57 protein-coding genes (2 of these 57 only partly in view) are annotated in these 57,671 nt (G+C 34.7%); 45 read left to right on the top strand and 12 right to left on the bottom strand.

Features of this window, described 5'->3' with window-relative positions; genetic code table 11:
• A protein-coding gene (locus tag AC4FRF_RS07105) for a threonine aldolase family protein (RefSeq protein ID WP_491158794.1) crosses the window boundary here: on the bottom strand, positions 1 to 715 show its 5' portion. The gene continues 305 nt to the left of window position 1, outside the view; the window shows 715 of its 1,020 coding nt (coding positions 1-715); the start codon lies at positions 713 to 715; its stop codon lies off the left edge, out of view.
• Positions 716 to 799: 84 nt separating this feature from the next.
• Here AC4FRF_RS07105 and prfB point away from each other — a divergent pair.
• The 5 genes from prfB (at position 800) to AC4FRF_RS07080 (ending at position 6,245) form a co-directional block, all read left to right on the top strand.
• Positions 800 to 1,898, top strand: a protein-coding gene (gene prfB / locus AC4FRF_RS07100; RefSeq protein WP_491158793.1) for a peptide chain release factor 2 whose coding sequence is annotated in 2 segments (ribosomal slippage) — positions 800 to 862 and positions 864 to 1,898 — 1,098 coding nt in all. Because the reading frame shifts where the segments join, the coding sequence is not laid out codon by codon here.
• A gap of 374 nt (positions 1,899 to 2,272) precedes the next feature.
• The gene (locus tag AC4FRF_RS07095) at positions 2,273 to 2,842 is read left to right on the top strand and encodes a pentapeptide repeat-containing protein (RefSeq protein ID WP_491158792.1); all 570 of its coding nucleotides are present in this window, start codon (positions 2,273 to 2,275) and stop codon (positions 2,840 to 2,842) included.
• A gap of 97 nt (positions 2,843 to 2,939) precedes the next feature.
• The gene (locus AC4FRF_RS07090; RefSeq protein ID WP_491158791.1) at positions 2,940 to 4,307 is read left to right on the top strand and encodes a TlpA family protein disulfide reductase; all 1,368 of its coding nucleotides are present in this window, start codon (positions 2,940 to 2,942) and stop codon (positions 4,305 to 4,307) included.
• A 254-nt stretch (positions 4,308 to 4,561) separates the two neighbouring features.
• On the top strand, positions 4,562 to 5,110 hold the full coding sequence (locus AC4FRF_RS07085) for a GNAT family N-acetyltransferase (RefSeq protein WP_491158790.1): 549 nt from the start codon (positions 4,562 to 4,564) through the stop codon (positions 5,108 to 5,110).
• A 388-nt stretch (positions 5,111 to 5,498) separates the two neighbouring features.
• Positions 5,499 to 6,245: a hypothetical protein gene (locus AC4FRF_RS07080; RefSeq protein ID WP_491158789.1), complete on the top strand. Its 747-nt coding sequence runs from the start codon at positions 5,499 to 5,501 to the stop codon at positions 6,243 to 6,245.
• Positions 6,246 to 6,710: 465 nt separating this feature from the next.
• Here AC4FRF_RS07080 and AC4FRF_RS07075 read toward each other — a convergent pair whose 3' ends face one another.
• Positions 6,711 to 7,940 carry a multidrug effflux MFS transporter gene (locus AC4FRF_RS07075; protein ID WP_491158788.1) on the bottom strand — a complete coding sequence of 410 codons (1,230 nt, stop codon included), beginning with the start codon at positions 7,938 to 7,940 and terminating at the stop codon, positions 6,711 to 6,713.
• A 202-nt stretch (positions 7,941 to 8,142) separates the two neighbouring features.
• On the opposite strand from AC4FRF_RS07075, the gene AC4FRF_RS07070 reads away from it, so the two are divergent.
• The 20 genes from AC4FRF_RS07070 (at position 8,143) to AC4FRF_RS06975 (ending at position 30,169) form a co-directional block, all read left to right on the top strand.
• A complete protein-coding gene (locus AC4FRF_RS07070) occupies positions 8,143 to 8,535 on the top strand; it encodes a SpoIIAA family protein (protein WP_491158787.1) in 393 nt (130 codons plus the stop codon).
• 42 nt (positions 8,536 to 8,577) lie between these two features.
• Positions 8,578 to 9,963 (top strand): alpha/beta hydrolase family protein, encoded by a 1,386-nt coding sequence (locus AC4FRF_RS07065; protein WP_491158786.1) that lies wholly within the window; start codon positions 8,578 to 8,580, stop codon positions 9,961 to 9,963.
• Between the two features lie 163 nt (positions 9,964 to 10,126).
• Positions 10,127 to 13,366, top strand: coding sequence for a cytochrome c biogenesis protein (locus AC4FRF_RS07060; RefSeq protein WP_491158785.1), 3,240 nt, complete (start codon positions 10,127 to 10,129; stop codon positions 13,364 to 13,366).
• 124 nt (positions 13,367 to 13,490) lie between these two features.
• On the top strand, positions 13,491 to 14,264 hold the full coding sequence (locus AC4FRF_RS07055) for a Rossmann-like and DUF2520 domain-containing protein (RefSeq protein WP_491158784.1): 774 nt from the start codon (positions 13,491 to 13,493) through the stop codon (positions 14,262 to 14,264).
• On the top strand, positions 14,248 to 14,775 hold the full coding sequence (locus AC4FRF_RS07050; protein WP_491158783.1) for a KdsC family phosphatase: 528 nt from the start codon (positions 14,248 to 14,250) through the stop codon (positions 14,773 to 14,775). Before AC4FRF_RS07055 ends, AC4FRF_RS07050 begins: the two co-directional genes overlap by 17 nt.
• 102 nt (positions 14,776 to 14,877) lie before the next feature.
• Positions 14,878 to 15,810, top strand: a complete 933-nt coding sequence (locus AC4FRF_RS07045; RefSeq protein WP_491158782.1) for a geranylgeranylglycerol-phosphate geranylgeranyltransferase — start codon at positions 14,878 to 14,880, stop codon at positions 15,808 to 15,810.
• Complete coding sequence (locus AC4FRF_RS07040) at positions 15,797 to 16,381, top strand: Maf-like protein (protein WP_491158781.1); 585 nt, start codon at positions 15,797 to 15,799, stop codon at positions 16,379 to 16,381. The genes AC4FRF_RS07045 and AC4FRF_RS07040 overlap by 14 nt, the downstream gene beginning before the upstream one ends.
• A 10-nt stretch (positions 16,382 to 16,391) precedes the next feature.
• A complete protein-coding gene (locus tag AC4FRF_RS07035) occupies positions 16,392 to 16,922 on the top strand; it encodes a mechanosensitive ion channel domain-containing protein (protein WP_491158780.1) in 531 nt (176 codons plus the stop codon).
• 85 nt (positions 16,923 to 17,007) lie between these two features.
• A complete protein-coding gene (locus AC4FRF_RS07030) occupies positions 17,008 to 18,822 on the top strand; it encodes a hypothetical protein (protein ID WP_491158779.1) in 1,815 nt (604 codons plus the stop codon).
• A gap of 75 nt (positions 18,823 to 18,897) precedes the next feature.
• On the top strand, positions 18,898 to 19,206 hold the full coding sequence (locus AC4FRF_RS07025; protein ID WP_491158778.1) for a hypothetical protein: 309 nt from the start codon (positions 18,898 to 18,900) through the stop codon (positions 19,204 to 19,206).
• Between the two features lie 150 nt (positions 19,207 to 19,356).
• The gene (locus AC4FRF_RS07020; protein ID WP_491158777.1) at positions 19,357 to 19,824 is read left to right on the top strand and encodes a hypothetical protein; all 468 of its coding nucleotides are present in this window, start codon (positions 19,357 to 19,359) and stop codon (positions 19,822 to 19,824) included.
• Positions 19,825 to 19,979: 155 nt separating this feature from the next.
• Positions 19,980 to 20,228 carry a hypothetical protein gene (locus tag AC4FRF_RS07015; RefSeq protein WP_491158776.1) on the top strand — a complete coding sequence of 83 codons (249 nt, stop codon included), beginning with the start codon at positions 19,980 to 19,982 and terminating at the stop codon, positions 20,226 to 20,228.
• A gap of 369 nt (positions 20,229 to 20,597) precedes the next feature.
• The gene (locus AC4FRF_RS07010) at positions 20,598 to 21,092 is read left to right on the top strand and encodes a hypothetical protein (protein ID WP_491158775.1); all 495 of its coding nucleotides are present in this window, start codon (positions 20,598 to 20,600) and stop codon (positions 21,090 to 21,092) included.
• Between the two features lie 231 nt (positions 21,093 to 21,323).
• The gene (gene lpxD, locus AC4FRF_RS07005; RefSeq protein ID WP_491158774.1) at positions 21,324 to 22,322 is read left to right on the top strand and encodes a UDP-3-O-(3-hydroxymyristoyl)glucosamine N-acyltransferase; all 999 of its coding nucleotides are present in this window, start codon (positions 21,324 to 21,326) and stop codon (positions 22,320 to 22,322) included.
• Positions 22,323 to 22,800: 478 nt separating this feature from the next.
• Positions 22,801 to 24,429 (top strand): acyl-CoA carboxylase subunit beta, encoded by a 1,629-nt coding sequence (locus tag AC4FRF_RS07000; protein WP_491158773.1) that lies wholly within the window; start codon positions 22,801 to 22,803, stop codon positions 24,427 to 24,429.
• A gap of 8 nt (positions 24,430 to 24,437) precedes the next feature.
• Positions 24,438 to 24,953 carry a GNAT family N-acetyltransferase gene (locus AC4FRF_RS06995; RefSeq protein WP_491158772.1) on the top strand — a complete coding sequence of 172 codons (516 nt, stop codon included), beginning with the start codon at positions 24,438 to 24,440 and terminating at the stop codon, positions 24,951 to 24,953.
• A gap of 793 nt (positions 24,954 to 25,746) precedes the next feature.
• Positions 25,747 to 26,205 carry an SRPBCC family protein gene (locus tag AC4FRF_RS06990; protein WP_491158771.1) on the top strand — a complete coding sequence of 153 codons (459 nt, stop codon included), beginning with the start codon at positions 25,747 to 25,749 and terminating at the stop codon, positions 26,203 to 26,205.
• Between the two features lie 125 nt (positions 26,206 to 26,330).
• Positions 26,331 to 27,227 carry a formate dehydrogenase accessory sulfurtransferase FdhD gene (gene fdhD / locus AC4FRF_RS06985; protein WP_491158770.1) on the top strand — a complete coding sequence of 299 codons (897 nt, stop codon included), beginning with the start codon at positions 26,331 to 26,333 and terminating at the stop codon, positions 27,225 to 27,227.
• A gap of 11 nt (positions 27,228 to 27,238) precedes the next feature.
• Positions 27,239 to 29,581 (top strand): FdhF/YdeP family oxidoreductase, encoded by a 2,343-nt coding sequence (locus AC4FRF_RS06980; RefSeq protein ID WP_491158769.1) that lies wholly within the window; start codon positions 27,239 to 27,241, stop codon positions 29,579 to 29,581.
• Between the two features lie 99 nt (positions 29,582 to 29,680).
• Positions 29,681 to 30,169, top strand: a complete 489-nt coding sequence (locus tag AC4FRF_RS06975) for an RDD family protein (RefSeq protein WP_491158768.1) — start codon at positions 29,681 to 29,683, stop codon at positions 30,167 to 30,169.
• A 110-nt stretch (positions 30,170 to 30,279) separates the two neighbouring features.
• Here AC4FRF_RS06975 and AC4FRF_RS06970 read toward each other — a convergent pair whose 3' ends face one another.
• The gene (locus AC4FRF_RS06970; protein ID WP_491158767.1) at positions 30,280 to 31,404 is read right to left on the bottom strand and encodes a cysteine desulfurase family protein; all 1,125 of its coding nucleotides are present in this window, start codon (positions 31,402 to 31,404) and stop codon (positions 30,280 to 30,282) included.
• 83 nt (positions 31,405 to 31,487) lie between these two features.
• On the opposite strand from AC4FRF_RS06970, the gene AC4FRF_RS06965 reads away from it, so the two are divergent.
• A complete protein-coding gene (locus AC4FRF_RS06965; protein WP_491158766.1) occupies positions 31,488 to 32,465 on the top strand; it encodes a hypothetical protein in 978 nt (325 codons plus the stop codon).
• 73 nt (positions 32,466 to 32,538) lie between these two features.
• On the opposite strand, the gene AC4FRF_RS06960 is transcribed toward AC4FRF_RS06965, so the two are convergent.
• Together AC4FRF_RS06960 and AC4FRF_RS06955 are read right to left on the bottom strand one after the other, a co-directional pair.
• On the bottom strand, positions 32,539 to 33,090 hold the full coding sequence (locus AC4FRF_RS06960; protein WP_491158765.1) for a DUF8465 domain-containing protein: 552 nt from the start codon (positions 33,088 to 33,090) through the stop codon (positions 32,539 to 32,541).
• Positions 33,080 to 33,262 (bottom strand): hypothetical protein, encoded by a 183-nt coding sequence (locus AC4FRF_RS06955; protein WP_491158764.1) that lies wholly within the window; start codon positions 33,260 to 33,262, stop codon positions 33,080 to 33,082. The genes AC4FRF_RS06960 and AC4FRF_RS06955 overlap by 11 nt, the downstream gene beginning before the upstream one ends.
• A 246-nt stretch (positions 33,263 to 33,508) precedes the next feature.
• On the opposite strand from AC4FRF_RS06955, the gene epsC reads away from it, so the two are divergent.
• Complete coding sequence (gene epsC / locus AC4FRF_RS06950; RefSeq protein ID WP_491158763.1) at positions 33,509 to 34,300, top strand: serine O-acetyltransferase EpsC; 792 nt, start codon at positions 33,509 to 33,511, stop codon at positions 34,298 to 34,300.
• Positions 34,301 to 35,188, top strand: coding sequence for a cysteine synthase CysM (gene cysM / locus AC4FRF_RS06945; protein WP_491158762.1), 888 nt, complete (start codon positions 34,301 to 34,303; stop codon positions 35,186 to 35,188).
• A 71-nt stretch (positions 35,189 to 35,259) separates the two neighbouring features.
• On the opposite strand, the gene AC4FRF_RS06940 is transcribed toward cysM, so the two are convergent.
• Entirely contained in the window at positions 35,260 to 35,670 is a 411-nt protein-coding gene (locus AC4FRF_RS06940) for an OsmC family peroxiredoxin (RefSeq protein WP_491158761.1), read from the bottom strand.
• Positions 35,671 to 35,827: 157 nt separating this feature from the next.
• Positions 35,828 to 36,871 carry a sensor histidine kinase gene (locus AC4FRF_RS06935; RefSeq protein ID WP_491158760.1) on the bottom strand — a complete coding sequence of 348 codons (1,044 nt, stop codon included), beginning with the start codon at positions 36,869 to 36,871 and terminating at the stop codon, positions 35,828 to 35,830.
• A gap of 141 nt (positions 36,872 to 37,012) precedes the next feature.
• On the opposite strand from AC4FRF_RS06935, the gene AC4FRF_RS06930 reads away from it, so the two are divergent.
• Together AC4FRF_RS06930 and AC4FRF_RS06925 are read left to right on the top strand one after the other, a co-directional pair.
• On the top strand, positions 37,013 to 37,657 hold the full coding sequence (locus tag AC4FRF_RS06930) for an SGNH/GDSL hydrolase family protein (RefSeq protein WP_491158759.1): 645 nt from the start codon (positions 37,013 to 37,015) through the stop codon (positions 37,655 to 37,657).
• Positions 37,658 to 37,668: 11 nt separating this feature from the next.
• On the top strand, positions 37,669 to 38,655 hold the full coding sequence (locus AC4FRF_RS06925) for an aldo/keto reductase (protein WP_491158758.1): 987 nt from the start codon (positions 37,669 to 37,671) through the stop codon (positions 38,653 to 38,655).
• 44 nt (positions 38,656 to 38,699) lie between these two features.
• Here the strand turns inward: AC4FRF_RS06925 and AC4FRF_RS06920 are convergent, their stop codons facing one another.
• Entirely contained in the window at positions 38,700 to 39,596 is an 897-nt protein-coding gene (locus AC4FRF_RS06920; protein WP_491158757.1) for a LysR family transcriptional regulator, read from the bottom strand.
• A gap of 95 nt (positions 39,597 to 39,691) precedes the next feature.
• On the opposite strand from AC4FRF_RS06920, the gene AC4FRF_RS06915 reads away from it, so the two are divergent.
• Entirely contained in the window at positions 39,692 to 40,303 is a 612-nt protein-coding gene (locus AC4FRF_RS06915) for an NAD(P)H-dependent oxidoreductase (protein WP_491158756.1), read from the top strand.
• Positions 40,304 to 40,357: 54 nt separating this feature from the next.
• Here AC4FRF_RS06915 and AC4FRF_RS06910 read toward each other — a convergent pair whose 3' ends face one another.
• A complete protein-coding gene (locus tag AC4FRF_RS06910) occupies positions 40,358 to 40,807 on the bottom strand; it encodes a hypothetical protein (protein ID WP_491158755.1) in 450 nt (149 codons plus the stop codon).
• A gap of 212 nt (positions 40,808 to 41,019) precedes the next feature.
• On the opposite strand from AC4FRF_RS06910, the gene ilvD reads away from it, so the two are divergent.
• From ilvD to AC4FRF_RS06885, 5 genes are all read left to right on the top strand, one after another.
• On the top strand, positions 41,020 to 42,708 hold the full coding sequence (ilvD, locus tag AC4FRF_RS06905; RefSeq protein WP_491158754.1) for a dihydroxy-acid dehydratase: 1,689 nt from the start codon (positions 41,020 to 41,022) through the stop codon (positions 42,706 to 42,708).
• A 151-nt stretch (positions 42,709 to 42,859) separates the two neighbouring features.
• Complete coding sequence (locus AC4FRF_RS06900; protein ID WP_491158753.1) at positions 42,860 to 43,357, top strand: YdeI/OmpD-associated family protein; 498 nt, start codon at positions 42,860 to 42,862, stop codon at positions 43,355 to 43,357.
• 113 nt (positions 43,358 to 43,470) lie between these two features.
• Positions 43,471 to 44,883, top strand: coding sequence for a 23S rRNA (uracil(1939)-C(5))-methyltransferase RlmD (gene rlmD, locus AC4FRF_RS06895; protein ID WP_491158752.1), 1,413 nt, complete (start codon positions 43,471 to 43,473; stop codon positions 44,881 to 44,883).
• 91 nt (positions 44,884 to 44,974) lie between these two features.
• Complete coding sequence (locus AC4FRF_RS06890) at positions 44,975 to 45,499, top strand: DUF6452 family protein (RefSeq protein WP_491158751.1); 525 nt, start codon at positions 44,975 to 44,977, stop codon at positions 45,497 to 45,499.
• Positions 45,471 to 46,313, top strand: a complete 843-nt coding sequence (locus tag AC4FRF_RS06885) for a DUF6048 family protein (RefSeq protein WP_491158750.1) — start codon at positions 45,471 to 45,473, stop codon at positions 46,311 to 46,313. The genes AC4FRF_RS06890 and AC4FRF_RS06885 overlap by 29 nt, the downstream gene beginning before the upstream one ends.
• Positions 46,314 to 46,437: 124 nt before the next feature.
• On the opposite strand, the gene AC4FRF_RS06880 is transcribed toward AC4FRF_RS06885, so the two are convergent.
• Together AC4FRF_RS06880 and AC4FRF_RS06875 are read right to left on the bottom strand one after the other, a co-directional pair.
• Complete coding sequence (locus AC4FRF_RS06880) at positions 46,438 to 46,674, bottom strand: hypothetical protein (protein WP_491158749.1); 237 nt, start codon at positions 46,672 to 46,674, stop codon at positions 46,438 to 46,440.
• 81 nt (positions 46,675 to 46,755) lie between these two features.
• Positions 46,756 to 47,922 carry a THUMP domain-containing class I SAM-dependent RNA methyltransferase gene (locus tag AC4FRF_RS06875; RefSeq protein ID WP_491158748.1) on the bottom strand — a complete coding sequence of 389 codons (1,167 nt, stop codon included), beginning with the start codon at positions 47,920 to 47,922 and terminating at the stop codon, positions 46,756 to 46,758.
• Between the two features lie 160 nt (positions 47,923 to 48,082).
• Here AC4FRF_RS06875 and AC4FRF_RS06870 point away from each other — a divergent pair, with 160 nt between their 5' ends.
• The 9 genes from AC4FRF_RS06870 to AC4FRF_RS06830 all read left to right on the top strand — a co-directional run bounded on the left by AC4FRF_RS06870 (position 48,083) and on the right by AC4FRF_RS06830 (position 55,471).
• Positions 48,083 to 48,847, top strand: coding sequence for a class I SAM-dependent methyltransferase (locus tag AC4FRF_RS06870; protein WP_491158747.1), 765 nt, complete (start codon positions 48,083 to 48,085; stop codon positions 48,845 to 48,847).
• Positions 48,847 to 49,518 (top strand): ZIP family metal transporter, encoded by a 672-nt coding sequence (locus AC4FRF_RS06865; RefSeq protein WP_491158746.1) that lies wholly within the window; start codon positions 48,847 to 48,849, stop codon positions 49,516 to 49,518. The genes AC4FRF_RS06870 and AC4FRF_RS06865 overlap by 1 nt, the downstream gene beginning before the upstream one ends.
• 79 nt (positions 49,519 to 49,597) lie before the next feature.
• Positions 49,598 to 50,419: an N-acetylmuramic acid 6-phosphate etherase gene (gene murQ / locus AC4FRF_RS06860; RefSeq protein ID WP_491158745.1), complete on the top strand. Its 822-nt coding sequence runs from the start codon at positions 49,598 to 49,600 to the stop codon at positions 50,417 to 50,419.
• Between the two features lie 69 nt (positions 50,420 to 50,488).
• Positions 50,489 to 50,710, top strand: a complete 222-nt coding sequence (locus AC4FRF_RS06855; RefSeq protein ID WP_491158744.1) for a DUF6095 family protein — start codon at positions 50,489 to 50,491, stop codon at positions 50,708 to 50,710.
• Positions 50,710 to 51,282: a pentapeptide repeat-containing protein gene (locus tag AC4FRF_RS06850; RefSeq protein ID WP_491158743.1), complete on the top strand. Its 573-nt coding sequence runs from the start codon at positions 50,710 to 50,712 to the stop codon at positions 51,280 to 51,282. The genes AC4FRF_RS06855 and AC4FRF_RS06850 overlap by 1 nt, the downstream gene beginning before the upstream one ends.
• Positions 51,283 to 51,492: 210 nt before the next feature.
• Positions 51,493 to 51,867 (top strand): DNA topoisomerase IV, encoded by a 375-nt coding sequence (locus AC4FRF_RS06845; RefSeq protein WP_491158742.1) that lies wholly within the window; start codon positions 51,493 to 51,495, stop codon positions 51,865 to 51,867.
• Positions 51,868 to 51,997: 130 nt separating this feature from the next.
• Positions 51,998 to 52,768 carry a TerC family protein gene (locus AC4FRF_RS06840; RefSeq protein WP_491158741.1) on the top strand — a complete coding sequence of 257 codons (771 nt, stop codon included), beginning with the start codon at positions 51,998 to 52,000 and terminating at the stop codon, positions 52,766 to 52,768.
• A 115-nt stretch (positions 52,769 to 52,883) separates the two neighbouring features.
• Positions 52,884 to 54,821 carry a DUF294 nucleotidyltransferase-like domain-containing protein gene (locus AC4FRF_RS06835; RefSeq protein WP_491158740.1) on the top strand — a complete coding sequence of 646 codons (1,938 nt, stop codon included), beginning with the start codon at positions 52,884 to 52,886 and terminating at the stop codon, positions 54,819 to 54,821.
• Positions 54,821 to 55,471 carry a 3'-5' exonuclease gene (locus tag AC4FRF_RS06830; RefSeq protein WP_491158739.1) on the top strand — a complete coding sequence of 217 codons (651 nt, stop codon included), beginning with the start codon at positions 54,821 to 54,823 and terminating at the stop codon, positions 55,469 to 55,471. Before AC4FRF_RS06835 ends, AC4FRF_RS06830 begins: the two co-directional genes overlap by 1 nt.
• Positions 55,472 to 55,512: 41 nt before the next feature.
• On the opposite strand, the gene AC4FRF_RS06825 is transcribed toward AC4FRF_RS06830, so the two are convergent.
• Positions 55,513 to 57,671: the 3' portion of a DNA gyrase/topoisomerase IV subunit A gene (locus AC4FRF_RS06825; protein WP_491158738.1), read on the bottom strand. It continues 577 nt past the right edge of the window; only the last 2,159 of its 2,736 coding nucleotides appear in the window; its start codon lies beyond the right edge, outside the window — the gene reads right to left on this strand; its stop codon occupies positions 55,513 to 55,515.

Below are 57,671 nucleotides of genomic sequence, written 5' to 3'. Positions count from 1 at the left end.
CTAAATAACCTGATTGACGCATAGCTCCACCCAATACTTTTCTGATTCGCACTGCACGCTGAATGGTCTTTTTATCTCCCAATAAAACCGAACCTACTGGCGCACCTAATCCTTTAGAAAAACAAACCGAAATCGTATCAAACAGTTTCCCGAAATCTTTTGGATTCTGTCTTTTAGCCACTAGAGCATTCCAAATTCGGGCGCCGTCCAAATGCAATTTTAAATTATTAGCATCGCACACTGCTTTTATTTTTTGCAATTCCTCCATTTCATAACAAGCACCTCCACCTACATTAGTAGTGTTTTCCAGACATACTAAACTGGTTAACGGACTGTGAAAAAAAGCAGGATCGTTTATTGCTCCTGCTACTTGCTCCGCCGTAATCATCCCGCGGTTTCCTTCCAGTAAGCAGCAAGAAACGCCACTATTAAAAGAAACACCACCACCTTCAAAATGAAAAATATGCGAATGTTTATCGGCTATTAATTGTTCCCCGGGTTGGGTATGCAATTTTACTGCGGTTTGATTAGCCATTGTACCCGTAGGGAAAAACAAACCAGCTTCCATCCCAAAGATAGCAGCCACTCTGTCTTCAAGTTCATTAACGCTTGGGTCTTGCTTGTAAACATCGTCCCCCACATCAGCATTAAACATATATTGTAGCATTTCGTAGGACGGTTTCGTCACCGTATCACTAACTAAATTTATTTGCATTTTTATATTTTTTATAGAGAAACATAAGCCGTAGTCCCTACGTGATTTTTTTTACTATTTTTGCGCAACAAAATTACATAATTTATGACAACTACCGAACAAATTAAAGGTATTGTAGAACGCCTTGGTGCGTTGAGGAGGTATCTTTGACGTTGATGCCAAACTTATCGAAATTTCTAACGAAGAAGAGAAAACCTTTGCTCCAGATTTTTGGAACAACGCTAAAGAAGCCGAACTTATTGTAAAGAACCTTCGAAACAAAAAAAAGTGGATTGAAGACTACGATAAAGCAGTGGCTTTAACCGAAGAATTACAACTCGCTTATGAGTTTTACAAAGAAGGCGAACTCACAGCAGAAGAGCTTGACGAACAATACCAACTGACTCAAAATCATATTGAAGGCATCGAATTTAAAAACATGCTTTCGGATGAAGGAGACACCCTAAGCGCTGTTTTGCAAATTACAGCCGGAGCCGGTGGAACCGAAAGTTGCGATTGGGCTTCGATGCTCATGCGTATGTACATGATGTGGGGCGAAAAATACGGTTTCAAAATCAAAGAGCTGAACTATCAGGAAGGCGATGTGGCGGGGATTAAAACTGTTACTTTAGAATTTGAAGGTGATTATTCTTTTGGTTACCTCAAAGGCGAAAACGGAGTACATCGTTTGGTGCGTATTTCTCCTTTTGACAGTAATGCTAAGAGACATACTTCCTTTGCTTCCGTTTATGTGTATCCGTTAGTAGATGACAGTATCGAAATTGACATTAACCCTGCCGATATCGAAATTACTACTTCGCGCTCCAGTGGTGCCGGAGGACAGAACGTAAATAAGGTAGAAACTAAAGTACAGCTGTATCACAAACCAACAGGAATCCAAATTCAATGTTCTGAAACTCGTTCGCAACAAGACAACAGACAGCGTGCCATGCAGATGTTACGTTCGCAGTTGTACGAAATCGAATTAAAAAAGAAACAAGCACAACGTGCCGATATTGAAGCAGGGAAAATGAAAATCGAATGGGGTTCGCAAATCCGAAATTACGTAATGCAACCTTATAAATTAGTCAAAGACGTCCGCACAGGTTATGAAACCAGCAACGTAGATGGCGTAATGAACGGCGAAATAGACGAATTCCTGAAAGCCTATCTAATGATGATGGGACAGAAAGAAGAGGAATAGTTCTCAGATTGCTGATTTTAGAATTTAGATTTCAGAAAGCAGTGTTCAGAAAACAGAAGGCAGATTTTAGAAATAAGAACGCAATCTAGCTTTCATTTTTTTCTCAGACTTAACCGTCCTTAGCTTTCGCAGTCGAGTGTCAAATGTTTGAAGAATGCGTAAAAAGAAAAGCTGTTTGAGCGTTAGCGAGTTCTTTTCTTTTAGCATTCAAAAACTTATTTGACCGACGAGAAAGTGCAAGACTTGATTTTTTTTGTTTCTTTTTTGATCAAGCAAAAAAGAAAATAATAAATTCATATATCAAAAAATCTTGATTAAATACAATATCCAAACCCGACAACTTTAAAACACTGTCGGGTTTAAACAACAAAAAAATGACCGAGTATTTCTTTGACCAACATTACCACAACATCCACTACGGTCTGGAAACCCTCAACCTAAAAGAATTTGAATCCTGCACCTTTAGCAATTGCAATTTTTCTGCATGCAATTTTATAGGCATTACTTTTATTGATTGCCAATTCAACCATTGCGTTTTTAACAACGCCAAAATCAACCACACCGCTTTTAGAACCGTCTATTTTAATGATTGCCAAATCAAGGACGTTAATTTTGCCATGAGTGACAAACTCATCTTCGAGATCCACTTTAACAATTGCGCCTTAGATTTCTCTAAATTCTACGCCCTGAAACTAAAAGGTATTAGTTTCAATAATTCCAGCCTGATTGCCGTAGACTTTATGGCCGCTGATTTAACAGCCGCACAATTCTATAACTGCGATTTGTACCGCGCCGAATTTGAAAAAGCCGTAGCCAACAAAGTCGACTTTAGAAGCAGCTACAACTACACCATCGACCCCACTACAACCAAACTCAAAAAAGCCATTTTTGCTTTGGAAGGATTAAAAGGATTGCTTTACAAACATGGGATTATGGTGGAATAAAGTTTCAAGAACAATTTATTTGTAGGATTTTTTATTCTTACTAAGTATTAAGTAAGAATAATTTTAATATATTTGAAATAAAATCAAATATTTTGAAATGAAAAAAGCAACCTTATTCTTCCTTCTTAATTTAATACCTACTCATAATTATTCACAGGAGATAAAAAACAATACAGATTTCATTAAAAAAAACATACAAATTGACCAACCAAGCACCTCTTTGACTGTAGTTCTGGATAAAACTGTGCAAGGTGTAGGTCCAAACGGAATCTCAAGTTTTGGCATTGCTTCCAGAGATATGATTAATTCCGAAGAACTTAAAGCATATCCTAAAATGAAAAACATACCCGATTCTTTGAGCAATATCAAAGAATATCTTTTCATTTTGAATGACTTTCAATTTTATTACCAAAATTATAAGCAAGGTATTTATAGTAAAGATTACTTTATGCAAAAAGCACTCAATAATAAGAAGAATCTAAAGGATACTATTTTTCTAACAGATAAAAAAGTAAAAAACACTATTTCTGTTATGGCTGGCTATACTCCAAACAATTCTATCGTATATATAGTTGACACCAATAATAACGATGACTTTTCAGATGAAGAACCCAAGGTATTAGTATCTAAATTAAACAAACAAGACGATATCACTGAACATGCCTTAGCAGTTGACATAGAATATTTTGATGGAACATCAATAAAAAAAGACAAACAACTAATTACTGTTGAAAAAAGTCGTTCAGATAAAGATTTAGCTTTAATGTTTAAATTTCCTCAATTTAGATATGGAAAAGTACAATTAGGAAATGATTCCTACTTAATCATTTCTGAATCTTTCAATAGAGATCAATCAATTTTCCTTGTAAAAGACCAACCTTATTTTGACAGACTTGACAAAAAACACAAAATTACAGCTAATCAATACTTAAAAATAGATGATAATTATATCCAATATAATCCATTAACACAAAACTTAAGCAAAATAAAATTAACCATAAGTCCAAATGAACAGGACAATAAAACAACTCCCACAGCCAACCAGGTTGGTATGATTGCACCTAATATTAGCGGTGTAAATGCCCTTAACAACATAGAAATATCTTTAAAAAAATACAGAGGAAAATATGTTTTTCTTGATTTTTGGAGTACTTCATGTCCTCCTTGTATAAAAGAGTTCCCAAAAATAAAAGAGGTTTATGATAAATTCAGTCATAAAGATATTGAAATTATAGGAATTGCCGATGTAAGAGGAAAAATTGACATTAATAAATTCATTATTGATCAAAATGTAACTTGGCCAACTATTGATGAAAAACATCCAAAAACAATCAACAAAGGTTATCAAATCAATTCTTATCCTACCTCTTATTTAATTGATCCAAATGGAAAAATTATCGCAACTGATTTGAGAGGTGATGATTTAAATAACAAATTAGAGTTATTTAAATTAGAGAAAAAATAGTTTAATAACCAGCAAACCTCTACCTATGAAAAAACTACTTATTCCCCCTGTCTCGTCCCAGGCTAGCGCAAGCGTCCCGCTTGTGCCCGCAAAGAAAAAATAGTTAAACAAAATTTCATATCTAAATTATTTAAAAGACATGATTCCAACTTGGATAAATAATAAATAGGCGTTTACCTTTTTAAACATTACTTAGATTGTAGGCACAAGCGGGACGCTTGCGCTAGCCTAGAGATTTTAACCTACAACATATAATGAAATTTAAACCTCAAATATTAGAACTAAAAAATCTTAAACTTGTTACAATTAGACAAGCTGAAATTAACGATGCCGAAAAATTACTTAAATGTATAAAAACTTATGTTCCTCAAAGTGATTACATTCCAAAACTTGAACAAGAAATCAAACTGACAATTGAACAAGAAAAGGAATGGATAAATTCTTTCTTGACAAATGATAATTCTTTACTTCTAGTGGCAGAATATGACAATGAAATAATTGGAAATATTGACTTAACTGGAAATCGAAGAAAAATTATGGAACATACAGCTGTTATTGGAATGGGCTTGTTAAAAGAATGGAGAAATTCTGGACTTGGAACTGGATTATTAAAAATGGCAATTGAATGGGCAAAACAAAATTCAATTTTAGAATTAATTTGGCTACAAGTTTATACTGAAAATGAATTAGGACTAAATTTATATCGAAAAATGGGATTTAAAGAAACTGGAATAATGCAAAACTTTTTCAAGCAAGACAACAAATATTTTGACAATTTAACAATGACAATGAACGTGAAATAAAAAACCCAAGCTAGAGCAAGCATCCCCAGGCTAGCGCAAGCGTCCCGCTTGTGCCCGTAAAGAAAAAATAGTTAAACAAAATTTTTATATACAAATTATTTAAAAGACATGATTCCAACTTGGATACATAATATTAGGTGTTTACCTTTTTTAAACATTACTTAGATTGTCAAGAATCCTTTCGTGTACTACATGATAGAAAACAAAAAAACTCCGCAAACAGCGGAGTTTTCTAGTAATAACCATCTAACAAAGCGGCAATTTTTTTACACCAGTATAAAACTTACAAAAAAGAATAAATTTTTGAAAGATTTTTTTGACTATTCAATAAAATGTACTACTTTTCGGTAACTAATATAACCCATTATCAACCTTTAAAACTTAAATTATGGCAAGTACCACCGAACAAGGACACAACCGCAATGCAGCCAACTTTGACAAGCTCATTACCCACTGCATTGCTTATGGCACAGCTTACAACCCTAGCAAAGCAGCCCTAAAAACCGCAGCCATTCAGGCACAGGCAACCGCAGCTAAAAACAGTCTTAGCGCTATCAACAGCCTCACTCCTGCTTACAAAAACGCAGTAGCGGCAAGAGTAACTGCCTTTAGCCCCTTAGACAAGCTCGTAACCCGATTGAGCAACGCCCTAAAAGCATCCGACACTACAGCAGAGGTAAACGATGCCGCCAAAACCATAGTACGCAAACTACAAGGCCGACGTGCCACACCCAAAAAAACAGAAGAAGAAAAGAAAATCGCAGCCGATGCTGGCGTAGAAATAGTCGAAATATCGACCTCTCAGCTTAGTTATGACAACCGCTTAGACAACTTTGACAAACTCATAAAACTACTGGCATCCATTCCGCAGTACACCCCTAACGAGGCCGAATTAAAAATTACCGCCCTAACCACACTCTACAATAATTTAAAAGCCAAAAATGCAGCCGTAATCAATGCCGAAGTGCCACTAAACAATGCCCGCATAGCCCGAAACAACCTCTTGTATAAAGACAGCGTAGGACTGGTTGACACCGCTACCAACATCAAAACCTATATCAAGTCGGTATACGGTACATCAAGCCCGCAATACAAAGCAGTGAGCAAATTACAATTTGTAAAATATGCCAATTAAGCTACAAACAACTATTTAATTTTTACAAAGACTACCAAAAAAGTTGCAGAAGCCTTTGAGCATTTTGCAGAAGCCTTTGAGTAAATTGCAAAGAACACCAAAAAAATTGCAGAAACCTTTGAGCATTTTACAAAAGCCTTTGAGTAAATTGCAGAGAACACCAAAAAAATTGCAGAAGCCTTTGAGCATTTTACAAAAGCCTTTGAATAAATTGCATAGAACACCAAAAAAGTTGCAGAAGCTCTTGAGCATTTTGCAGAAACCTTTGAGTAAATTGCAGAAAACAACTGAAAAGTTGGAAAAACCCTTGAGAAAGTTGCATCTAGCTGTCAGGCTATTGCAACTTTTTTTATAGAAATACCAAAAACTAATAGTGCCGGTACAAATACAAACCCTAAAAAAAGAACCCGATACAATAATTTAAAAACAAACCAACACTTTAATAAAAACCAAGCCAAGAATAAATCAATGAACCATCGTTACAGCATCATCACCGCTGTTAACAACCGTCTTTTTAATCCTACGTTTGCCAATTAGCAAAATAAACAATGCAATAAGAGTAGTTGAAGTCATAATCATCACCATAGGCGCAATAGAATCTTTTACAAAAAGCCCTACACCAAAAGAAGCCAGTGCTCCAAGTCCTAATTGTGTGGCACCCATTAAGGCCGAGGCGCTTCCTGTGTTTTTAGAAAAAGGAGCAAGCGATAATCCCGCCGTATTGGGATTTGAAATTCCCAAACAAGCCAGAAACAAGAAAAGCATTCCAATCGTTTCATACAATCCTAACAGATTATTAATTGCTAAAATCAAGAAAATAAAACTAATAATAGATTGCGAAATTAATGCGGTAAAAATAAGTTGCTCACTGCTAAAGCGTTTCAATAAAACGGAATTCAATTGGCTAGAACCAATAAAACTTACTGACATTAAGGCAAAAATCCATCCGTAAACTTCGGCATCAACTTTTAAGATATTCATAAACAATATAGGCGATGCTGCCACATAAGTAAACAAACCAGAGAAAGCTATGGCACCCGTAAAAGCATAGGTGTGAAATTGCGGTACTTTTAAAATGGAAATAAAATTGCTAAGGATTGGTTTGGGTTTCAACGAAATGGAAGTATCGGGTTTGTGCGTAACAGGCAAACCCAGTTGAGAAGCCAAAAGTACCAAAGCTCCCATAGCAGTCAAGATTAAAAACACCATGTGCCAGCTGTAATAAGTGGTTACATAACCACCTGCTGTGGGTGCTAACATAGGCGAAAGCCCTACTACTAGCATCAGTTTAGACAAAACATTTGGCGTTTCTTTAACCTGAAACAAATCGCGCACCATTGCTAGCGAAGCTACCGTAGCGGCGCAACTTCCTACGGCTTGTACAAATCGGAGACCAATAAAAGTATGGATATCATTGACAAAAACACAACCTAAGGAAGCTAGAATATAAACTAGCAACCCAACAAACAACGGTTTTTTTCGTCCAAAACGGTCTAATAATGGTCCATAAAGCAACTGTCCTGCCGAAATTCCAATAAAATAACTAGATAAACTCATAGAAACTTTAGCTACAGTGGTATTCAGGTCGGCGGCTATTCCGGAGAAACCAGGCAAATACATATCTATTGAAAAAGGACCAAGTGCCGTCATGGAACCTAGTATTAAAATGAGTTGAAAGTGTTTTGCCTTAGTCATATTCTATAAAATCCTCTTGTTTGTTTTTTTGCAAAAGTAAGCCATAAAAACGGCTATAAAGAATGAAACCTTTTAAATTAGGAGTAGATAATTAGTATTTAACATTGTATTAGGAAGTTGAAATCTAAAAAACATCTTACTATTTGTAAGATTTATTTATATATTTGATTAGGATGTAAAACACAACTCAACTCCTACAAGTATGCTTTTACCTAAAGACCCAAATGAAATTATCAAAGGCGAAATTGCCGATTATTGGCTTGACCAAGACGGAATCTTATATTCCTATTCAAAAAGTCCAAAACGAACCATTGCTAACATTAGCCAAAACATAGCCTTAGTCAAACAAATAACCAATAACAAAACTGTTCCTCTATTAATTTATTTGTGCGACTCCCCAGTACCTGACAAAGCCACTAGAAAATTTTCATCAGAACAATTAGCTGCTGTTTATAAAGCCATGGCTATGGTTGCTAAACCTGGACTTTCTAAATTAATTATGAATCTTTTATTCAAATTAAAACAACCTCCTATCCCCATGAAATCCTTTACTAATGATGAGGAAGCAAGAGAGTGGTTAAAACAATTTTGCTAAAAGCAACAACAACTAAGATTGATCATTTATAAAATAGCCAACATGAAAAATTATACATTCCTTTTATTTGCCATACTATTTGGTTTTTCGACAAACGCTCAAGAAATTGTAGGACAGTGGAACGGTGTGCTTAAAGTGCCAGGAGCCCAATTAAGTCTTGTTTTTCATGTTAGCAAAACCGCTAATGGTTATACAACTACTATGGATAGTCCTGACCAAGGAGCCAATGGAATTCCGGTAACAAAAACTACTTTTGAAAGTCCTAAAATTAAATTCGAAATTAACAATGCCCGTATTGAATACAACGGCGAATTAAAAGGAAGTGAAATTGTTGGTGTTTTTAAACAAAATGGTCAAGAATTCCCTTTGAATTTAAGCCCAAAAGCGATTGTAAAAAGACCTCAAGAACCTACAAAACCTTATCCTTATTATGAAGAAGAGGTTCGGTTTGAGAATTCAAAAGCGAATAGTTCCTTAGCAGGAACTTTAACATTACCTAAAAAAGATGGCGTGTTTCCTGCTGTGATTTTAATTTCAGGAAGTGGCCCACAAAACAGAGATGAAGAATTACTGGGGCACAAACCTTTTTTAGTAATTTCCGATTATTTAACGCGCAATGGAATTGCTGTTTTGAGATATGATGACAGAGGCTTTGGACAATCTAAAGGTGATTTTAAAGCTGCTACCACAGCTGATTTTGCAACAGATGTAGAAAGTGCTTTAGCTTATTTAAAAACCAGAAAAGAGATCAATCCTAAAAAAATAGGTTTAATAGGCCATAGTGAAGGTGGCATCATCGCTCCTATGGTTGCTTCCCAATCAAAAGATGTAAAATTTATCGTGTTGTTAGCAGGAACCGGAATTCCGGGGAATGAATTATTGCTGCTACAACAGGAAAAAATAGCCCAAGTTTCCGGCATTGTGGATGCTGACATAAAAAAAGCACTAGCTTACAACAAAAGCCTTTTTGATATAATTATACATTCGACCGACACCGAAAAATTAAAATCAGATTTGAGAGCTGAATTAAGCAAAATAATCGACAATGATGCTTCTGCCAAAATTCCAAACCGAATGAACAAAGAACAATATATCGATGAAAAACTTAATCAACTGGTCTCCCCTTGGATGTTATATTTTCTAAAACTAAACCCTGCCACTGCATTAGAAAAAGTAAAATGTCCGGTGTTAGCACTTAATGGCGAAAAAGATACGCAAGTCCCTCCTAAGGAAAACCTAGCAGCCGTCAAACAAGCTTTAGCAAAAGCAGGAAATAAAAAAATAACCACCAAAGAATTCCCCAACCTGAATCATTTATTTCAAGAATCAAAAACAGGTTCTCCAGATGAGTATGCAAAAATTGAACAAACATTCTCTCCTGTTGTGTTAAACGAAATGCTAAAGTGGATTAAAGAACAATTACAATGACCACAAATTGTACAAATTGGCACTAATTAATTTGTGCAATTCGTGGTTTATAAAACCCTATTTCCATTACTTAATTTTGGATTAAATTAACAATTGCTCGGCTTTAGAACTCAACATTTTTGAGTACTTTTGTCGCACTTTTATAAAACGCAATCCCTCAAAAATGGATAAAAAAATATACTCTTTTTTATTTTCTACTCGCTTAATGGCTTTTCTTTTTCTGGCTTTTGCAGTAGCAATGGCAACAGGAACTTTCATAGAAAGTAAATACAATACCGATACAGCTCGAATTTGGGTCTATAACACTTGGTGGTTTGAGGGAATTATGGTGTTTTTTATGATTAATTTCATTGGAAACATCAAACGTTACCAATTATTAAAAAAAGAAAAATGGGCTACTTTATTACTGCATTTGGCTTTTATTTTAATCCTTTTGGGAGCATTCATCACGCGTTATATTAGTTATGAAGGGGTAATGCCCATTCGCGAAGGTGCCGCCGAAAATCAATTTTATTCAGACAAAACCTTTCTTACCGTTTTTGTTGACGGAGAATACAAAGGCGAAATGAAACGTCGTGTTTTTGAAAAACATGTACTTTTTTCTCCTGTAACCAATAATAATTTTTCTGTTTCTGGACAGTTTGCCGACACTCCTTTTAAAGTTGAATACAAAAACTTCATTATGGGTGCTAAGGAATATGTAAAACCGGACGCTAACGGAACCTTATACATGAAATTAGTAGAAGCAGGTTCAGGCGGACGTGAAGAACATTTCTTAAAAGAAGGCGAAGTCCAAAACATCCACAACGTACTTTTTGCTTTAAACAAACATACTGATGGTGCTATCAACATTACTTTTGATGGCAAAGATTACACTATAGAAACGCCGTTTGAAGGAAACTTTATGCGCATGGCAGATAAGTTGCAAGGTGCTGTTACAAAAGACAATGTGCAACCATTAATGATGCGTTCGTTGTATAGTATTGGCGATATTAGAATTGTTTTTCCTGACCCTGCGGTTAGAGGAACTATTGATTATGAATCCAATAACGATTTTAAAGCAAAGAACCACGAAGACGCTTTAGTCTTAACGGTTAAAGCCGAAGGACAAGAAAAAGAACTAACTATCTTAGGTTCTAAAGGTAAAGTAGGAGAAGCTAAAACCGTAAAAATTGGAAATATGGAATACTCTTTATTCTACGGAAGTAAAGCTTATATCTTGCCATTTAAAATCAAATTGAACGATTTTATTGCTCAAAAATACCCTGGAACTGAGAAAAGTTATTCTTCATTTGAAAGCAAAGTAACCGTTCAAGATTCGGCAGAAAAATCCTTTGATGCCCGCATTTATATGAACCACGTATTAGACCATAAAGGCTATCGTTTTTTCCAATCGTCTTTTGACCCAGATGAAAAAGGAACCGTGCTGTCTGTAAATCATGATTTCTGGGGAACAAATATTACCTATGCTGGTTATTTTATTTTATTCATCTCGCTAGTGGCTATTATGTTTACCAAGCATTCTCGTTTTGCTGATTTGAAACGAAAACTAGATGTAGTAAAAGAAAAAAAAGAAAAACTAATTACCATTCTAGTATTATTCATAAGCTTTAGTGGTTTTTCTCAGGTACACGATCATGAACATGATCACGATCACGACCATGATCAGGTGCAAACGGAACAAGAACACAATCATAACCATGCTGACCAAACTCAAGCAGGAACAACGGCACATATTAGAGTTGCTCCTACCGAAAAAGAATTGGATTCTTTGATTAACAAATACAAGGTTTCTGAAAAACATGCAGCCCAATTTGGAAGATTGATTATTCAGGATGCAGGAGGAAGAATGAAGCCAATTAATACTTTTTCATCAGAATTGTTGCGAAAAGTAAGCCATGCTAACGAATACAAAGGCATGAATTCTGACCAAGTATTCTTGTCCATGTCGCAATATGCTAAATTATGGATTGAAGTGCCGCTAATTTACATCAAAAGTGGGAATGACAGCATCCGTAAAATTATTGGTATTGATGTTAAAGCTAAGTATGCTCCTTTTATTGCTTTTTTTGACGAACAGGGAAATTACAAATTATCACCTTATTTAGAAGCAGCTTACCAAGCGGCAAATCCTAATCAGTTTGAAAAAGATTTTGTAGAAACGGATAAAAAAGTCAACTTAATGGAATCGGCTTTGAGCGGAAACATTTTGAAAATCTTCCCTATTCCACACGATGCAAACAACAAATGGATCTCTTTTAACGAGTTAGAAACTGCTGGTTTAAAAGGCATGGATTCTACTTATACTAAGAGTGTATTGCCATTGTATTTTGGTACTTTAACTAATGCAGCGGTATCTGGTGATTATAAAAATGCCGATGAATTACTAGAAAGTATTCATGGTTTCCAAAAGAAATTTGGTGCTAAAGTAATGCCTTCTGAGAGAAAAGTTGATTTAGAAATACTTTACAATAAATACGATGTATTCCAAAAACTACCATATTGGTATTTAACAGCAGCTATCTTAATGCTTTTGTTTACCATTTTAAAAATATTCAAAGAAACTAAAGTGTTGAATTATTTGGTTAATGGTATACACATCATTATCGGATTATTGTTTGCGTTGCATACCGCTGGATTAATTGCTCGTTGGTACATTTCAGGTCACGCACCTTGGAGTAATGCTTATGAATCTATTGTTTATGTATCTTGGGCAACCATGTTCTTTGGCCTAGCTTTCGATATTAAATCCAAGCTAACTGTGGCTTCTTCAGCCTTTGTAACTGCAATGATTTTGATGGCGGCCTACATGAACTGGATTGACCCAGAAATTGCTAATCTACAACCGGTATTAAATTCGTATTGGTTAATGATTCACGTTGCAGTAATTGTAGCGAGTTATGGACCATTTGCATTAGGAATGATTTTAGGTTTTGTATCGTTGTTGTTAATCTTTTTTACCAACGAAAAGAACAAAGCCAAAATGGATTTAAACATCCAGGAAATCACTTATATCAACGAAATGGCATTAACCATTGGCTTAATTATGTTGACTATTGGAAACTTCCTTGGAGGGCAATGGGCTAACGAAAGCTGGGGACGTTACTGGGGATGGGACCCAAAAGAAACTTGGGCATTAATCAGTATTATGGTCTATGCATTTGTAATTCACGCTCGTTTTGTACCTTCATTAAGAGGAAAATGGGTTTTTAATTTAATGAGTATGTTTGCTTTTGTATCTATTTTGTTTACTTACTATGGGGTAAACTTTCACTTAGTAGGATTGCATTCTTATGCTAGCGGTGAAGCACATTCACTAAACTGGATTTATTATTCGTTAGGTGGAATTGCCTTAATTGGAGCCCTTACGTATCCAAAATATAGAAAGTATTACAAGAAATAATATCCGTTTGATTTAGCCTTTTAAATCAAACTCCAAAAAAACCACAGATTAGATTGATTTAGACAATACAAATTCTTGTCATTCATTATAATCTGTGGTTCTTTTTTTTGTTAATTTTACCCTTATGATTAAAGTAAGTATTATTGGCTCTGGAAATGTAGCCCAACACCTTATTACTACATTTCAAAACCTGGAAAAATCAGGAAGCGAAATCGTGTTGGTTCAGGCATTTGCCAGAAAAAAAGAAAGTCTGATCTCGTTGCTCCCGTTAGAAAAAATCACAGATGATTTTAATGCTTTGCAAGAAGCCGATTTGTATATCATTTCTGTTTCTGACGATGCAATTGCTAAAGTTTCCGAAGCTCTACCATTTAAAAATCGTTTGGTGGTACACACTTCAGGAAGTACTGCTTTTAGTGTTTTAAGTGACACCAATAGAAAAGGTGTTTTTTATCCGCTACAAACATTCAGCAAAAGAAAAACAGTCAATTTTAAAAGTATTCCTATTTGTTTAGAAAGCGAAAATAGAACAGATTATAAAGTATTAGATAAAGTTGCTAAAAGCATTTCGGATAAGGTATACGCCATTAATTCTGAACAGCGAAAAGCCTTGCATGTGGCCGCTGTTTTTGTCAATAATTTTACCAATCACCTGTACGCACTTGGGAATGACATTTGCCAAGAAAACCAAATCCCGTTTGACATTCTAAAACCCTTAATGGAAGAAACAGTACAAAAGCTACAAAGTCTTTCACCAAAAGAAGCACAAACAGGACCTGCAATTCGCAACGACCAAAAAACCATTGCAGCACACGAAGCCTTTTTAAAAAATAAAAATCAATTAAAAATATATAAAACTCTAACACAATCAATTCAAGAGAATGGCAAAAAGTTATAAAGAAATAATGAACGACATCACTACCTTTATTTTTGATGTAGATGGCGTTCTAACTGATGGTTCTGTATTTGTAAACAACGAAGGCGAGATGCTTAGAACCATGAATATCCGCGATGGTTATGCTTTGAAAGCGGCTGTAGAAAGCGGCTATAATGTATGTATCATTTCTGGAGGAAGCAACGAAGGTGTTCGTGTACGCTTACGCAATCTAGGCATTACCAATATCCATTTAGGAACTCCGGATAAAGTAGAAACTTTTGACGAATACATTGATATCAACGAAATCAAACCTGAACAGGTACTCTACATGGGCGATGATATCCCTGATTATCAAGTGATGAAAATAGTAGGTTTACCAACATGTCCTCAGGATGCCAGCCCTGAAATTAAAGGAATTTCAAAATACATTTCGCATAAAAATGGTGGAAAAGGAGCCGTTCGTGACGTAATTGAACAAGTTATGAAAGTTCAAGGCAAATGGATGGAAAATTTTAATGGGAAACACGATTAGATTGCAGATTTAGAATTCAGATTTTAAAATAAATGTGGTTTTTCAACTATCACCTGACAACCAACAATAGACAACTCATAACTCATAACCTATAACTCAAGAATGAACTTCCTCAACCTCATTCGATATAAAAACCTGTCGATGCTTGCTTTTATGCAGCTTGTATTTAGGTATGGCTTTTTGAAATTGCAAAAAATTGATTTGGCTCTTGCTGATTGGCAATATGGATTACTGGTTTTAAGTACGCTGTTAATTGCAGCTGGGGGTTATGTAATCAATGATATATTTGATCAGTCGACGGATACTATTAATAAACCTAACAAAGTGATTGTAGGTAAATTGATTTCGGAAGCTAAGGCATACAACATATATGCTTTTTTAAATGTTAGTGGTGTAGCAATTGGGTTTTATTTAGCCAATGTGATTATGAGACCTAATTTTGCCGCTATTTTTATTTTTATTGCAGCTACTTTATACATCTATGCCACGAGTTTAAAACAAATGCCTGTAATTGGCAATCTGGTTGTGGCTTTATTGTTATCGGCCAGCGTACTAATAATTGGTGTTTTCGATATTTTTCCAGCAACCGATGCAGGAAATCAAGAAGTGATGGCTCGTTTATTCTCGATACTTTTAGACTATGCTATTTTTGCCTTTATGATCAATTTACTACGCGAAATTACTAAAGATGCTGAGGATTTAGAAGGAGACAGCAAAGCTGGAATGCGAACCTTAGCTGTAGTTTTAGGAGCTAAAAAAACAGCTAAACTACTTTTTGTATTGAGCCTTGCTCCTATTCTGTCCTTACTTTTTTATACTAATCATTATTTAGTGCCTAATCAATTAATTGTTGCTACCATTTACAGTTTACTTTTTGTTCTTGGGCCTTTGCTGTATTTTAGTATCAAAATCTGGAACGCAACCACTAAAACCGACTTTAGCCTTTTAAGCAAAGTCCTAAAATGGATATTATTTTTCGGAATTTTATCCCTTCTAATTATTACTTTAAACATACAATACCATGCTTCGAAATAAACTCAAACAATACCAAATTATATTAGCTTCAGGCTCACCAAGAAGACAGCAATTTTTCAAAGATTTGGATTTGGATTTTGAAATTCGATTAAAAGAAATTGAAGAAATTTTTCCCGATGATTTAAAAAGAGAAGAAATAACCAACTATTTAGCCGAACTAAAAGCAGCGGCCTTTGATGGAGAATTAAAAGAAAATGATATTCTAATTACCAGTGATACCCTTGTTTGGCACAACGAAAAAGCATTAGGAAAACCAAAAGACAAACAAGATGCTTTTGCTATTTTAAAATCATTATCAAATGCTACTCATGAAGTTATCACTTCCGTTTGCTTTAAAACCCAAACAAAAACAGAGGTTATCTATGAAATTACCAAAGTAACTTTCAATGTATTATCAGACGAAGCTATAGAGTATTACATTGAAAACTACCAACCTTTTGACAAAGCAGGAGCTTATGGAATTCAGGAATGGATTGGTTTTATAGGTGTTGTAAAAATAGAAGGCTCTTATCCTAATGTAATTGGACTTCCAGTGGATAAAGTATACCAATATTTGAGTAATTTAGCCTAAAACCGAAAGAATGACTTTTTTTAATGACTTTTCAAACGAAATAATTATCAGTGGCGTATTAGTTGCGGTAATTATCATTTTGCGACTGATTTCTACCAAATTAGTACGACGTTTTGCTAAAACTTCACACCGTATTGAATACCGCACTAACCTGGTCATCAAATACATTCACCTACTCATCAATATCCTAGCGCTCATTGCTCTAATTATTATTTGGGGAGTAAGACCTAAGGATATTGTTTTGGCTGTTTCGTCCGTTACTACAGTGGTAGGAGTTGCTATGGTAGCGCAGTGGTCTATTTTAAGTAATATTACTTCGGGGGTAATTTTGTTTTTTTCTTTTCCTTTCAAAATTGGTGATACTATCAAAATACACGATAAAGATTTCCCTATTATGGGTGAAATAGAAGATATTTCGGCATTTCACATTATTCTAAAAACTACTGATGGCGAACAAGTCATTTACCCAAACAACTTATTGTTTCAAAAAGGAATTTCCATCTTTCAAAATGAATATGAGGAAAAAGAATTTACCGATTAATTCTTACAACAAAAAGGCATTTATTGGACGTTTAATTGTAACTTTATAAAAAAGCCTTTATTTTAAAATTCATAAACAATTCTTAATGCTGTGTAATCCTAAAATATGGGGGCTTGTTACTATGCTTTTCTGTTGTCAGCTTTCATATTCGCAAAGCAAAACAACATCTAAAGACAGCATTCCATTACCTTCTATTCTTAGTACAACGCCAAAAAATAAAACAGCAAAATTTTTTCACCGCTTAGTGTTTAAACCCACAAACAATAAGAAAGTTAAAAAACGGATTCTAGTTTCAAAACATCTGAATGTTGAAGGTAAAACAATACGAGATATTCATATTCTTACACTAGATCCTTTTGGATATTCAGAAACTGATACCGCTAAAATTCCTAAACATTGGTCAGAAAAAGCAGGTAACTGGCTGCATCTTAAATCTAAAAAAATAGCCATAAAAAATATTTTACTTTTTTCTAAAAACAAGCCGTACAACTTATTCGAAATCAGAGAATCTGAACGTCTATTGAGAAGTCAAAACTTCATTAATAGAGTTTATATTACCGAAAAACTAAGCGCACCAAAATCGGATTCTGTAGATGTGTATATTCGTGTTTTGGATTCCTGGAGTTCCATACCTAAATTTTCAGTTTCGAGTTCTAAAACGGGTATTGGACTCAAGGAGCGTAATTTTTTTGGCATTGGACATCAATTGGATTATTATCATTCTAATAGGAAAAGTGATGGAAAAGAGGCCAACACTGTAAGTTATTTAATTCCTAACATCAAAAATTCATTCGTTAAAACCGAATTAAAATACAAAGTCGATTTTGAAAATTATTATTCCAAAGGCATAACCGTAGAACGTCCTTTTTACTCGCCTTTAGCCAAATGGGCAGCAGGAATTGCAATCAATCAGGATTATTTAAAAGACAGCATACAAGATGCAAATGAATTGTATCGTTCACAGGATTTTAAATACAACACTCAAGAATTATGGTTAGCTAAAGCTTTTCATATTATAAAATCGGATGTTATTACCGAAAGAACTACTAATCTAATTGTTGCAGCAGGTTTTACCAATAAAAACTATACAATAAGCCCTGAAACAAACTTAGACCCAATAGACTTTTATACTTCAGAAAAACTACTCTTGAGCGGCATAGGAATAAATACCAGACAGTTTATTCAAGACCGTTATATTTTTAAAAATGGACAAACAGAAGATGTCCCTGTTGGTCGAATCTACGGAATAACGGGAGGATATCAATACAAAAATTCGCAATGGAGGCCTTATTTAGCAGCCCAAATCGCTTTTGGAAACTACCATAGCTGGGGATTTTTAAGTAGTAATTTTGAAATTGGTAGTTTTTTTAAACAATCTAAAACTGAACAAACCGCTATCCGTTTTCAGGCCAATTATTTTACTAATCTATTAGAAATTGGCAATTGGAAAATACGTCAATTTATAAAACCCCAAATGATTATTGGTATAAACCGACAAAATAGTCTCGGTGATTTATTAACAATTAACGAAGACTACGGGATACCAGGCTTTAATAGTCCTGTTTATGGAACACAAAAGATAGTTCTAACCTTTCAAACTCAATCGTACTCACCAACACAAATCTGGGGCTTCCGCATCAATCCGTATTTCAACTATACTATTGCGTCAATAGGCAATAAAAATAATAGTACGAACAACAAAACCTATTCTAAAATTGGAATAGGATTGCTTATTCAAAATGACTATTTGGTTTTTAGTTCTTTTCAACTCTCTCTTTCTTATTATCCAAGCATACCTTTTTCAGGGGATAATATATTTAAAACAAATGCTTTTGAAACTTCTGATTTTGGTTTACAAAACTTTGAATTAGCTAAACCTAGAATTATTTCTTTTAAATAAAAAAAAGCCTATAATTAGTTATTAATCAGTATATTTATAGGAAATAATCTAATTTTTAATTTAAATTTTTCGAGTATGAGAAAACTAAGCTTTTATTTGATGGTTATGGTACTATCATTAGTTGTACTGCCTACGAACACTTATGCGGCAGAAAAAAATGCGGCAGAAAATCCTAAAGAAATGCCTGCCGAAGTTAAAACAATGCTCAATCGATTAGAGGAAATTAAAGAAATGGACAAATCTAATTTAAGTTCTACTGAAAAAAAAGAGTTGAGAAAAGAAGTCAAAACCATTAAAAAGAATTTAAAATCTTCAGGACAAGGTATTTATTTATCTGTTGGTGCCATCATCATCATTGTACTTTTACTGATATTACTACTTTAAAATCAAAAACTTACACACAAAAACAGCTCATCAAATTTGAATGAGCTGTTTTTTTTTAAGTTTTATTTAAACAGCAACTTATTTTTTTGGCACAATAATTGGCTTTTGAATAATACAAACAAATTAAAACACCCCAAAAAAATAGAAATCATGAAAACATTAAAATTAATCGTAGCTGGAATTGTTTTATTAGCTACCAGTGCAACACAAGCTCAAGTATCCGTAAATGTAAATATAGGAACTCCTCCCGCTTGGGGTCCTGCTGGATATTCTAACATTGATTATTACTATATTCCAGACATCCAGACGTATTATGATATTCGTCTTTCGCAATTTATTTATTTTGGAAATGGAAAATGGATTCGTTCAAGACATTTACCAAGACAGTATAGAAACTATGACTTATACCATGGTTACAAAGTAGTCTTAAACGATTACCATGGAAGAACTCCTTATGTATATTATAAAACGCATAAAGCAAAATACTATAAAGGATACAAAGGAGCTCCACAAAGAACTATAGGTAACAAAAACAGTTATAAAGGCAAGTCATATAAAGGAAATAACAAACACAAATATGAAAATAAAAAATCCGATCATGGACATAAAAAACATTAAATTTTAATTCCTAGATACTAAAGAAACGCTATTAGCGTTTCTTTTTTTTTTTACTCCTATTACAGAAGTTAAAATTATGTTAACAAAAATAATACTGGCACGCAAATTGGATTAAGTATTAAAAAACAAACAACATAATTTAAAAGATAGAAATCATGAAAAACATACAATTAATTATAGCTGGATTTGTTCTATTTTTTGGTTCTTCTACACAAGCACAAGTAAACGTTAATGTAAATATTGGCGCTCATCCTGCTTGGGGTCCTGTTGGATTTTCTACTGCTGAATATTATTATATTCCAGACATTGAATCGTATTATGACATTCGTTTATCACAATTTATTTATTTCAATAATGGAAAATGGGTTCGCTCAAAAAACTTACCTAAAGCCTATAAAAACTAAGATTTATATCATGCACACAAAGTTATACTGAATGATTATCATGGAAAAACACCTTATGTGAATTTTAAAAATAACACAGTAAAATATTACAAAGAATATAAAAGACAACCACAAAAATTAATTGGTCAAAAACAAGAAAACCATAAATATGTTAAAAATTACAAGTACACTAAAAGCAAAAAAAATCGATTCTAACAACGAATAAAAAAATAGTAAGACTTAAAGTAGATAAGTGCTTCTGAACTAAAAAAAAAATACACTATCTACTAAAAATAGTTAATAAAAAGTTAATAAAATATTTTTGGCACGCTAATTGAAATAAACCAAATACAAACAAAAACCCCAAAGTAACTTTAAAATATAGAAATCATGAAAACATTAAAATTAATCGCAACAGGAATTATATTATTTGCAGCTGCTAGCACTACGCAAGCACAAGTTTCAATAAATGTAAACATAGGTGCACCAGCAGTTGTAGTTAGACCAGCATGGATACCTCAAAATCATGTAAACGTAGATTTTTATTACATCCCTGAAATCCAATCATATTATGATGTTAGTGCCGGATTTTATGTTTATTTAAACAACGGAAACTGGTGTCGTACAAGATACGTACCAGTACAATACAGAAATTACAATCTAAATCACGCACACAGAATTGCATTGAGCGGATACCACGGAAGTCGTCCTTATGCTTATTACAACAATCACAATGTGAGATATGCTAATAATCATAATCACAACACTAGATATGTAACAACCAGACGTTATACTAACGACCATCGTTATGCTTCTAACTATAAACGAAATGATGATAGAAGACACGACAACAGAGGCCATAACAACGGACACAGAAAACACTAATAGTTTACTATAAAACTTTAAAAAAGCCATCTCTAAGAACATTCTTGGGATGGTTTTTTGTTTGAACCAAAAAAAAATTGATTTTCTTTTCTTCCTAAAAAAATTACAATTTATCTCTAATAAGTCAGATTTATTAAAAGTTTAGCCATACAACTACTAAAAGATTAGGATAATCTATATAGAATCCCTTTATTTGAAACTTCTATTAAAAACAAACCTCCATAATAAACCATGAAATCCTATTCCATTGAAGAAATAAATAATGTTTTAAAAGGCGTTATTTCCGGTACGAGCTTACAAAATATTACTGCTGCAGAACAACTTGAAGTTGCTTCAGATTCAGAAATTTCATTTATTGGAAACAAAAAATATGAAAAACTTTGGGCTACTTCAAAAGCTTGTGTTGCCGTAGTTAATGAAGACATCTCCATTGAACCTGGAGAAAACAGGGCTTTTATCAAAGTTAAGAATGCCGATTTAGCAATGTCTCAAATTTTAGAGCTCTTTGCTCCGCCCGCTCCTAAATTCCATGTAGACATACACCCTACTGCGGTAGTTGATGAAACAGCTAAAATTGGTGCAGGAACTAAAATTGGCGCAGGAAGTTATATTGGCCCTAAAGTTAGCATTGGAGAAAACAGTATTATTTATCCTAACACCACCATACTTGACGAATGTACCATTGGAAAAAACACTGTTATTTGGTCAGGAGCTGTAGTTAGAGAGCGTTGTCACATAGGGAATAATTGCATCATTCATCCCAATGCTACTATTGGAGCAGATGGCTTTGGATTCCGTCCTTGTCCCCAACAGGGCTTGGTAAAAATTCCACAAATTGGGAATGTCATTATTGGAAACAATGTCGAAATTGGCGCCAACAGCTGTATCGACAGAGGAAAATTCAGCTCAACTGTTTTAGGAAACGGTTGTAAAATTGACAATTTAGTCCAAATAGGACACAATAGTAAACTGGGACAATTTTGCATTATGGCTGGAAACAGTGGACTTGCAGGCTCAGTAACCTTAGGAAACGGCGTAATCATTGGCGGAAGCGCTTCTATAAAAGATCATACTACTATTGGCGATGGTGCTATAGTGGGTGCAGGATCGGGAGTAACTTGTGATATTCCTGCAGGGAAAACCATGTTAGGTTACCCAGCTGTGGAAGCTCGAGATGCCTTAAAACAATGGGCAATCTTAAAAAGACTCGTAAACGATTCCAAAAAATAATTTTTTTTTATTTTTTTTACCGCAGTTTCACAAATTTAAAACTTTGCGAAGCTGCGGTTCTTTTTTGCAACAAAAAAACTTAATTTTTTTAAAGCCTTAAATTAGATAAGCTAAGTCTAAAAAACCAAACCATTAAGGAATTAAGCCCCATTAAGTTATAATTCTCTTACATCATCATATTTAATATCTGAATAAAACTTATATAGACTTAAATTATTCTAGTTGGTTTCCAATTCTATAAAACCAAAAACTTAAATGACTTATATGTTAAAAAAAATCTTTGTAAACTTCACAAAAAAACTTCCAACCTTTGCGGTTAGAAAGCCATAAATTAAAAAAATTCAACGGATTTTTCTTTGAGTCACCTAAAAAAACCTTGTATACTTTGTGTTTAAATTAACCTCCACTCTTAAAAAACAAAAAAACTTCAAGTTGGTTTTGTATTTTAGCCTTAAATTTTGCAAAACACAATACAACCATGGATTTGAACTTCAACAAAAACGAAGACCACAATAAACTTTTGCTTTCTGATTTAAGACAAAGATTCTCTAAAATTAAATTAGGAGGAGGCGAAAAACGCATTCAAAAATTACATTCCGAAGGCAAAATGACCGCTCGCGAACGTATTGACTATTTGCTGGATGCCAAAGCCGAAAGTATTGAAATCGGAGCATTTGTTGGAGACGGAATGTACAAAGAACATGGTGGTTGTCCTTCGGGAGGTGTGATTATAAAAATAGGTTACATCAAAGGCAAACAATGTATTGTAGTAGCCAATGACGCCACTGTCAAAGCGGGTGCCTGGTTTCCTATTACTGCAAAAAAAAACCTGCGTGCGCAAGAAATTGCCATGGAAAACAAAATTCCGATTATCTATTTAGTCGATAGCGCCGGAGTTTATTTACCAATGCAGGACGAAATTTTTCCGGATAAAGAACATTTTGGACGCATTTTCAGAAACAATGCCATCATGAGCAGCATGGGAATTACACAAATTTCGGCCATCATGGGAAGTTGCGTTGCCGGTGGTGCTTACTTACCAATTATGAGTGACGAGGCAATTATTGTAGATAAAACAGCCAGCATCTTTTTGGCGGGAAGTTATTTGGTTAAAGCCGCCATCGGCGAAACCATTGATAATGAAACGCTGGGTGGTGCCACTACGCATTGCGAAATTTCAGGCGTTACTGATTACAAAGCCAAAGACGACAAAGACGCCTTAGACAAAATAAAAAACATAGTTGACAAAATAGGTGATTATGATAAAGCGGGTTTCAGTCGCATCAAAGCTGAAAAACCAACTTTAAACGAAAAAGAAATTTATGGTATTCTGCCTAAAGCCCGAACAGAACAATACGATATGATGGAAATTATCCTTCGTATGGTAGACAATTCAGAGTTTGAAGCTTATAAAGACGGTTACGGTCAAACCATCATTACTGGTTATGCCCGTATTGACGGCTGGGCGGTAGGAATTGTGGCCAACCAACGTAAGGTAATCAAAACCAAGAAAGGCGAAATGCAATTTGGCGGAGTCATTTATTCCGATAGTGCCGACAAAGCGACTCGTTTTATAGCCAATTGCAATCAGAAAAAAATCCCGTTGGTTTTTCTTCAGGATGTGACCGGATTTATGGTGGGTTCCAAGTCGGAACACGGAGGCATCATTAAGGATGGCGCTAAAATGGTGAATGCGGTAAGTAATTCTGTAGTTCCCAAATTCACCGTGGTGGTAGGAAACTCTTATGGTGCCGGAAACTACGCCATGTGCGGAAAAGCATACGATCCCCGATTAATCGTTGCCTGGCCAAGTGCTGAACTGGCCGTTATGGGCGGAACTCAGGCAGCAAAAGTTTTGGCACAAATTGAAGCTTCTTCATTGAAAGCCAAAGGCGAAGCCGTTGACGAAGCTAAAGAAGCCGAATTATTTGCCAAAATTAAGGCGCGTTATGACGAGCAGGTTTCACCCTATTATGCCGCTTCCCGTTTGTGGACAGATGCCATCATTGACCCGCTGGAAACCCGAAAATGGATTTCAATGGGTATCGAAGCCGCCAACCACGCTCCTATCGAAAAAGCATTTAATTTAGGTGTTATTCAAGTATAATTAACGCTATGAGATATCATTTTAGAAAAGCCACCACTGCCGAAATTTCTCAAATTTGGGATATTCTGCAAAAGGCGATTCAACGTCGAAAAGCAGATGGCAGCAACCAATGGCAAGATGGCTACCCTAACCCGGAAGTCATCCAAAAAGACATTGAAAAACAGGCCGCTTTTGTTTTAATTGAAAATGAAAAAATCATTGGCTATACTGCGGTTTTAATCAATGACGAACCGGAATATGCTAATATTATTGGCAAATGGCTGAGCAATGAAGATTTTATCGTTTTTCACCGGGTGGCGATTTCAGAAGAACATTTGGGAAAAGGATTGTCTAAAATTATTTTGAATTTCATTGAAGAATTTGCCTTGAGCAATCAAATCTACAGCATCAAAGCCGATACCAATTTTGACAATTTGGCTATGCTACGCATTTTTGACAAACTAGGTTATCAATATTGTGGAGAAGTTTATTTCAGAGGTAGCGCCAGAAAAGCTTTTGAAAAAGTTCTGGGTAAAAAGAAATAACTATAAAAAACTACAATATTCCACAGCAACCGCCATCAAATGAAAAGTGTAAAAAACAACGAAAAAGCAAAGTGGCAGCACTCCACAAGTTGAGCCTGAAAGGCGAACGGCTTGGGGTGCGGAACGAAGCTTTGAGGTAGTTTTTTAGCTTTTTATTTGCCAGGCTTGATTTTTTTGTTTCTTTTTTGATCAAGCAAAAAAGAAAAACAGAAAAACATCCTGATTCTCTCTATTAATTCGTGTTTCTTTAAACATAAAATTTATATAGCTACGAATTACCGCAACAACAGCCCTCAAATAAAAAGCGTACAAAAAAAACGAAAAAGCAAAGTGGCAGCACTCCACAAATTGAGCCTGAAAGGCGAACGGCTTGGGGTGCGGAACGGAGCTTTGAGATAGTTTTTACCCTTTTTATTTGCCAGGCTTGATTTTTTTATTTCTTTTTTGATCAAGCAAAAAAGAAAAAACAGAAAAACATCCTGATTCTCTCTATTAATTCGTGTTTCTTTAAACATAAAATTTATATAGCTACGAATTTCCGCAACAACCGCCCTCAAATAAAAAACGTACAAAAACAACGAAAAAGCAAAGTGGCAGCACTCCACAAGTTGAGCCTGAAAGGCGAACGGCTTGGGGTGCGGAACGACGCTTTGAGGTAGTTTTTAAGCTTTTTATTTGCCCGGCTTGATTTTTTTGTTTCTTTTTTGATCAAGCAAAAAAGAAAAAACACATTCTTTCAACTTAATTTCAGAACTTTAGCATTCTTAACAATCTATTTCAAAAAAAGACGGCTATGTCAACAGAAATCATCACCCCCACTCCTGAATCTGAAATTGTAAGTTCCAGAATATTCAATTTTTCCAAAGAATTAGTATTCAAAGCCTGGTCTGAACCCGATCATCTCAAAAAATGGTGGGGACCTGCAGGATTCACCAACACTTTCAACGAATTTGATTTTAGAGTGGGCGGAAAATGGTCTTTTATCATGCATGGTCCGGACAAAGGAAATTACGCCAACGAATGTGAATTCATAAAAATAGAAAGTCCTTCTCTCATCGCCTGGAAGCGCTATTCTAAACCGCTGTTTCAGGTGGTAGCAACATTTGAATCAATAGCCGAAAATAAAACTTTACTAGTTTTCAAAATGCTTTTTCATACTGCCGAAGAATGCCAAAAACTCAGACCTTTTGTAACAGACAAGAACGAAGAAAATTTCGACAGACTTGAAGTAGAATTGACTAAAATGATTTAAAGACACTTCTTTTTACAAAAAGATAGCATCCCCTTTTTATTGACTTTCTGCATTATTTATAGTACTTTTAAAAGCTTCCTTCTGTAAAGCACTTATTCAATCTTTTTCAAATTAAAAAAATTAGTATGGAAATAAAGGATTTGGAAAGTATTTCCATCAAAAACAAGCTGATACAAAAAGTCAATGGAACTCAAATTTCAGTCCAAGAAGATGTACTCTCCATAGAAGAACCACTTGAAATCAGACTAAAATACTATCAAAATCAGCAAGTTGTTAGCCAAAACATTTCGGTAACTATGCGCACTCCCGGAAACGATTTTGATTTAGCCATCGGATTTTTATTTACCGAAGGAATTATAACGACTTATGAAGCCATCCAAAGTGTTTTTCACGTTGAAAAAAACTGCGCATTCCAAAAAAAGAACATTGCACAAGTAGTTTTAAAAGAAGGTTATGCGCCCCATCTTATGCAGTCTGACCGAAATTTCTATACCACTTCCAGCTGTGGGGTTTGCGGAAAAAGTTCTATTGAAGCCATAAAAACAGTAAGTCCTTTTAAACAATTGGCTAAGCCAAAATACTTTATTTCTGCAAGCATTTTATACCTATTGCCTCAAAAATTACGAGAAGCCCAAAGTGATTTTGCCACAACTGGCGGCATCCACGCTTCGGGCTTGTTTTCAATGGACGGAGAACTGCTGTTACTCCGGGAAGACGTAGGACGACACAATGCCTTGGACAAATTAATTGGGAGCGCTTTCGCAAAAAACCTCCTGCCCTTAAACCAACACATCTTGTTATTAAGCGGAAGAATTAGTTTCGAACTAGTACAAAAAGCAGCTATGGCCGGAATAGGCATTGTGGCTGCAATGGGAGCCCCTTCGAGCCTGGCGGTAGAATTAGCCCAAGAATTTGACATGACCTTAATTGGTTTTCTCAACGAAAATCGATTCAACATTTACCATTCTGCAACAACAATTACTCTATTAACAGAAAAAGAGCAGGCTCTGATTTCCAATTAAAAGTTAGCATCATGAAAGAAGATAAAAATCCAAAAGAACCCAATCCCGAAAACCCCTATAAAACTTTAGATTTAAAACAAAGCAAACCAAAAGATTGGGCAGCAGGTATCTCGGGTGTAAAAGCTGCTTTTACTGATTTGATTGAAGAAAAAACATTGGTTCGAGGTACCAAAGCCTTGTTCAAAATGAACCAAGTAGGAGGTTTTGATTGTCCAAGTTGCGCTTGGCCCGATCCTGATGACGACCGTTCACCTTTGGGAGAATATTGCGAAAATGGCGTGAAAGCACTCGCCGAAGAAGCCACCACTAAAAAAATTACCGCGGAATTTTTCAGGGAAAATTCAGTGTTGGCGCTTTCTCAACTTAGCGATTATGAAATTGGGAAAATGGGCCGACTAACTGAGCCTATGTATTTACCTAAAAACGGAACACATTACGAGCCGATTTCCTGGGATAACGTCTTTAGCAAAATTGCGGAATCTTTAAACGAACTAGATTCGCCAAACGAAGCGGTGTTTTATACTTCGGGACGAACCAGTAATGAGGCTTCTTTTTTATACCAACTTTTTGCAAAAGAATTTGGAACCAACAACATGCCCGACTGCTCCAACATGTGCCACGAAACCTCCGGAGCAGCCTTACGCCCTACCATCGGGATTGGGAAAGGGACTGTAAGACTCGATGATTTTTATGATACCGATTTGATCATTATCATCGGTCAAAATCCGGGAACCAATGCTCCAAGAATGCTAACCGCACTTGAAAAAGGCAAAAAAAATGGCGCGAAAATCATTGCCATTAATCCTTTGCCAGAAGCCGGACTCATGGGATTTAAAAATCCGCAGGAAATAAAAGGTATCATTGGCAACCGCGTAAAACTCGCTGATTTATACCTTCCGGTAAAAATAAATGGAGATATGGCTTTGCTTAAAGCGATAGAAATACTCCTGCTGAAATTGGAGCAACAAAATCCCGGAAAGGTTTTTAATCATGAATTTATTCAGGAGAAAACCACGGGTTACGAGGCCTATATCAATCAATTTGAAAACTATTATTTTGACGAACTTGCGGCGCAATCCGGCGTTGCAAAGGAAGCTATTGAGGAAGCAGCCCAGATGATTGCGTTCAAAAACCGTATTATTGTATGCTGGGGAATGGGACTTACCCAACAGCCAAACGGCGTCGATATGATTCGCGAAATCCTGAATATCTTACTCTTAAAAGGAAGTATTGGAAAGCCTGGAGCAGGTGTTTGTCCGGTGCGTGGCCATAGCAATGTGCAAGGCAACAGAACCATGCTTATTGACGAAAAACCGACTCCCGAACAATTGGACCGATTGCAAAATTATTTTGGTTTCAATCCGCCACGGGAAAAAGGCTACGATGTGGTTCGGGCTATTAAAGCCATGCACGAAGAAAAGGCCAAAGTACTCTTTTGTATGGGGGGCAACTTTCTATCGGCGACACCTGATACCACATTTACGGCTAATGCTTTGCGAAAGTTACAACTCACCGTCAGTGTTTCGACCAAATTGAATCGGACGCATTTGATTCACGGCAAAGAATCATTGATTCTGCCAACTTTGTCACGCAGTGATATGGATATTGTGAATGGCGAACTGCAAATTGTGACTACCGAAAATTCCATGGGCGTAGTACAGGATTCTAAAGGAATTTTGAAACCCGTTTCGGACCAACTCATCAACGAAACCCAAATTGTTTGTCGCATGGCTATGGCAACCTTAGGCGATAAATCGGTAGTGGATTGGGCAAAATACCACAATGATTATGATGCTGTGCGAGATGCCATTGAACAATGCATTCCGGGATTTGAGAACTACAATATCCGAGTGCGACAAAAAGGAGGTTTTTATTTGCCTAATGCCGCAAGGGATGGAAAGTTTAATACGAAACAATTTGGCAATCGGGCGCCTTTTACTTTAACCACAGTTCCCGAAAACAAATTGGAAGCCGATGAATACATGATGGCTACCACCCGCACCCACGACCAGTTTAACACTACCATTTATGGATTGGATGACCGCTATAGAGGAGTTAAAAACGAACGCCGAGTGGTTTTTATGAATCCCAAAGACATTGAAAAAGCTGGATTCAAAGATGGTGATAAAGTAGACTTGTTTAATTATGATGATGGCATCGAACGCATTGCACCCTTATTTATCATTGTGTCCTACCCTATTCCTGAAAAAAACACGGTAACCTATTTCCCGGAAACCAATGTATTGGTATCCGTAAATAATGTGGTCAAAGAAAGTAATATGCCTGCTTCTAAATATGTCAAAATCAAGATTAAAAAACATGAAGAAACCATTTACGAGATGATAAAAAGCTAATCCATTTGAATAAATTTTGACAACTTATTTTAAGACTAGACAAAGATGTTTGCACTAGCTAAAGTTAATTATACAATAATTAAAAATAAATGTTTAAAAATGGAAATACCTAAGATAAAACTAATTACAACTCCTGAAACAGAAGAAGCTAAATCTGTTGTTGGTTATAAATGGAATGATATTGGAAGAAAAGCCATTGCTGCTTTAATTGATTATTCAATAATCATTACAATAAATGTCTATTTGATTTATACATTTGGAAAACCTGTTAATGGACAATCTGAAAGTTATGAACTGACAGGATTCTCTGCTTTGATTACAATTATTCCTTGGCTGATTTTTACTACTTGTTTAGAATATTTTCTTGGCTCAACTCTTGGAAATGGAATCGTAGGTTTGAAACCTGTTGCTCAAGAAAATGAGAATAGAAAAATATCTTTTATTCAATCTTTACAAAGACATTTATTAGACCCTCTAGACATGTTCTTTTTTGGACTTGTTGGATATTTAGTAATGAAAAGTAATCCAAATAGACAAAGATTGGGTGACATTTGGGCTAAAACTGTTGTTATAAAATATAGAAATTAAATAAAAACAACTAACTGTTTTTGACAGGATTGTCATTTGACTTTGCTCAAGATAACTGAACAAGAAAATTTGGAATAAAAAAACGTCCTCACATCGGGACGTTTTGAATTTTATACCGTTTTTAAAGCTTCGATTAAACCATCAATATCTTCTTTGGTATTGAAATGGCTGAACGAAATACGTAAACTGGGTTTTCGAACCAAATCATACGAAAGAATTTCAGCCAAAACATGCGAAGGTTTTATACTACCACTCTGGCAAGCACTTCCACGCGAAACAGCAATGCCTCGCATGTCCAAATGAAATAAAATCATGGCTGTCTTTTTTTCTGAAAAAGGCAATAATACATTTAGAATATTATAAAAAGAATCTTTCGTTCCATTGAAAGCTACGTCTGGAAAAGTGATTTCTAATTGTTCAACCAGGTAGTTTTTGAGTGCGCTAATATGTTCTCTTTCCTGTTCCAAATGCATATAAGAAAGTTCCAAAGCTTTTGCCATTCCTGCTATTTGATGTAAGGCTTCGGTTCCGGCGCGCAAGCCTTTTTCCTGCTCACCTCCAAAAAACAAAGGTTGTAATCCTGAATTTTTTCGAACAAAAGCAAAACCAACACCTTTAGGTCCGTGAAATTTATGCGCACTAGCCAACACAAAATCGACTGGCAGCGCTTGCAAATTCAAAGGCATTTTCCCCATCGACTGTACCGTATCCGAATGAAATAAAGCACCGAATTGCTTACAAATTAAGCCTACACGCTCTAAATCCAAAACTGTTCCTATTTCGTTATTCACGTGCATTAAACTTACCAAAGTTTCACCTTCTTGAGACAATAAATCAGCCAAATGCGTCAAATCGATGCTTCCATCAGCCAATAGATTTACATAATCTACCTGAATACCAAACTCTCTTTGCAAAGCGGTTACAGTCAATAAAACAGCATGATGTTCTATTTTGCTACTAATAATGCGTTGTACACCTAAATCCTGAACAGCAGAACGCAAAATCCAATTGTTAGCCTCTGTTCCACCAGAAGTAAAAATAATTTCTTGCGCATTTACATTCAGCTGCTTGGCAATTGATTTTCTAGAAAGTTCAAGAATATTTTTAGCATTGCGACCAAAACTATGAGTAGACGATGGATTTCCATAATCTTCTGTTAAAACTTTAGTCATTTCTTGTACCACTTCTGGCCGAATTGCTGTAGTTGAGGCGTTATCGAGATATATTTTTTTCATTGCCGCAAAGTTATAAAATAATCAATTATCAAAAGAGGATTCTCATTTGTCATTTTTTGCCTATTTTTGTCAAAATTTTTAAAATGAAAAAAGCCCTAAGCCTTTTGGTTTTATTAGCATTTATCAATGCCTGTGACGACGGAAACTTAACCCAAGAAGATATTACTTTTGAGGATGTAAATACGCAAAGTTGCACCAACAGTAGTACCAATACATTAATCTACAAACTGAAAGAAAAGGAAGCTCTAATTATGGAGATTCCTACAACTACTTTCACTAACGAACCTACTCCTGAAGGTGACCCTATTCAATTAAACATTGGTACTTCATCTAACAGAGTAGTATATCGTTTCTATAATGGAACGGTAGCTACTGATAACATCTGCGAAACTATTGCGCCTGCAACCCCAGTTATTACAGAACAATGGACAGCTACCAGCGGTATCATACAAATTGTAACTACTCCAAAAATAGACAAAAATGAAACCACAAATGCAACCAAAATTACCGGATACAATCACAACATTGTATTCGTAAATGTAAATTTTAAAAAACCCGACGGTACTGATCAAAAATACGACAGCTTTCCTTTTGGAAATTACACAACATCAGCAACTAATTTGCCTTTTAATTTTGACCAAACTCTAGAAAAATGTACTACTTCTAATGAGGTGTACAATTACAATACGAGTGAAGCTTTAATTCTAAATATTGATCCTAACTTAATCCTAAACGAAGTTACGCCACTTAATAGTCCTAGAACAGGACTCATAGGTACAACAACTAATAGTTTTACCTATCGCTTGTTTACCGGTGGTGGTTTATTAACCGGAGATTATTTTTGTCAGAGTCCAGTTCCTACTACTCCCGTGCTTAATCAAGAATGGAATGGTGAAGCTGGTGTGGCAGGTCAAACTGGAATTATCGAGGTAACCACAACAACAAGTGGAGCAAGCTTTATACATACTATTGTACTTAAAAAAGTTTCCTTAAAAAAAGGAAATAGCAGTTTTTCTCTTGGAGACAGCTATACTTTAGGAGAATTATTTACTACTCCCTAAACTTAAAAAAACATAAAAAAAAGCTCATTTGAATGATACAAATGAGCTTTTTTTTTTATGATTGAACTTTTCTTTATTTTTTACTTTGTTTGATGTAAACTTCAGTAGCGCCTTGTCCGTATTTTTGATAATTGGCTTCTTGAAAATCAATATTGTCATAACGCCCTAATAAAAAATCCAATTCGGCTTTCAGCACGCCTTCTCCTACTCCGTGAATAAAAACAATTTTAGGAATTCTATTTTTTATAGCAAATTCAATATGGCGTTGTGCTGTTTCCGCCTGGAGTGTCAAAATATCATAATTAGACATACCGTGTTTGTTTTTTACCAATTTTTCAATGTGTAAATCAAATTCAGGCACTCCTACTTCTCGCTTTTCTTTTTTCTCCTTAACAAAGCTTCTTGGTTTAGGAATGGATTTTTCTTTTTTAATCTCTTCTACATTAATTCGTCTAATTGAATCCATCAAATTACCCGAATCACTCGTTTTAACCAATTCATTAGCAGCAAAATTCATTACAAAACCTTCATCGGTTTCAATAGTAACTTCCTGAGCATTAACGCTCAATACCGTTCCATTAATAGCCTCATCGAGTACCGAAACTTTATCTCCTTTAGTCAACATCTTCTTCTTTTTCTGGATTCTTACTTGGTGTTTTTGCACTTAATCGCATCATTCCAAACATAAAAACAGCCATTGCAATGACGCTTACATATACATTTTTGTCGGCTGTAGTTTGCTCATAAAAGGCTACTACAATAGCAATAAGCATGATAGGAATAACTAATTTTTTCATTTTTATACTTTGAGTTTTCAAAAGTAATAAATTTAAAATTGCCGTTTTAAAGAAAGCTACTTTCCCTTGCATAAAAATGGAATCAAAAAGCCAAAGAATACATTGAAATAAAAAATAACTTAGAAGCAAGAAAGCCTCTTAGTTCTTATCTGTTTATTCAAAATAGTTCAATATATTTGTTTTATATTATGCAATAGCATTAAAAAACAAAAAAGAGTGCTTTCTCCAAAATACAATCCAAAAGTCATGACAAAGGATCTTATTATAAAAAACATCGCTGAGCTAAAAAGCCACACCTCTATAAATTATGGCATTAAAACAAAGGTAGAAGCATTTACAGAAAAAATATTTTACACCTTATTTGATGCTAATGCTCCATTGAGTGAAAGTATTGATGAATTAGAAAAACAATTCAAAGAAATTGCTGTTTTAGCCTGCAAAAAACCCAATGCATTATGCGATGCTACTTGGGATCAATTTGTTGCCAAATTACCTTCGGTATTAGAAAAACTCAATCAAGATGCGTCATACATTTTAGAAAATGATCCCGCTTCCAACAGTATTGAAGAAGTGTATCTGGGCTATCCAGGATTTTATGCTATTGCTATTTACCGCATTAGCCATGAATTATACGCCCTAGATTTATTGTTGTTTTCTCGCTTAATGAGTGAATATGCCCACCGCATTACTGGAACTGACATCCATGCAGGTGCTCAGATCGATTCGCCATTTTTCATTGACCATGCAACCGGAATTGTTATTGGAGAAACAGCCGTGATTGAAAAACATGTTAAAATTTACCAAGGAGTTACGCTGGGTGCACTAAGTGTAAGCAAAGAAATGAAAAATGCCAAAAGACATCCTACTGTAGAAAAAAATGTCTGTATTTATGCCAATGCAACCATTTTAGGAGGCGAAACAACCATTGGAAAAAACAGTATTATTGGTGGAAATGCTTGGATAACCAAATCAACCCCAGAACGATCAATAGTAACCAACACCACTACTACAGAAGTAAAAATAAAAGAATTAAAATAAATGGATCCACAAAAAATATTAAACTTAATTGGTAATACTCCCTTAGTAGAAACAACCAATTTGGTAAAAAATAAAAACGTAAAATTATTATTAAAATTAGAAGGCAATAATCCAGGAGGTAGTGTAAAAGACAGGGCAGCTTACTTTATGATTAAAGGGGCCATGGATCGTGGCGAAATCAAAAAAGGGGATAAATTAATTGAAGCTACCAGCGGAAATACAGGAATTGCTCTAGCCATGATTGCCCAGTTATTAGGCATTGAAATTGAATTAATCCTTCCGGAAGACTCCACCAAAGAACGTACTCAAACCATGCGTGCTTATGGCGCAACTGTAATCCTTACTTCTGCCAAAGAAGGAATTATTGGTTCCAGAGATTATGCCGATAAAAAAGTAGCCGATGGGGGTTATTTAATGCTGAATCAATTTGCCAATGATGACAACTGGAAAGCACATTACAACACTACAGGTCCTGAAATATGGAATGATACTCATGGTACAGTGACTCATTTTGTGTCGGCTATGGGGACTACCGGAACCATTATTGGAACTTCCACTTATTTGAAAGAACAAAATCCAGCAATACAAATTATAGGAGCACAACCATCTGAAGGTTCTCAGATTCCTGGAATTAGAAAATGGCCCGTAGAATATTTGCCTAAAATTTTTGATCCTTCAAAAGTGGACCGTACTATTGATGTGAGTGAAAAAGAAGCACGCGAAATGACCAAACGTCTTGCTCTGGAAGAAGGTGTTTTTGCAGGAATGAGCAGTGGTGGTGCTGTAGCCGTAGCTGTAAAATTAGCCGAAGAACTAGAATCTGGAGTAATTGTAGCTATTATTTGCGACAGAGGCGACCGTTATTTATCTTCTGATTTATTTGATTAATAACTTCATTGAAAACATAAAAAAAAGACTCGTTTTTTAAACGAGTCTTTTCATTTATAAAAATTTTTCTTTTAAACTAAAGTAGCTGAAGTACTTATTGTAGTATTAAACAATTTGGAAATTGGACAATTCTGTTCAGCTTTTGTTACTAATTCCTGAAACGTCGTATCCTGAATTCCTTTTATTTTAGCAATTACGGTTAAATTGGATTCTTTAATTGTCCCTTCCAATAAATTAATAACACATTTGGTTTCGATACTCTCAATTTCAAATCCGGCTTCGGTAATATATGCCGATAATTGCATGGTAAAGCAGCCCGAGTGAGCAGCAGCAACTAACTCTTCTGGGTTAGTTCCTACACCTTCTTCAAAACGAGAATGAAAGGAATATTGTGTATTTTCTAATGTTTTACTTTGAGTAGTAAGGACTCCTTTTCCTTCTTTTAGAGAACCTTTCCAGACTGCGGTAGCATTTCTTTTCATAACTTACTATTTATTGTTAAATTATTATTGCTCTTAAAAATCTATTATCACTACTAATTTAAGTCTTTTTGACACAACTCATTGAACCGCTCTTTTATTTAACATTAAATTAAAATTTATTGATGAAACCAAATAAATCAAACCATAACTAATTGATTTAAAATGCTATTGTAAAAGTAGCTCCTTTATTTTTTCCTTCGCTAGTTGCCTTCAAAAAACCTCCATTACGCTCAACAATTTGTTTACACAAATACAAACCTATCCCGGTAGAAGATTCTTTTAAAGTACCTAATCTACTCATTTTAGTAAACTTATGAAATATTCTATCCGACTCATTGGCATCAAAACCCACTCCATAATCAATAACTTTTATATAAATATTTTTCTTATCGCTAAAAATATTCAATTGAATTTCAGCATCAGAAAAAGAAAATTTAATCGCATTGTTTAGCAAATTAAACAAAACTCTAATCAATAATTCCTGATCAATTTTTAGAGAAATGCTTTCTAATTCGATTTGTTTGATTAATTTAAGTTTTTTAGCAGTCAAAGATTGCCTTACTTGATTTTCAATTTTTTCAACCAACACTATCAGATCAATTGTTTTTACCTCTTGACTTGTTTTTACAATTTCATCCTGTTCTTTTAGCATTCGTATAAAACTCTCTATATATCTAAATTGGTCATCTGAAGATTCACAAATCAACTCGGCCAATTCTTTTACTTCTGTTGAAGGATTAGTTTCTAATATCATAGTTGCCAATGATTTTGGATTTCCGGCGAAGTTTTTTAAATCATGCGAAAGCAAATAAATCAAATCTTGTTTTTCTGTTTTAAATTCTTCGCTTTCTAAAATCGATTTTTGAATATTGGATAACAATAAACCAGCTTCGTCTGTGAAATGAAGTGGCAAATTGGCAATTTTTCTGTCCAATTGGTACTCATTCAGCGCTTTTGAAGCCAACTCAATAGGCTGAATTAATTTTTTCAATACCCATAAAGTTACCCCTGTTGCTATTAAAGTCATGATTAATGAAAAAAGAAGTAAATTGATAGGGGAAAAATTAGCTTTGGCATAAAGCACAAAAAATAAGATTCCGATTAAAGGAATATGAATCCCTATAAAAGCAACAAAAAGAAACTTAAAAACATAGCTATTTTTAAGAAAACCTATGGATGATAATTTTTCGTAGAACTTCATAAATGTAGTAGTTTTGGATAAAATCAAATGTACGAAAAAACCACTTAAAATTATCTAAAATTTTATTTTTAAACAAAAAAAGTCCAAATAAACTTCAAAATAAATTCATTAGTTTTGTTTTAAGTAATAAATTAGTGACCGATGAATGGAAGTTTACCAATGCAAGACTGGCCTTATTTAGAAAAATACATGCAAGAAAACGCTAGACTTCCTCACTCTCAGGCCAATGAAAACAGAGTGGTATTCTTGGGCGATTCAATAACTGAATTTTGGAGTAAGGAACATTCTTTTTTCACTGAAAATAAATCCTTCATCAATCGGGGTATTAGTGGGCAAACCACACCACAAATGTTAGTTCGTTTTAGAGCCGATGTGATCGATTTAAAACCTAAAATAGTAGTTATTTTAGCAGGGGGAAATGATATTGCAGGAAATACAGGCCCTTCAACTACTAAAATGATTTGTGATAATATCTTTTCGATGATTGAATTGGCTCAACTACATCATATCAAAGTTATTCTTTGCACTGTTTTGCCTGCTAATTTTTTTTATTGGAATCCAAAAGAACAACCGGCAGACCGAATTATTGAATTAAATACACAACTTAAAAATTATACTAACACTAATGGAATTCCGTTTGTAGATTATTATTCGGAAATGGTAGATGATGAAAAAGGGCTAAAAACAATTTTGTCCGAAGACCGTGTACATCCTAATACTGCTGGTTACGAAATCATGAGTCCACTAATAGAAAAAGCTATTAAATCAACTTTAAATAACAACTAAAAAAAAATAACATGAACTATAGAAAACTAGGGAAAACCAATTTTGAAATATCCGAAATTGCACTAGGAACTTGGCAAGTTGGCGGAAAATGGGGTTCACCATTTAACGACCAATCAGCCGATACTCTTTTAAATACTGCCATCGACCAAGGAGTTAATTTCATTGACACAGCCGATGTTTATGAAAATGGCTTGAGTGAAAAAGCCGTTGGGAGAGTCATTCGTTCCCGTTCTGAACGTATTTATGTGGCGACTAAATGTGGTCGACATATTAATCCGCATGTCAATGAAGGCTACCAACCGAAAGTGTTGCAAAAATATGTTGAAGACAGTTTGCAAAGATTAGGCTTAGAAACACTGGATTTAATTCAGTTGCACTGCCCTCCTACGGAAGTTTTTTATCGTCCGGAAATTTTTGAACTTTTTGACAAATTAAAAAAAGAAGGAAAAATTCAAAATCTAGGTGTGAGTGTAGAAAAAGTAGAAGAAGGACTAAAAGCAATGGAATTTGAAAATGTGACCTCTATTCAAATTATTTTCAATCTTTTCAGACAACGTCCGTCTGAATTACTTTTTGAACAGGCAAGAAAAAAAGATGTGGGAATTATTGCTCGCGTTCCTTTAGCCAGCGGATTATTGACAGGTAAATTCTCTGAAAAATCAATTTTTGACAGCAAAGACCATCGTTTTTTTAATCGCGAAGGCGCTGCATTTGACAAAGGAGAAACTTTCTCAGGAATTAATTACGAATTGGGTTTAATTGCGGTAAACGAACTAAAAAAATTATTCCCTGAAGTTTCAAATTTGGCTCCAATTGCCCTGCAATGGATTTTAAGTTTTAAAGAAGTAAGTTGTATTATTCCAGGTGCTTCAACAGAAAGTCATGTATTATCTAATCTTTCCACATTAGAATTACCAGCCCTAACTCCAGAAAAAATTGCTGCGATGAACGAAATCTACGAGCACTACATCAAAAAAGAAGTACATAATTTGTGGTAGAAAAATAAAAATCAACATAGACAACTGTATTGTCTATGTTGATTTTACAACATCACTTTCTTAAACAAATCTTTTATTAAATCGAGCTCTTTCTCGTAAGCAGTATTTTTTCTGTTCGCAAAATAAAGCGTGTTTTTCAACTTTTTATGTCCTTCCCAAAGCAATTTTACAGTGCCACTTTCTACTTCTTTTTTACATAAAAAATTAGGAATAACAGCTAATCCGTTGGCACCATTTAAACATCGCACAATAGAATGGATATTGGGAACAATATAATTGGGTCTGAAATCCGGAAAATTATCAAAATTGAGTTGCCAAAAACGAAAAAGATGTTCCATATCTCCCGTTGTTCCATACCATTTTTGACTTTTCAAGTAATTCTCAGCTGCTTTATATTTTTTTTGTTTGACCAATTGCTGTAACTCCGAATCATCAACTTCACTTCCTCCAACCAAAACAATGGTTTCTGACGAAAATGCTTCATAGGAAATATTAACTGAATCTACTTTTTGTGGAGAAATTACCAAATCTAAAATTCCCTTATCTAAATTTTCGAGCATTTCAGGATATTCACCAAAACGAATAATCACATTAAAGGGTAAGGTCGAAATGTATTGTTCTAAAGTAATTTGGAAAGTCTCAAAACACATTCCGATACTAATTGTTGGCGTGTGCTTTTCAGTACTGCGTTGAAAATTTTTCTCGGCATCTTCCAGAATTTTCAAACCTTCAGCAATGGCGTTGTATAAAATTTTGCCTCTTTCAGTTGGAATCATTTTACGTCCTGTCCTATCAAAAAGTTTATAGCCTACATAACTTTCTAAGGAACTCAGATGCAAACTCACGCCGGGCTGCGAAATAAAAAGTGCATCGGCAGCTTTTGTTAATGTTCCTGTTTTATAAATCGCTTTAAAAGTACGATACCATTCTAAATTGACCATAACTATTATATTTATAATACAAATGTATAAATTATACTATTTTAACAATACCAATATCTACTCTAACTTTGTACCAACATAAAAATAAAACATACATGAAAAAGATATTTATCATAAATGCAGGTCAACGTTTTGAACATTCTGGTGGATTGTTCAACAACACTATTACGGAAGCTACTCAGCAATTTTTCGAACAATTAGAAGATATCGTCGTTCAAACTACAACTATAGAAAACGGATATATACCTATGGATGAAGTAAGTAAATTTGTTTGGGCAGATGTTATTATTTACCACACACCCGTATGGTGGTTCCAACTTCCGTTTAATTTTAAAAAGTACATTGACGAAGTTTTTAGTGCAGGATACAATAAAGGAATTTATCGCAGTGACGGCAGAAAATCAAGCAATCCAGAGATCAATTACGGAACGGGCGGAATGATGCATGGCAAAAAATACATGCTTACTACCACCTGGAATGCACCAGCGACTGCTTTTACACTTCCTGGCGAATTTTTTGATCAAAAATCAGTGGACGAAGGTGCTTTTTTTGGTTTTCATAGAATGAATGCTTTTACAGGAATGACTCCATTAAAAAGTTATCACTTTCATGATGTGGAAAAAAATGCCAATATTGAAAAGGATATGAAAACCTACAGCCAACATTTAAAAGAAACATTTTTTGATTGTTTAATAGCTTTGAACTAAAACTAAAAATCCGTCTCATTCTAAAAACGAGACGGATTTTTGCTATTGGTAAACTTATTTCTTAATTTCTTCAAATACAAATTCAGGATTACTATAATCTATGGTATCCCCTTTTAAAAAAGAAGGAATTCCCATATAAACTGAAATAACTCCTTTGCCCAAAATCAATTTATTATTTCTTTTTAACAACGCAACAGGATAGCGCTTCAAAACGCCTCCGCCATAGGGCGAATAATAAAAACTCCCTTTAATAGTATCTCCGGAAATAATTCCTCTCACCTCACCCGAATCTTTATGAAAACCTTCGTAACGAATTTCGTATTGCCCAAAAAAACGATTATCTTCTAATTTTGTAAAAGAAAGCAAAGCCGTATCTGCATTATTTACAGCACGATAATAAAAATATTTACCTTCCTTAGTAGCATCTCCACAATTATAAAGCATGGTACAAACAACAGCACAAAAACTAATAAATACTACTTTTCTTTTTGATATAAAATTCATTTTTTAAAATAATTTAGAAACAAAGATAAAATAGCACCTTTATTAATAATACCAGAATTCATTAAAACTTTATTTCTATAATCTGTTTTAACGTAATATTATCAATGCTTTTCTAAATACAACAAAGATTAAATCTAAAGATTACTTATCTTTGCCGCCGAAAAAAAATAATCATACAAATTACAAAAAGTATATAAAAACTTAAGTTTATTATGAGAAGTGATGAAGTAAAAAAAGGGCATCAAAGAACCCCGCACAGATCATTGTTTAGAGCAACAGGCTTAGTCGATGAAGATTTTGACAAACCATTTATTGGTGTTGCCAATTCTTATATTGAAATTATCCCTGGACACTTTTTCCTGGACAGAGTTTCAAGAGTGATCAAAGAAGAAATTAAAGCCAATGGTTGTGTGCCTTTTGAATTCAACACTATTGGAGTGGATGATGGGATTGCTATGGGACATGACGGAATGCTTTTCTCGTTACCATCAAGAGAACTTATTGCAAACTCTATTGAAACTGTAATGAACGCTCACAAACTGGATGCTATGATTGCCATTCCTAACTGTGATAAAATTGTTCCGGGAATGATTATGGGGGCTTTACGTGTAGATGTTCCTACTATTTTTGTGAGTGGTGGACCAATGAAAAAAGGACATACTAAAGATGGTGTTCCTATCGATTTGGCTACGGCTTTTGAGGCGGTTGGAAAACACGAATTAGGTGAAATTACCGATGAAGAATTAAAAGACATTGAGTGTAATGCCTGTCCAAGTGGAGGAAGTTGCTCGGGAATGTTTACCGCTAACTCTATGAATACTTTGATGGAAGCTATGGGAATTGCACTTCCTGGAAACGGAACCATCTTAGCTTTAACCAAAGAACGTGAAGAATTATACCGTCAGGCGGCAAGAAGAATTTGCGAAATTGCCAAAGACGCTGCACAAACCGAAAAATTCAAACTAAAAAACATCCTTAATGAAAATGCCGTAAGAAATGCTTTTGCTGTAGACATGGCAATGGGCGGAAGTTCGAATACGGTTTTACACATGTTAGCTATTGCTAAAGAAGCGAATGTTAATTTTAATTTGGAAGACATCAATAAAATTTCAAAAAGAGTTTCTCACATTGCTAAAATCTCTCCAAGTTTATCAACCGTTCACATGGAAGACATTAACACTGCGGGTGGTGTAAATGCCGTAATGAAAGAAATGACCAAACGTGGTGATGACATCCTTTTAAACAACCTTACTATTACAGGAGAAACGATTTTAGAAAAAATCAAAGATGCTTATATCAAGGATACAAACATTATCCACACCATTCACAACCCTTATTCTGAAGTGGGTGGTTTAGCGGTTTTGTACGGAAATCTAGCCGAACAAGGTGCCGTTATTAAAACTGCCGGAATTACCGGAGACCGTGTTTTCACAGGAACAGCCGTTTGTTTTGACGGACAGGCTGAAGCTATTGAAGGAATTCTTGGCGGAAAAGTCAAAGCAGGAAATGTTGTTGTTATTCGTTACGAAGGTCCTAAAGGCGGTCCAGGAATGCAGGAAATGCTGGCTCCTACATCCTTAATTATGGGAATGGGACTTGGAAAGTCGGTTGCTTTAATTACCGATGGTCGTTTCAGTGGAGCAACTCGTGGGGCTTCTATCGGTCACGTTTCTCCGGAAGCTGCCGAAGGCGGAATGATTGGTTTGTTAAAAGATGGAGACGAAATCCATATCGACGTAGATCAATACATTTTATCGGTAAACTTATCTGATGAAGAAATTGCAAAAAGAAAAGCGGAATTTGTTCCTCTAAAAAAAGAATTAACATCAAGATGGTTAGGACAATACCGTTCGTTAGTAACCAATGCTAGTAACGGTGCGGTTTTAAAATCGGATTTGTAATTTTTTAGATTGAAAGATTGAAATAACAATCTTTTAAAAAATATGAAACCTTGTTTTCCTCATTTTATAGTGAGTGAGAACAAGGTTTTTTTATTGAATTTAATCTTTCAATCCAAATTCTTATTTTAGCAAACAGATAAAATCCTTCTTTATGGCAGTAGAAACAAGCTATACTTTTTTGGCAACCATTGAAATTATTGGTATCAATCCGTTTGTTTTTGTTCCCGAAGAAATTTTAAATGCTATTTTTGAACAAGCTGGAAAATCCAAAGGTCCTATTCCAATTAAAGGAACTGTTAATTCACTTCCTTACATCCAAACTTTAATGAAATTTAAAGGAGAATGGCGTTTGTACATCAATACTAAAATGCTTAAAAATTCACCTAAAAGAATTGGAGAACAAATAGAAATTAGCATAAGTTATGATGCTGAAAAAAGAGAAATCCCCATTCATCCCAAACTGTTACAAGCTTTAACAGAAAATGTCGCAGCAAATACTGTTTTCCAAAATTTACGTCCTTCATTACAACATGAAATCATTCGATACATTTCGCATTTAAAAACAGAAGAAAGTGTCGATAAAAATATTCTCAAAGCAATTGCCTTTCTATTAGGTAAAGGAAGTTTTGTGGGAAGAGAAAAGCCTTGATTTTGAAGTAGAAAAATGCACTTACAAATTGCAACTGCGATAAAATTCGCCACTTTTCAAAAATATTTCCCAATTTGAATTTATAAAAGCGAACAAACACTTATTTTTGCGCCATGGGTAGAAAAAATACAGACAAAGTTGTCTTTCATCAGATAAAAGTCCTTGATGCAGGTGCAAAAGGCGTTTCGGTAGCAAAGGCTCCCGATGGAAAAGTAGTGTTTATTCCAAATGTGGTTCCGGGTGATGTGGTGGATGTGCAAACTTTCAAAAAGCGCAAGGCGTATTATGAAGGAAAAGCGGTTAAATTCCATGAATTTTCGGAGCATCGTGTAGATCCTATCTGCGAGCATTTTGGTGTTTGTGGTGGTTGCAAATGGCAAAATATGAACTACGACCAACAATTATTTTTCAAGCACAACGAAGTAAAAAATCACCTCCAACGCATTGGAAAAATTGAACTTCCTGAGTTCGAACCTATTTTAGGCTCGGAGAAAAAGTTTTTTTACAGAAATAAAATGGAATTTTCATTTTCCAACAGCCGTTGGTTAACCGAAGCTGAAATTGGAAGCGATGAAGATTTAGGAAACAGAAATGCCCTTGGTTTTCATATCCCAAAAATGTGGGACAAAATCCTGGACATCAAAAAATGTCATTTGCAGGAAGATCCTTCAAACGCAATTCGAAATGAAATTCGTGATTTTGCTAACGCAAATGATTTAACTTTCTTTAATCCGAGAGAACATTCGGGTTTGTTGAGAACCGTTATGTTGCGTACCGCTTCGACTGGCGAAATCATGCTTTTGATTCAGTTTTTCGAAGATGATAAAGCCAACAGGGAATTATTATTAGATCACATGTATGCCAAATTTCCGCAAATCACTTCGTTGCAATATGTAGTGAACAATAAAGCAAATGATACGCTTTACGATCAGGATATTAAACTGTACAAAGGACGTGATTACATCTTGGAAGAAATGGAAGGTTTAAAATTTAGCATTAATGCCAAGTCATTTTACCAGACCAATTCGGATCAGGCTTACGAATTATACAAAATAACGAGGGATTTTGCTGGATTGACCGGAAAAGAAACCGTTTATGATTTATATACCGGAACAGGAACTATTGCACAATTTGTTTCTAAAAAAGCAAAAAAAGTAATTGGTGTAGAAAGTGTTCCGGATGCAATTAAAGATGCTAAAGCCAATGCCGAACGCAATAACATTGACAATTGCGAGTTCTTTGTAGGTGACATGAAAGTGGTTTTCAACGATGCTTTTATTGCACAACACGGTCAGCCGGATGTTATTATTACGGATCCACCACGTGATGGAATGCACAAAGACGTGATTGAACAAATCATGAAAATTACTCCTGAAAAAGTGGTTTATGTAAGTTGTAACTCGGCTACACAAGCCCGCGATTTAGCTTTAATGGACGAGAAATACAAAGTAACTCGCGTGCGTCCAGTAGATATGTTTCCACAAACACATCACGTAGAAAATGTGGTGTTGTTAGAAAGAAGATAGCAATTAGTACATAGTACCTAGTCCTTAGTTTTAAAAAATAACCAAAGACTAAGGACTAAGGACTAATAACTAGGGACTAAGACTAAAAAATATGAAAAAAACGATATTACTTTTATTAATACTCTGCTTTACCTTCTCCGGCTGTGAGAAAGACGACATTTGTGATGCTAATACCATTACTACTCCCCGACTAGTAATTACGTTTTATGATTTTAACAATTCATCTGTAGAAAAGAATGTAACAAATCTAAGTATCTTTGGAGACGGAAAGGATGAACCTATTACATTTAATGGGACTAACTTAATAAACGGCAGTACTGTTTCTATTCCTTTAAAAGTAGACGCTGATACAGTTACTTTTCATTTTTTCTTGAATTATGGAAGTACCAATCCAGCTGCACTTCCTAACGAAGATATCCTTCAATTCAATTATACTAGAGATAATATTTTTGTGTCTCGTGCCTGCGGATTTAAAACCAACTATATTTTAGATGCGTTTAACCCATTTGTACAAACGGAGCCAACAACTCCAGACACCAAATGGATGCGATATATTTTTGTACGCAACAGTAATATAACCAACGAAAATGAGACACACCTTGAAATATATTTATAGCAGCTTTCTTTTTTTGTCTTTGCTTTTCGCAAATGCACAAGAAACACAAGTTCCGATAAACAGTACTACAAAGGATACTATCTCCAAAGGAGTTATTCCTAAAAAAGCTGCTGTAACTACAAAGGCTAATGCAGTTCTAATAAAGGATTCTATTGCGGTAGCTCCAGTTAAAAAAGACCGCTATGGTGTGCGTGTAGGAGTCGATTTATTTAAACTAAGCCGTAGTTTTTATGATAAAGATTATACCGGTTTGGAATTAGTGGGTGATTACCGACTAACTAAAAAACACTTTCTGGCAGCCGAAGTTGGAAACGAAAATAAAACTACCGATGACGAACGTTTGAATTTCACTACCAAAGGTTCTTACCTAAAAGTAGGTTTTGATTACAACGGCTACGAAAACTGGCTCGATATGGAAAATGTAATTTCTATTGGGTTGCGATATGGTTTTAGTACTTTTAACCAACAATTGAATAGCTACAGAATTTACAATACCAATCAGTACTTTGGAGAAACAGCTGCATTGACTTCTGGTCAAAAATACAATGGTTTAACAGCAAGTTGGATTGAAGTAGTAGCCGGAATGAAAGCCAAAGTATTCAATAATGTATTTGTTGGTTTCAGTCTGCGATTTAACCGATTAATAAGCAACAAGCAACCTTCAGGTTTTGAAAATTTATACATTCCAGGATTCAACCGCACTTACAATGGCGATTTTGGAGTAGGATTTAACTATACCGTTACCTATTTTGTTCCTATTTTCAAAAAGGTGGTAAAACCAGAACAAACTAAGAAAACAGATAAAAAGAAATAAAACAGTTTTATAGATGTCTAAATACAGGGAACAGATTTGATATCAGCAAAAACCGCAAATTCATTAATTTAATAAATGAATTTGCGGTTTTTTATTTCTGATTACTGCTTTCTGAATAGTAAATTTATCCTATTTCTTTCACATTTTTAGAAAAAACCCATTTCATATATAATTTTTCTCCATCATTGGTCTTTACCGCTTGAAATTTAGGCCCAACAAATGTTGCTATCACAAATGCTGCAAAAGGCTCCCAAAAACCAGTAAGCCCAGCATATTGATGGATTAAATAACGTGATAATATAAACAAACTAGCAAAAGTTCCTAGTTGGTATAAAAATGCTCTTAATTGTAATTTACTCATTGTATTGATTTTTTTTATTCTATTTCCTTTTTCTAAATACAGTAATCTGTCCAGTATAAACTTCCCAATGACTACTGAACACTACTCTTTCTCCACTTGAAACTTCGTTCTCTTACTTCCTTCATACATTTCGTATTTCACCAACCTTGCTTCGAGTCCGGCATTGAACAATTTTATTTTTCGAGAAGGTCGCAAGCCAACAAACTTCAATGCATCCAAATTTCCTGTAATAAACCAGGCGTTCGTTCCTGGATAACTTTTCTTTAAAGTGTCCCCAATATTTTTATAAAACCCTTCCATTTGAATATCCAAACGCTCATCATAAGGCGGATTAAAAACGATGTGCAATTTGCCTTCTGAAGTTTTTTCGCTGTCGAAAAAATTATTTTCTGAGATTGTTACATATTCCTCCAAATTTGCATTTCGGATATTTTCCTTCGCTTTATTTACTGCCGAAGGCGCTTTGTCATATCCTTTAATCGTATGATGGAACTCACGTACTTTTCCTAACAAACTATCGGTGATTTTATCAAACAAATCATTATCCCAATCTTTCCATTTTTCGAAAGCAAATTCTTTACGGTTGATGTTTGCCGGAATATTACACGCAATCATGGCTGCCTCAGCAAGAAAAGTTCCCGAACCACACATAGGATCCAAGAAATCCGTTTGTCCGTCCCAACCTGATAGTAATAAAATACCCGCTGCTAATACTTCGTTTATTGGAGCAATATTAGTAGAAGTTCTGTAGCCACGCTGATTTAATGGTTTCCCTGAAGTATCTAATGCAACCGAAACTTGGTCTTTATCAATGTGAATATTAATGCGTAAATCGGGATAGGCTTTATCAATACTAGGACGCTGTCCTGTTCTTTCTCTAAATTGATCCACAATAGCATCTTTACATTTTTGAGAAACAAATTCGGTATGATTGAAATATTCTGAATGTACTGTAGCGTCAATTACAAAAGTCTGATTAGCATTGATAAACTTAGACCAGTTTACACCCGAAACACCTTTGTACAATGCTTTTTCGTTATTAGCTCTAAAAGAATAAATAGGTTTTAGGATTTTTAATGCAGTACGCAAAGACAAATTAGCCTTGTACATAAACCCTTTATCGCCTTTAAAACTCACCATTCTTACTCCTTGCTCTACGTCTTGCGCTCCTAAATTTTTCAATTCAGTAGCTAATATTTCTTCAAAACCAAAAAAGGTTTTGGCAATCATTTTAAAATTTTCTTCCATTTTGTATATCGATTATAACAAAGCTAATTTCAAAAAAATCCGATTTGTAATAAAATTTATTATTTTTTTAGCAATTGCCTGCTGTTGAATCCACTTCCTTTGGCAATTTTTCAGCAAAAATACACTAAATTTGCGGGATAGAATTAATTGAAAAGAATAAATGTCTGAAGTTCAAAATCCAACACATCCAAATCAAGATCAAGCTGGTGAAGCTTGGTTCAGTTCTTGGTTTGATACACCTTATTACCACATCCTTTATAAAGACCGTAACGACCGTGAAGCTCAGCTTTTCATGGACAATTTAACACATTATTTAAATCTTCCGGAAAATGCCAAAGTTTTGGATTTATGCTGTGGCAAAGGCCGTCATGCCATTTACTTGAACCAATTAGGCTTTGATGTCATTGGTGCTGATTTATCTGAAAACAGTATAGCCGAAGCCAGCAAAAGTTCCAATGAAAGCCTGCATTTTAAAGTACACGACATGCGCGAAGCATTCGAAGAAAAATACGATGCTATCTTTAATTTGTTTACCAGTTTTGGATATTTTGAAAATGACGATGACAATTTAACGACTTTAAAAGCCATTAAAGACAGTTTGTCTGACTATGGTTTTGCAGTAATTGACTTTATGAATGTCAATCAGGTAATAGAAAGTCTTGTTCCTGAAGAAGTAAAAACAGTAGACGGAATCGATTTTCATCTAAAACGTTACCTAAAAGACGGACATATTTTTAAAGAAATTGATTTTGAAGACCAAGGTCGAAAATACCATTTTACCGAAAAAGTAAAAGCCTTAACGCTACAAGATTTTGAAGCAATGATGGAAGAAGCCGGTATTTATCTTTTAGATATCTTTGGTGATTACAAATTGAAAAAATTCCACAAAACAGAAAGCGAACGACTCATTCTTATTTTCAAATAATGAACTACCTTTTACCTTTACTTTCGGTACTCCTTGGATACATTATTGCATTGGTTATTAAACCAAAAAACAAAACCAACCTCAAACTCCTATTGGCGTTTAGTGGTTCGTTTTTGCTTTCTTTAACCGTGATGCACTTATTACCGGATGTTTATGAAAGTCACAATAGCAATATTGGAATTTGCATTATGCTGGGAATTTTGTTCCAAATCATCTTAGAATTTTTCTCAAAAGGCGCTGAGCATGGTCACGTACACGGACATCCTAATATGACTCATATTCCTTGGTTGTTGTTCATTAGTCTTTGCATTCACGCCTTTCTGGAAGGATTTCCCGTAGGACATCATCATGATAATTTAGCCATCGGGATTGCTATTCACCACCTTCCTATTGCCATTATTTTGACAACATTTTTTATCAATTCACATCTGAATAAAAAAGCCATTTTTGCCTTCATGCTCAGCTTTGCATTAATGACTCCTTTAGGTACTTTTGCCTCTGATTATCTAACCAGCCTAAGCCATTTTCATAACGAAATTACTGCTGTAGTCATTGGGATATTATTTCATATTTCCTCCACTATTATTTTCGAAAGTAGCGAAGGACACAAGTTTAATATTGCCAAAGTTTCCATGATTGTTTTAGGAATTGTATTAGCTTATTTTTTATAGATTTTGATTTGTGCATTTGGTTATTCATGAATGTTTTTTAGATAGCCAAATAAACAGAAAACCAAATACCCCCAAGATTATGACCTTCATAAAAACCACCGAACAATCTTCCAAATACGAGCATTTAGAAAAAATGTCTGTTCTAGAATTGTTAACGAACATCAATAACGAAGATAAAACTGTTCCACTTGCTGTAGAAAAAGCGCTGCCTCAAATAGAAATTTTAGTTAACCAAATTGTTACTAAAATGAAATTAGGCGGACGTTTGTTTTACATAGGTGCAGGAACTTCGGGACGTTTAGGTGTGGTGGATGCTTCCGAATGTCCTCCTACTTTTGGAGTTCCTTTTGATTTGGTTGTGGGAATCATTGCAGGTGGTGACAAAGCTATCCGTAAAGCTGTAGAAAATGCCGAAGACAATGCTACACAAGCTTGGATTGATTTGCAAGAATTTAATATTAATGAAAATGATGTCGTCATTGGGATTGCTGCATCTGGAACAACGCCATATGTTATTGGCGGTTTAGAAACTTGTAACCAAAATAATATCATCACAGGAAGTATTTCCTGCAATGCCGGGAGTCCGCTTTCGCAAATGGCACAATTTCCTATTGATGTAGTTGTAGGTCCAGAATTTGTTACAGGAAGTTCCAGAATGAAAGCCGGAACAGCTCAAAAACTGGTTTTAAACATGATTTCGACCGCAACGATGATCCAGTTAGGAAAAGTAAAAGGCAATAAAATGGTCGACATGCAATTGAGCAATAACAAACTGGTGGATCGCGGAACCAAAATGATTATGAGCGAAATTCCCGTAAACTATGACGAAGCTGCTCAATTACTAAAAATTCACGGCAGTGTGCGTAAAGCGGTTGATTTCTTTAATGCAAATAAGCTATAAGTTAGGTGTTATGCGTTGCTAACAACCGCTACCCCTATAACTTAACCCATAATTCATAACCTTTCCAAAATGGCAACAAACAAAGAATTATTATCCAAAGGTGTAAAATATTTATCTGGCGCATTACCTTTGCTTTTTATTGGTCCATCGTTGATTTACAATGCATTTATGAATCAAAAAAACGTATGGCATTATTTAGTTCTTGGAATTGGAATCCTTGCTTGTTTGACATCAATGTACTTAATTTTTCTAGGATTAAAAACCATTATGAAAGCCTTATTTAACGACTAATGGAAGACTTAATTCACATCCAAAAAACTTTTGAAAAAGTAGTTTTTATCAATAAAAAAGTGAGTCATCGCGAATTTGAAGATTGTGTTTTTAAAAACTGTGACTTTTCCAATAGTGATTTCTCGAACAATACTTTTATGGATTGCGAATTCATCAACTGCAATCTTTCGATGACTGATCTGGGCAATACCAGCTTAAAAACCGTGCATTTTTCAAACTGTAAATTATTGGGAATTCAATTTAACCATTGTGCCGATTTTATGTTTGCCGTGAGTTTTAATGATTGTATTTTGGATTATGCTTCTTTTTCGAATAAAAAAATGCCAAAATCCAGATTCAATTCTTGCTCTATGAAAGAAGTCAGTTTCATTGGAAGCAATCTTTCTAACTCGGTTTTTGACAATTGCAATCTGGAAAATGCTGTTTTTAACGACACCGAATTGAAAGAAGTGAATTTCCTGACGGCTTACAATTATAAAATTGATCCAGAATTCAACCCGATGAGAAAAGCCAAATTTTCGATGCAAGGAATTCCGGGGCTTTTAGACAAATACGATATTAAAATTCAATAAACCTTTTTAAGAACTGAAAAACAAAAATTATGAGATTTCAACTTTTATCTGATATTGGTGGATTTATATATTGGATAATTATTAAATTTTGTAAATCTGATTTAGAAATTGAACTAGCACAAGACAATTGGGCGAGAAACATTTTAATTTCTTTAATTCTCTTTGTTATTCTCATGTTCATTTCGGTAAAATTTAATTAAAATTACAATCATGAAAAAACTTATTCTACTGCCCTTACTCCTTATTTTTGCTTCATGCTACAATGCCGAACACAATTGTGCCGCTTTCAAAACAGGAAAATTCAAATTTGAATATGAGGTAAACGGTGTAAAAAAAGTCACGCTTTTTCAACGTAATGACAGCATCGAGATTGAAACTTTTGATGGAAAAACAGATACTGCTACGATTCGCTGGGTTAGTGATTGCGAATACATTTTAAAAAAAATACATCCTAAAAACATGGCCGAAGAAAAAGCTATTGATATGAAAATTTTGACGACTTCGGGAAATTCATATACCTTTGAATTCGGTATGGTTGGCTCTGACAAAAAACAAAGAGGTACTGTAACTAAAATTTCAGATTAAATAAAAACTTTGGACTAAAATCCTATTTTAATCAGTGCATTTTTTGAAACAAAAGATAATGCTCTGAAAGTACATAGTTTTAACTATTTTTGAGAACAAGTAACTCATAACTCATAACTCACAACTCAAAATGGAAGTATTTTTAAATGCTGATGCTTGGATTGCTTTATTGACACTAACTTTTCTGGAAATTGTTCTGGGAATCGACAATATCATTTTCATCTCGATTGCCACTGGAAAACTACCGCAAGAAAGTCGTAAAAAAGCAACCAAAATAGGTATGTTTTTAGCGATGTTTATGCGAATAGCATTACTGATGGGAATATCATACCTCATTGCGATGAAAGAACCTTGGTTTACTATAGATTTAAGCTGGATAAAAGCACAAATTTCGGGGCAGAGTATCATTCTGCTTTTAGGCGGACTGTTCTTAATTTATAAAAGTACAAATGAGATTAGAGAAAAAGTAGACCATAAAGGAGAAGAAGAAAAAGAAGCTGGCAAATCGGCAGCTAAATCCTTTAGTAGTGTGATTCTTCAAATTATTTTGATTGATTTAGTATTTTCATTTGATAGTATTTTAACGGCTGTGGGAATGACTAATGGTGTAACAGGTGCGCTGTACATTATGATTGCCGCCGTAATTATTTCGGTTTTAATCATGATGCAATTTGCTGTTCCGGTAGGAACTTTTGTGAACAACCACCCCTCTATTCAAATTTTAGGATTATCTTTTTTAATTCTAATTGGGCTAATGTTATTGACAGAAAGTGCTCATTTATCTAATGCTTTAATTTTTGGCAGTCATGTTACACCGATACCAAAAGGCTATTTGTATTTTGCCATTTCATTCTCTTTATTAGTAGAAGTATTAAATATGAAAGTCTCGAAAAAAAAGTAAAACTTAAAACTTATATCCACATAAAAGCTCCTTAATTTGGAGCTTTTTTTATTATAGAACATAAAAATTAATAAATTAGCATACTAAACTAATTCAGCCAGCAAACTAATACTAAATGAAAAATACCATATCACAAAGGGTTGCCGATTTTTTAAAAAACTTCCCTCCTTTCAGCTTTTTGGACCAATTTGATATTGAAAAACTTTCCGAAAAAGTTTCTATTATTTACAAAGAAAAAGGAAGCGTAATTTTTGAAGAAAATGAAGAAACCCACGACTGCTTTTACGTAGTGCACAAAGGAGCTGTTGAACTTCGCAAGAAATCCAAAAACAATATTCTGGATATGTGCGACGAAGGAGATATTTTTGGTTTGCGTCCTTTGATTGCGCATGAGAATTATAAAATGGAAGCCCTTGCACATGAAGAATGCATTCTATATGCTATCCCGATTGACATATTTAAACCTTATGCTATCAAAAATCATAATGTAGGTGGTTTTATCATCGATAGTTTTGCATCAAATACTCAAAATCCATTTTCAAAAAGCCATAGCGACAAGCTTTATGGTAATCAGTTTGAAGATGAAAACATGGAGACCGAAATAATTGACACAGATGCCAAAATATTAGATTTACAACCCATTAAATATTCTAAAAAAATCATTACCTGCTCCCGTGCAGCAACGGCTAGAGAAATAGCCTTAACAATGACTAAGAAAAATGTGGGAGCTATGCTGGTTGTAGAAGATATGCTGCCAATAGGTATTATTACCGATAAAGATTTAAGAAATAAAATTGTTACGGGAGAATATTCAATCAACACTACAGCTGATGTAATTATGAATTCACCCGTAATTACTTATTCTAAAAAAATGACCATTACACAAGCACAAATGGCCATGATGAAAAGCAACATTAGCCATTTATGTTTAACAAAAGATGGAACTGCCAACACCAAAGCCATTGGGATTTTATCCAAACATGATGTTATGGTTGCATTAGGAAATAATCCTGCGGTATTAATTAAAGCTTTAAAACGTGTCAAAAAAGCAAAAGCTATCAAACCGATTCGTGCCAAAATAATGCATTTATTACAAGGTTATTTAGACCAAAATATACCTATTACACTCACCTCAAAAATCATTACAGAATTAAACGACGCCTGTATCCAGAGGGTAATTGAATTATCTTTAGCCAAAATGAGTACTCCTCCTCCAGTGCGTTTTTCTTGGCTTGCTATGGGCAGTCAGGGACGCAGTGAACAGTTATTGCATACCGATCAGGATAATGCCTTAATTTATGAAGATGTTCCTAAAGAGAAGGAAGAAAAAACCAGAAAATACTTTTTAGAATTGGCCACTATTGTCAACAAAGGGCTTTTTGAAATTGGATATGAGTATTGTCCTGCCGAAATGATGGCTTCAAATCCTAAATGGTGTTTGAGTTTGAACCAATGGAAAGAATTAGTTCATGACTGGATTAGTAAACCTGGAAAAGACGAAGTTTTACTTTCTTTTATCTTTTTCGATTACAGCTTATCCTACGGAGATCGAGAACTAGCCAATGAGTTAGCCGATTATATTTTTGGTGATATTGAAGCTAATCCTATTTTTTATGTTCATTTAGTAAGTGGTGCTTTGCAAAGCCCTTCTCCAACAGGTTTCTTTAGACAGTTTTTAGTAGAACAGGATGGTGCTCATAAAGATTTCTTCGACATCAAAAGAAGAGCACTTATGCCACTTGCCGATGCTGCCCGTGTTTTAATTTTATCACATAAAATAAAAGGCATCAGCAATACTCCGGAACGTTTTGAAAAATTAGCCGAATTAGAACCTCAAAATAAAGAACTGTATTTATCATGTGCTTACTCCTATAAAGCCTTGCTTAAATTCAGAACCAAACAAGGATTGCTGCACCATGATTCGGGACAATTTATTGAGTTGGAAGCACTTTCTAAATTAGAAAAGGTAAAACTCAAAGCTACTTTTAAAACCATCAAAGAATTACAAGAAGTAATTTCAATTCGTTTTAATCCTGGAAAAATTACCATATAATGACTTTTAAAGAAAAAATTATAGAAGTACTTCAAATATTAGGTATTGTTAAAGTTCCTATTGATGAACGTTTAAATATTCCTATCGAATCCGCACGTTTTGTGGTTTTAGATACAGAAACTACTGGTTTTGATTATACAAATGACCGTATTCTTTGTATAGGTGCAGTCGTTTTACAAAAAGGAACAATCAATTTGCAAGATGGATTTGAACATTATATAGATCAGGAACATTTTGACAAATCCAGTGTTCAAATACATGGAATCATCAGGCGTGATGTATTAAATCACAAATCTGAAATTCAGGTACTGCAAATGTTTTTAGACTATTTAGGTGATTCAATAATTGTAGCACATCATACCAAATTTGATGTTACCATGATTAATAATGCCCTGGAAAGAAACGGATTACCTATATTGACAAACAAAAGTTTAGACACAGCTGTTTTATACAAAAAAACATTAATTCAGTCTAATTTATTAGAACGCAAAGACCATTATACTTTAGATGATTTAGCCGATAAATTTGATATATCTAAAAAAGACCGTCACACAGCAATGGGTGATGCTTATATTACCGCTATAGCTTTCCTGAAAATTGTCAAAAAACTCAAAGAGAATAAAAAAACTTTGGTATATCAGCTTTTCTAGATAAAATTAAAAAGCTTCCACCGAATAGTGGAAGCTTTTGATTATTCTAAAACCAAACCAATCTGACCATCATCATCCAATTGAACTGCTGTACCATCGGCATTCAATTCGCCTTTTACTTCCAAGTTTTCGGCTATTACTTCCTCTGGTGCTTCATAAGGCAATGGTTCCAAATTGTTGACCTGCTTTAGCTTATCGGTAGTTAATTGATTTCCGAGTGCTTTAAAGCCTTTTACAGCAATAAAATTCTCTACGTCAATTGTGATATTTTCTTTTTGAACTCCTTTTATTTTAGGAAACACTAATTCCACAACCGGACGATAATCCGTAGAAACTAATTCTAATTGGGATTTAGGGTGTTCTGTAATAAAACTGTCTTCTTTCCCTTCATTTTCCACTAAAAAGCGTTTCAGATAATAACGTTCTTTTTCACCATCATAATAAATTGCTGAAATTGGTTTCTTAGGAATCCATTTTTCCAGTACAATCATATCTTCTTCAAAGTGTGTTGTCAATTCAGGAATAATAACCTTCAATTTTCCTGATTGTTGAATGGTCAAGATTTTATCACTTGGTCTAAATTCCCCTAATAATTCGCCTCTTCCATCTACATTCAAACGCTGAACGGTATCATCGTACCAAATTTTTCTTGGTAGTAAAGTAGAAATTCCTTTCTCTTTAATTTCGATTTTCTTTATTGGATATTTGGTTACCAAATTCCCTTTAGAAGCACGACCTTTGATTGCCAATTTAGCAAAATCCAAATCAAATTTTAATTTCTTAATGCTACTTATTTGACGCAATAATATTGTAATTACCTCAGCTTCACCATTTGGATTACAGGTAAAATACAACACCATAGAACCTTTCGTTCCATTAGTCAAATCGTATAATTTATCTCTGGTAACACCGGAAACATTAAAACGTTTGATATAGGAAGGTCCTGATTTTCCATCGCGGTACACTAAGTTGTAAATGGTACGTTTATCACTTTTGTCAAAAACAGCCACATGAATAATATCTTTCCCTACAAAAGTCTTGGCATCCACTTTAGTTACCATCATACTTCCGTCACGCAGAAAAACAATTACATCATCAATATCGGAACAATCTGTAACATATTCGTCTTTTTTCAAGCTGGTTCCCACAAAACCTTCGGCTCTGTCCACATACAATTTCGTATTTCTTAAGACTACTTTAGTCGCTTCAATATCGTCAAAAATACGCAACTCGGTTTGGCGTTCGCGGCCTTTTCCGTATTTCTCTTTTAATTTGGCAAAATAAGAAACAGCAAAATCAATGATGTGTTCTAAATTGTATTCGACCTCTTTCATTTCTTCTTCTAATCTAGAAATGAAATCATCTGCTTTATCAGAGTCAAAACGGGTAATACGAATCATCGGAATTTGTGTCAATCGCTGTAAATCATCGTCATTGATTGCTCTGACAAATGATTTTTTGAAAGGTTCAAATCGGTCGTACATGTACTTAAATAAAGCTTCTTTGTCTGAATACAATTTGAAATCAATATACATTTCTTCACGAATGAAGATTTTTTCCAGTGTGGCAAAATGCCATTTATTTTTTAATTCCTCTAACTGAATTTCTAACTCTTGTCGCAATAAATCAACTGTTCTGTTGGTAGAAATTTTCAACATTTCCGAAACCCCGATAAACAAAGGTTTATTATCCTCAATCACACAACCTAAAGGCGCTACCGAAGTTTCACAGGCCGTAAAGGCAAACAGCGCATCAATTGTTTTATCAGGAGAAACGCCCGGATACAGATGAATTAAAATTTCAACCTCAGCAGCGGTATTATCTTCAATTTTCTTGATTTTGATTTTACCTTTATCATTGGCTTTCAAAATACTGTCAATCAAAGTAGTCGTATTGGTCGAAAAAGGGATTTGGGTAATCGCCAGAGTATTCTTGTCTATTTGCGCAATTTTAGCGCGCACACGCACACGTCCACCACGCATACCATCATTATAATTAGACACGTCGGCAATACCGGCTGTCATAAAATCAGGATACAGCGTAAACGATTTTCCTTTTAAGATTTTAATAGAAGCATCAATTAATTCATTGAAATTGTGCGGCAACACTTTAGTAGAAAGCCCCACTGCAATTCCTTCTGCTCCTTGTGCTAAAAGCAATGGAAACTTTACCGGAAGATTGTTGGGTTCCGCACGACGAC

The organism is Flavobacterium sp. ST-158 (assembly GCF_058309975.1).
The sequence above is the reverse complement of the archived record's forward strand: the minus strand, read 5'-3'. Positions and strand labels throughout refer to the sequence as shown.

What these genes read in the sequence shown, in the direction of transcription:
- AC4FRF_RS06935 (WP_491158760.1), bottom strand. Translation starts at nt 36,871, where the DNA reads ATGAAGTTCTACGAAAAATTATCATCCATAGGTTTTCTTAAAAATAGC.
- AC4FRF_RS06900 (WP_491158753.1), top strand. Translation starts at nt 42,860, where the DNA reads ATGGCAGTAGAAACAAGCTATACTTTTTTGGCAACCATTGAAATTATT.
- epsC (WP_491158763.1), top strand. Translation starts at nt 33,509, where the DNA reads ATGACAAAGGATCTTATTATAAAAAACATCGCTGAGCTAAAAAGCCAC.
- AC4FRF_RS06965 (WP_491158766.1), top strand. Translation starts at nt 31,488, where the DNA reads ATGAAAAAAGCCCTAAGCCTTTTGGTTTTATTAGCATTTATCAATGCC.
- AC4FRF_RS07020 (WP_491158777.1), top strand. Translation starts at nt 19,357, where the DNA reads ATGAAAACATTAAAATTAATCGTAGCTGGAATTGTTTTATTAGCTACC.
- AC4FRF_RS07010 (WP_491158775.1), top strand. Translation starts at nt 20,598, where the DNA reads ATGAAAACATTAAAATTAATCGCAACAGGAATTATATTATTTGCAGCT.
- AC4FRF_RS06970 (WP_491158767.1), bottom strand. Translation starts at nt 31,404, where the DNA reads ATGAAAAAAATATATCTCGATAACGCCTCAACTACAGCAATTCGGCCA.
- AC4FRF_RS06890 (WP_491158751.1), top strand. Translation starts at nt 44,975, where the DNA reads ATGAAAAAAACGATATTACTTTTATTAATACTCTGCTTTACCTTCTCC.
- murQ (WP_491158745.1), top strand. Translation starts at nt 49,598, where the DNA reads ATGACCTTCATAAAAACCACCGAACAATCTTCCAAATACGAGCATTTA.
- AC4FRF_RS06995 (WP_491158772.1), top strand. Translation starts at nt 24,438, where the DNA reads ATGAGATATCATTTTAGAAAAGCCACCACTGCCGAAATTTCTCAAATT.
- AC4FRF_RS06850 (WP_491158743.1), top strand. Translation starts at nt 50,710, where the DNA reads ATGGAAGACTTAATTCACATCCAAAAAACTTTTGAAAAAGTAGTTTTT.
- AC4FRF_RS07060 (WP_491158785.1), top strand. Translation starts at nt 10,127, where the DNA reads ATGGATAAAAAAATATACTCTTTTTTATTTTCTACTCGCTTAATGGCT.
- AC4FRF_RS07055 (WP_491158784.1), top strand. Translation starts at nt 13,491, where the DNA reads ATGATTAAAGTAAGTATTATTGGCTCTGGAAATGTAGCCCAACACCTT.
- ilvD (WP_491158754.1), top strand. Translation starts at nt 41,020, where the DNA reads ATGAGAAGTGATGAAGTAAAAAAAGGGCATCAAAGAACCCCGCACAGA.
- AC4FRF_RS07065 (WP_491158786.1), top strand. Translation starts at nt 8,578, where the DNA reads ATGAAAAATTATACATTCCTTTTATTTGCCATACTATTTGGTTTTTCG.
- AC4FRF_RS06875 (WP_491158748.1), bottom strand. Translation starts at nt 47,922, where the DNA reads ATGGAAGAAAATTTTAAAATGATTGCCAAAACCTTTTTTGGTTTTGAA.
- AC4FRF_RS06930 (WP_491158759.1), top strand. Translation starts at nt 37,013, where the DNA reads ATGAATGGAAGTTTACCAATGCAAGACTGGCCTTATTTAGAAAAATAC.
- AC4FRF_RS07090 (WP_491158791.1), top strand. Translation starts at nt 2,940, where the DNA reads ATGAAAAAAGCAACCTTATTCTTCCTTCTTAATTTAATACCTACTCAT.
- AC4FRF_RS07085 (WP_491158790.1), top strand. Translation starts at nt 4,562, where the DNA reads ATGAAATTTAAACCTCAAATATTAGAACTAAAAAATCTTAAACTTGTT.
- AC4FRF_RS06960 (WP_491158765.1), bottom strand. Translation starts at nt 33,090, where the DNA reads ATGTTGACTAAAGGAGATAAAGTTTCGGTACTCGATGAGGCTATTAAT.
- AC4FRF_RS07080 (WP_491158789.1), top strand. Translation starts at nt 5,499, where the DNA reads ATGGCAAGTACCACCGAACAAGGACACAACCGCAATGCAGCCAACTTT.
- AC4FRF_RS06980 (WP_491158769.1), top strand. Translation starts at nt 27,239, where the DNA reads ATGAAAGAAGATAAAAATCCAAAAGAACCCAATCCCGAAAACCCCTAT.
- AC4FRF_RS07070 (WP_491158787.1), top strand. Translation starts at nt 8,143, where the DNA reads ATGCTTTTACCTAAAGACCCAAATGAAATTATCAAAGGCGAAATTGCC.
- cysM (WP_491158762.1), top strand. Translation starts at nt 34,301, where the DNA reads ATGGATCCACAAAAAATATTAAACTTAATTGGTAATACTCCCTTAGTA.
- AC4FRF_RS06910 (WP_491158755.1), bottom strand. Translation starts at nt 40,807, where the DNA reads ATGAATTTTATATCAAAAAGAAAAGTAGTATTTATTAGTTTTTGTGCT.
- AC4FRF_RS06920 (WP_491158757.1), bottom strand. Translation starts at nt 39,596, where the DNA reads ATGGTCAATTTAGAATGGTATCGTACTTTTAAAGCGATTTATAAAACA.
- AC4FRF_RS07000 (WP_491158773.1), top strand. Translation starts at nt 22,801, where the DNA reads ATGGATTTGAACTTCAACAAAAACGAAGACCACAATAAACTTTTGCTT.
- AC4FRF_RS06865 (WP_491158746.1), top strand. Translation starts at nt 48,847, where the DNA reads ATGAACTACCTTTTACCTTTACTTTCGGTACTCCTTGGATACATTATT.
- AC4FRF_RS06870 (WP_491158747.1), top strand. Translation starts at nt 48,083, where the DNA reads ATGTCTGAAGTTCAAAATCCAACACATCCAAATCAAGATCAAGCTGGT.
- lpxD (WP_491158774.1), top strand. Translation starts at nt 21,324, where the DNA reads ATGAAATCCTATTCCATTGAAGAAATAAATAATGTTTTAAAAGGCGTT.
- AC4FRF_RS07030 (WP_491158779.1), top strand. Translation starts at nt 17,008, where the DNA reads ATGCTGTGTAATCCTAAAATATGGGGGCTTGTTACTATGCTTTTCTGT.
- AC4FRF_RS06855 (WP_491158744.1), top strand. Translation starts at nt 50,489, where the DNA reads ATGGCAACAAACAAAGAATTATTATCCAAAGGTGTAAAATATTTATCT.
- AC4FRF_RS06975 (WP_491158768.1), top strand. Translation starts at nt 29,681, where the DNA reads ATGGAAATACCTAAGATAAAACTAATTACAACTCCTGAAACAGAAGAA.
- rlmD (WP_491158752.1), top strand. Translation starts at nt 43,471, where the DNA reads ATGGGTAGAAAAAATACAGACAAAGTTGTCTTTCATCAGATAAAAGTC.
- AC4FRF_RS07050 (WP_491158783.1), top strand. Translation starts at nt 14,248, where the DNA reads ATGGCAAAAAGTTATAAAGAAATAATGAACGACATCACTACCTTTATT.
- AC4FRF_RS07015 (WP_491158776.1), top strand. Translation starts at nt 19,980, where the DNA reads ATGAAAAACATACAATTAATTATAGCTGGATTTGTTCTATTTTTTGGT.
- AC4FRF_RS07040 (WP_491158781.1), top strand. Translation starts at nt 15,797, where the DNA reads ATGCTTCGAAATAAACTCAAACAATACCAAATTATATTAGCTTCAGGC.
- AC4FRF_RS06845 (WP_491158742.1), top strand. Translation starts at nt 51,493, where the DNA reads ATGAAAAAACTTATTCTACTGCCCTTACTCCTTATTTTTGCTTCATGC.
- AC4FRF_RS06830 (WP_491158739.1), top strand. Translation starts at nt 54,821, where the DNA reads ATGACTTTTAAAGAAAAAATTATAGAAGTACTTCAAATATTAGGTATT.
- AC4FRF_RS07095 (WP_491158792.1), top strand. Translation starts at nt 2,273, where the DNA reads ATGACCGAGTATTTCTTTGACCAACATTACCACAACATCCACTACGGT.
- AC4FRF_RS07035 (WP_491158780.1), top strand. Translation starts at nt 16,392, where the DNA reads ATGACTTTTTTTAATGACTTTTCAAACGAAATAATTATCAGTGGCGTA.
- AC4FRF_RS07075 (WP_491158788.1), bottom strand. Translation starts at nt 7,940, where the DNA reads ATGACTAAGGCAAAACACTTTCAACTCATTTTAATACTAGGTTCCATG.
- AC4FRF_RS06990 (WP_491158771.1), top strand. Translation starts at nt 25,747, where the DNA reads ATGTCAACAGAAATCATCACCCCCACTCCTGAATCTGAAATTGTAAGT.
- AC4FRF_RS06925 (WP_491158758.1), top strand. Translation starts at nt 37,669, where the DNA reads ATGAACTATAGAAAACTAGGGAAAACCAATTTTGAAATATCCGAAATT.
- fdhD (WP_491158770.1), top strand. Translation starts at nt 26,331, where the DNA reads ATGGAAATAAAGGATTTGGAAAGTATTTCCATCAAAAACAAGCTGATA.
- AC4FRF_RS07045 (WP_491158782.1), top strand. Translation starts at nt 14,878, where the DNA reads ATGAACTTCCTCAACCTCATTCGATATAAAAACCTGTCGATGCTTGCT.
- AC4FRF_RS06955 (WP_491158764.1), bottom strand. Translation starts at nt 33,262, where the DNA reads ATGAAAAAATTAGTTATTCCTATCATGCTTATTGCTATTGTAGTAGCC.
- AC4FRF_RS07025 (WP_491158778.1), top strand. Translation starts at nt 18,898, where the DNA reads ATGAGAAAACTAAGCTTTTATTTGATGGTTATGGTACTATCATTAGTT.
- AC4FRF_RS06885 (WP_491158750.1), top strand. Translation starts at nt 45,471, where the DNA reads ATGAGACACACCTTGAAATATATTTATAGCAGCTTTCTTTTTTTGTCT.
- AC4FRF_RS06880 (WP_491158749.1), bottom strand. Translation starts at nt 46,674, where the DNA reads ATGAGTAAATTACAATTAAGAGCATTTTTATACCAACTAGGAACTTTT.
- AC4FRF_RS06915 (WP_491158756.1), top strand. Translation starts at nt 39,692, where the DNA reads ATGAAAAAGATATTTATCATAAATGCAGGTCAACGTTTTGAACATTCT.
- AC4FRF_RS06835 (WP_491158740.1), top strand. Translation starts at nt 52,884, where the DNA reads ATGAAAAATACCATATCACAAAGGGTTGCCGATTTTTTAAAAAACTTC.
- AC4FRF_RS06840 (WP_491158741.1), top strand. Translation starts at nt 51,998, where the DNA reads ATGGAAGTATTTTTAAATGCTGATGCTTGGATTGCTTTATTGACACTA.
- AC4FRF_RS06940 (WP_491158761.1), bottom strand. Translation starts at nt 35,670, where the DNA reads ATGAAAAGAAATGCTACCGCAGTCTGGAAAGGTTCTCTAAAAGAAGGA.